The sequence below is a fragment of the Pseudomonas sp. GW458-11-26-14-LB4 genome, assembly GCF_059423925.1.
On record NZ_JBWKYU010000010.1, the window covers coordinates 113,916 to 171,586 of the forward strand.

General features: G+C 59.3%; 51 protein-coding genes and 2 tRNA genes (2 of these 53 cut by a window edge). 21 read left to right on the forward strand and 32 right to left on the reverse strand.

All coding sequences use genetic code 11. The features are described 5' to 3' along the window. Both AC07XZ_RS15310 and AC07XZ_RS15315 read left to right on the forward strand, forming a co-directional pair. A protein-coding gene (locus tag AC07XZ_RS15310; RefSeq protein ID WP_102687996.1) for a TDT family transporter crosses the window boundary here: on the forward strand, positions 1–368 show its end. It extends 784 nt beyond the left edge of the window; the window shows 368 of its 1,152 coding nt (coding positions 785–1,152); the start codon falls outside the window, past its left edge; it ends in the stop codon at positions 366–368. A gap of 110 nt (positions 369–478) precedes the next feature. After that, a complete protein-coding gene (locus AC07XZ_RS15315) occupies positions 479–2,353 on the forward strand; it encodes an MFS transporter (protein ID WP_102687997.1) in 1,875 nt (624 codons plus the stop codon). 104 nt (positions 2,354–2,457) lie between these two features. Here AC07XZ_RS15315 and sugE read toward each other — a convergent pair whose 3' ends face one another. The 3 genes from sugE to rdgC all read right to left on the reverse strand — a co-directional run bounded on the left by sugE (position 2,458) and on the right by rdgC (position 4,851). Then, the gene (gene sugE / locus AC07XZ_RS15320; protein ID WP_064378689.1) at positions 2,458–2,772 is read right to left on the reverse strand and encodes a quaternary ammonium compound efflux SMR transporter SugE; all 315 of its coding nucleotides are present in this window, start codon (positions 2,770–2,772) and stop codon (positions 2,458–2,460) included. 118 nt (positions 2,773–2,890) lie between these two features. Then, a complete protein-coding gene (locus tag AC07XZ_RS15325) occupies positions 2,891–3,856 on the reverse strand; it encodes a bile acid:sodium symporter family protein (RefSeq protein WP_064378690.1) in 966 nt (321 codons plus the stop codon). Between the two features lie 74 nt (positions 3,857–3,930). Further along, positions 3,931–4,851: a recombination-associated protein RdgC gene (gene rdgC / locus AC07XZ_RS15330; RefSeq protein WP_007950430.1), complete on the reverse strand. Its 921-nt coding sequence runs from the start codon at positions 4,849–4,851 to the stop codon at positions 3,931–3,933. Between the two features lie 159 nt (positions 4,852–5,010). On the opposite strand from rdgC, the gene AC07XZ_RS15335 reads away from it, so the two are divergent. Then, a tRNA-Val gene (locus tag AC07XZ_RS15335) sits at positions 5,011–5,086 on the forward strand. A gap of 19 nt (positions 5,087–5,105) precedes the next feature. Continuing rightward, positions 5,106–5,182, forward strand: a tRNA-Asp gene (locus AC07XZ_RS15340). Positions 5,183–5,326: 144 nt separating this feature from the next. On the opposite strand, the gene AC07XZ_RS15345 is transcribed toward AC07XZ_RS15340, so the two are convergent. After that, positions 5,327–6,463, reverse strand: coding sequence for a catalase family protein (locus AC07XZ_RS15345; protein WP_173892796.1), 1,137 nt, complete (start codon positions 6,461–6,463; stop codon positions 5,327–5,329). Between the two features lie 26 nt (positions 6,464–6,489). Further along, positions 6,490–8,298, reverse strand: a complete 1,809-nt coding sequence (locus tag AC07XZ_RS15350) for a di-heme-cytochrome C peroxidase (protein ID WP_102688668.1) — start codon at positions 8,296–8,298, stop codon at positions 6,490–6,492. 270 nt (positions 8,299–8,568) lie between these two features. Here AC07XZ_RS15350 and bamJ point away from each other — a divergent pair, with 270 nt between their 5' ends. The 9 genes from bamJ (at position 8,569) to AC07XZ_RS15395 (ending at position 17,380) form a co-directional block, all read left to right on the forward strand. After that, positions 8,569–9,285 (forward strand): BamJ family beta-barrel-assembly machinery protein, encoded by a 717-nt coding sequence (gene bamJ / locus AC07XZ_RS15355; RefSeq protein ID WP_007950433.1) that lies wholly within the window; start codon positions 8,569–8,571, stop codon positions 9,283–9,285. 294 nt (positions 9,286–9,579) lie between these two features. Further along, a complete protein-coding gene (locus tag AC07XZ_RS15360) occupies positions 9,580–10,035 on the forward strand; it encodes a YkvA family protein (RefSeq protein ID WP_007950434.1) in 456 nt (151 codons plus the stop codon). Positions 10,036–10,149: 114 nt separating this feature from the next. Beyond that, the gene (locus AC07XZ_RS15365; RefSeq protein WP_102688669.1) at positions 10,150–10,491 is read left to right on the forward strand and encodes a helix-turn-helix domain-containing protein; all 342 of its coding nucleotides are present in this window, start codon (positions 10,150–10,152) and stop codon (positions 10,489–10,491) included. Beyond that, entirely contained in the window at positions 10,488–10,859 is a 372-nt protein-coding gene (locus AC07XZ_RS15370; protein WP_003223109.1) for a hypothetical protein, read from the forward strand. Before AC07XZ_RS15365 ends, AC07XZ_RS15370 begins: the two co-directional genes overlap by 4 nt. Beyond that, on the forward strand, positions 10,860–11,267 hold the full coding sequence (locus AC07XZ_RS15375) for an SEL1-like repeat protein (protein ID WP_064378694.1): 408 nt from the start codon (positions 10,860–10,862) through the stop codon (positions 11,265–11,267). It abuts the gene before it with no gap. Between the two features lie 225 nt (positions 11,268–11,492). Next, entirely contained in the window at positions 11,493–16,136 is a 4,644-nt protein-coding gene (locus tag AC07XZ_RS15380; RefSeq protein WP_494990244.1) for an RHS repeat-associated core domain-containing protein, read from the forward strand. Beyond that, the gene (locus AC07XZ_RS15385; RefSeq protein WP_102688258.1) at positions 16,126–16,440 is read left to right on the forward strand and encodes a contact-dependent growth inhibition system immunity protein; all 315 of its coding nucleotides are present in this window, start codon (positions 16,126–16,128) and stop codon (positions 16,438–16,440) included. The genes AC07XZ_RS15380 and AC07XZ_RS15385 overlap by 11 nt, the downstream gene beginning before the upstream one ends. Positions 16,441–16,511: 71 nt before the next feature. Then, a complete protein-coding gene (locus AC07XZ_RS15390) occupies positions 16,512–16,964 on the forward strand; it encodes a hypothetical protein (RefSeq protein WP_236191920.1) in 453 nt (150 codons plus the stop codon). Continuing rightward, positions 16,964–17,380, forward strand: coding sequence for a hypothetical protein (locus tag AC07XZ_RS15395; protein ID WP_102688259.1), 417 nt, complete (start codon positions 16,964–16,966; stop codon positions 17,378–17,380). Before AC07XZ_RS15390 ends, AC07XZ_RS15395 begins: the two co-directional genes overlap by 1 nt. 88 nt (positions 17,381–17,468) lie before the next feature. Here AC07XZ_RS15395 and AC07XZ_RS15400 read toward each other — a convergent pair whose 3' ends face one another. Together AC07XZ_RS15400 and AC07XZ_RS15405 are read right to left on the reverse strand one after the other, a co-directional pair. Continuing rightward, entirely contained in the window at positions 17,469–19,259 is a 1,791-nt protein-coding gene (locus AC07XZ_RS15400; RefSeq protein ID WP_102688260.1) for a bifunctional diguanylate cyclase/phosphodiesterase, read from the reverse strand. Between the two features lie 134 nt (positions 19,260–19,393). Next, positions 19,394–21,478 (reverse strand): carboxy terminal-processing peptidase, encoded by a 2,085-nt coding sequence (locus AC07XZ_RS15405; RefSeq protein WP_165369544.1) that lies wholly within the window; start codon positions 21,476–21,478, stop codon positions 19,394–19,396. A gap of 181 nt (positions 21,479–21,659) precedes the next feature. Here AC07XZ_RS15405 and AC07XZ_RS15410 point away from each other — a divergent pair, with 181 nt between their 5' ends. Further along, entirely contained in the window at positions 21,660–22,622 is a 963-nt protein-coding gene (locus AC07XZ_RS15410; RefSeq protein ID WP_102688261.1) for a zinc-binding dehydrogenase, read from the forward strand. Between the two features lie 45 nt (positions 22,623–22,667). Here the strand turns inward: AC07XZ_RS15410 and AC07XZ_RS15415 are convergent, their stop codons facing one another. From AC07XZ_RS15415 to AC07XZ_RS15440, 6 genes are all read right to left on the reverse strand, one after another. Further along, positions 22,668–23,321, reverse strand: coding sequence for an HAD family hydrolase (locus tag AC07XZ_RS15415; protein WP_102688262.1), 654 nt, complete (start codon positions 23,319–23,321; stop codon positions 22,668–22,670). A gap of 34 nt (positions 23,322–23,355) precedes the next feature. Next, a complete protein-coding gene (locus AC07XZ_RS15420; RefSeq protein ID WP_085748482.1) occupies positions 23,356–24,345 on the reverse strand; it encodes an ABC transporter ATP-binding protein in 990 nt (329 codons plus the stop codon). Then, positions 24,342–25,142: an ABC transporter permease gene (locus AC07XZ_RS15425; protein ID WP_007960203.1), complete on the reverse strand. Its 801-nt coding sequence runs from the start codon at positions 25,140–25,142 to the stop codon at positions 24,342–24,344. The genes AC07XZ_RS15420 and AC07XZ_RS15425 overlap by 4 nt, the downstream gene beginning before the upstream one ends. Further along, the gene (locus AC07XZ_RS15430; RefSeq protein WP_166673444.1) at positions 25,129–25,965 is read right to left on the reverse strand and encodes an ABC transporter permease; all 837 of its coding nucleotides are present in this window, start codon (positions 25,963–25,965) and stop codon (positions 25,129–25,131) included. Before AC07XZ_RS15430 ends, AC07XZ_RS15425 begins: the two co-directional genes overlap by 14 nt. Before the next feature lie 5 nt (positions 25,966–25,970). Continuing rightward, positions 25,971–26,777: an alkaline phosphatase family protein gene (locus AC07XZ_RS15435; protein WP_102688264.1), complete on the reverse strand. Its 807-nt coding sequence runs from the start codon at positions 26,775–26,777 to the stop codon at positions 25,971–25,973. A gap of 181 nt (positions 26,778–26,958) precedes the next feature. Next, positions 26,959–28,023 (reverse strand): ABC transporter substrate-binding protein, encoded by a 1,065-nt coding sequence (locus AC07XZ_RS15440; RefSeq protein WP_102688265.1) that lies wholly within the window; start codon positions 28,021–28,023, stop codon positions 26,959–26,961. Between the two features lie 351 nt (positions 28,024–28,374). Here AC07XZ_RS15440 and AC07XZ_RS15445 point away from each other — a divergent pair, with 351 nt between their 5' ends. From AC07XZ_RS15445 to AC07XZ_RS15460, 4 genes are all read left to right on the forward strand, one after another. After that, positions 28,375–29,088 (forward strand): UTRA domain-containing protein, encoded by a 714-nt coding sequence (locus AC07XZ_RS15445; RefSeq protein WP_085732333.1) that lies wholly within the window; start codon positions 28,375–28,377, stop codon positions 29,086–29,088. 577 nt (positions 29,089–29,665) lie between these two features. After that, positions 29,666–30,136, forward strand: coding sequence for a hypothetical protein (locus tag AC07XZ_RS15450; RefSeq protein ID WP_102688266.1), 471 nt, complete (start codon positions 29,666–29,668; stop codon positions 30,134–30,136). Next, positions 30,137–31,537, forward strand: a complete 1,401-nt coding sequence (locus AC07XZ_RS15455; RefSeq protein ID WP_102688267.1) for an S-type pyocin domain-containing protein — start codon at positions 30,137–30,139, stop codon at positions 31,535–31,537. After that, positions 31,527–31,778: a bacteriocin immunity protein gene (locus AC07XZ_RS15460; protein WP_102688268.1), complete on the forward strand. Its 252-nt coding sequence runs from the start codon at positions 31,527–31,529 to the stop codon at positions 31,776–31,778. The genes AC07XZ_RS15455 and AC07XZ_RS15460 overlap by 11 nt, the downstream gene beginning before the upstream one ends. 55 nt (positions 31,779–31,833) lie before the next feature. On the opposite strand, the gene AC07XZ_RS15465 is transcribed toward AC07XZ_RS15460, so the two are convergent. From AC07XZ_RS15465 to minC, 8 genes are all read right to left on the reverse strand, one after another. Continuing rightward, on the reverse strand, positions 31,834–33,993 hold the full coding sequence (locus tag AC07XZ_RS15465; protein WP_102688269.1) for a mechanosensitive ion channel family protein: 2,160 nt from the start codon (positions 33,991–33,993) through the stop codon (positions 31,834–31,836). A 76-nt stretch (positions 33,994–34,069) separates the two neighbouring features. Next, complete coding sequence (locus AC07XZ_RS15470; protein WP_165369545.1) at positions 34,070–34,246, reverse strand: hypothetical protein; 177 nt, start codon at positions 34,244–34,246, stop codon at positions 34,070–34,072. A 132-nt stretch (positions 34,247–34,378) separates the two neighbouring features. Continuing rightward, on the reverse strand, positions 34,379–35,668 hold the full coding sequence (locus AC07XZ_RS15475) for a M18 family aminopeptidase (RefSeq protein WP_007960074.1): 1,290 nt from the start codon (positions 35,666–35,668) through the stop codon (positions 34,379–34,381). Between the two features lie 169 nt (positions 35,669–35,837). Beyond that, positions 35,838–36,449 carry a protein kinase family protein gene (locus AC07XZ_RS15480; protein ID WP_371921038.1) on the reverse strand — a complete coding sequence of 204 codons (612 nt, stop codon included), beginning with the start codon at positions 36,447–36,449 and terminating at the stop codon, positions 35,838–35,840. Positions 36,450–36,832: 383 nt separating this feature from the next. Beyond that, a complete protein-coding gene (locus tag AC07XZ_RS15485) occupies positions 36,833–37,468 on the reverse strand; it encodes an RluA family pseudouridine synthase (protein ID WP_085748489.1) in 636 nt (211 codons plus the stop codon). Between the two features lie 91 nt (positions 37,469–37,559). Next, a complete protein-coding gene (minE, locus tag AC07XZ_RS15490) occupies positions 37,560–37,814 on the reverse strand; it encodes a cell division topological specificity factor MinE (protein WP_007960071.1) in 255 nt (84 codons plus the stop codon). Then, positions 37,814–38,626 carry a septum site-determining protein MinD gene (gene minD / locus AC07XZ_RS15495; RefSeq protein WP_007960065.1) on the reverse strand — a complete coding sequence of 271 codons (813 nt, stop codon included), beginning with the start codon at positions 38,624–38,626 and terminating at the stop codon, positions 37,814–37,816. Before minD ends, minE begins: the two co-directional genes overlap by 1 nt. Before the next feature lie 169 nt (positions 38,627–38,795). Continuing rightward, positions 38,796–39,533 carry a septum site-determining protein MinC gene (gene minC, locus AC07XZ_RS15500; protein ID WP_102688301.1) on the reverse strand — a complete coding sequence of 246 codons (738 nt, stop codon included), beginning with the start codon at positions 39,531–39,533 and terminating at the stop codon, positions 38,796–38,798. A gap of 117 nt (positions 39,534–39,650) precedes the next feature. On the opposite strand from minC, the gene AC07XZ_RS15505 reads away from it, so the two are divergent. Then, positions 39,651–40,583, forward strand: a complete 933-nt coding sequence (locus AC07XZ_RS15505) for a lipid A biosynthesis lauroyl acyltransferase (RefSeq protein ID WP_007960061.1) — start codon at positions 39,651–39,653, stop codon at positions 40,581–40,583. 35 nt (positions 40,584–40,618) lie between these two features. Then, the gene (locus AC07XZ_RS15510) at positions 40,619–41,791 is read left to right on the forward strand and encodes a patatin-like phospholipase family protein (protein ID WP_085748490.1); all 1,173 of its coding nucleotides are present in this window, start codon (positions 40,619–40,621) and stop codon (positions 41,789–41,791) included. Positions 41,792–41,905: 114 nt separating this feature from the next. On the opposite strand, the gene AC07XZ_RS15515 is transcribed toward AC07XZ_RS15510, so the two are convergent. From AC07XZ_RS15515 to puuE, 8 genes are all read right to left on the reverse strand, one after another. Further along, positions 41,906–42,691, reverse strand: a complete 786-nt coding sequence (locus AC07XZ_RS15515; protein ID WP_085748491.1) for an outer membrane protein OmpK — start codon at positions 42,689–42,691, stop codon at positions 41,906–41,908. Positions 42,692–43,063: 372 nt separating this feature from the next. After that, positions 43,064–43,849: an outer membrane protein OmpK gene (locus AC07XZ_RS15520; protein ID WP_011333187.1), complete on the reverse strand. Its 786-nt coding sequence runs from the start codon at positions 43,847–43,849 to the stop codon at positions 43,064–43,066. An 86-nt stretch (positions 43,850–43,935) separates the two neighbouring features. After that, positions 43,936–45,294 (reverse strand): nucleobase:cation symporter-2 family protein, encoded by a 1,359-nt coding sequence (locus tag AC07XZ_RS15525; protein ID WP_085608811.1) that lies wholly within the window; start codon positions 45,292–45,294, stop codon positions 43,936–43,938. A 168-nt stretch (positions 45,295–45,462) separates the two neighbouring features. After that, positions 45,463–46,776, reverse strand: coding sequence for a urate hydroxylase PuuD (locus tag AC07XZ_RS15530; protein ID WP_102688270.1), 1,314 nt, complete (start codon positions 46,774–46,776; stop codon positions 45,463–45,465). Positions 46,777–46,827: 51 nt separating this feature from the next. Continuing rightward, complete coding sequence (locus AC07XZ_RS15535; RefSeq protein ID WP_007960046.1) at positions 46,828–47,331, reverse strand: ureidoglycolate lyase; 504 nt, start codon at positions 47,329–47,331, stop codon at positions 46,828–46,830. A gap of 151 nt (positions 47,332–47,482) precedes the next feature. Beyond that, positions 47,483–48,478 (reverse strand): allantoicase, encoded by a 996-nt coding sequence (alc, locus tag AC07XZ_RS15540; RefSeq protein WP_007960036.1) that lies wholly within the window; start codon positions 48,476–48,478, stop codon positions 47,483–47,485. Positions 48,479–48,568: 90 nt separating this feature from the next. Beyond that, positions 48,569–49,084, reverse strand: a complete 516-nt coding sequence (uraD, locus tag AC07XZ_RS15545; protein WP_007960034.1) for a 2-oxo-4-hydroxy-4-carboxy-5-ureidoimidazoline decarboxylase — start codon at positions 49,082–49,084, stop codon at positions 48,569–48,571. Further along, the gene (gene puuE / locus AC07XZ_RS15550; RefSeq protein WP_007960032.1) at positions 49,081–50,007 is read right to left on the reverse strand and encodes an allantoinase PuuE; all 927 of its coding nucleotides are present in this window, start codon (positions 50,005–50,007) and stop codon (positions 49,081–49,083) included. The genes uraD and puuE overlap by 4 nt, the downstream gene beginning before the upstream one ends. Before the next feature lie 430 nt (positions 50,008–50,437). On the opposite strand from puuE, the gene uraH reads away from it, so the two are divergent. Beyond that, a complete protein-coding gene (gene uraH, locus AC07XZ_RS15555; RefSeq protein ID WP_011333195.1) occupies positions 50,438–50,791 on the forward strand; it encodes a hydroxyisourate hydrolase in 354 nt (117 codons plus the stop codon). A gap of 108 nt (positions 50,792–50,899) precedes the next feature. Here the strand turns inward: uraH and AC07XZ_RS15560 are convergent, their stop codons facing one another. The 3 genes from AC07XZ_RS15560 to AC07XZ_RS15570 form a co-directional block, all read right to left on the reverse strand. Further along, on the reverse strand, positions 50,900–52,435 hold the full coding sequence (locus tag AC07XZ_RS15560) for a hypothetical protein (RefSeq protein ID WP_146023264.1): 1,536 nt from the start codon (positions 52,433–52,435) through the stop codon (positions 50,900–50,902). A gap of 6 nt (positions 52,436–52,441) precedes the next feature. Next, entirely contained in the window at positions 52,442–54,052 is a 1,611-nt protein-coding gene (locus AC07XZ_RS15565) for a hypothetical protein (RefSeq protein ID WP_146024034.1), read from the reverse strand. Between the two features lie 171 nt (positions 54,053–54,223). Beyond that, positions 54,224–57,671 carry the 3' portion of a hypothetical protein gene (locus AC07XZ_RS15570; RefSeq protein WP_102688273.1) on the reverse strand. The gene runs 236 nt beyond the window's last position, so 3,448 of the gene's 3,684 nt are visible here — the last part of the coding sequence; the start codon falls outside the window, past its right edge — the gene reads right to left on this strand; the stop codon is at positions 54,224–54,226.

Sequence of the window (57,671 nt, forward strand, 5' to 3'; positions counted from 1 at the left end):
TCTTCGCGGCCAACGGTCTGCCAGGCATCGGCGAAATGGCTTCGGGCCTGGGCCTTGTCGCCGGGATCACGCTGTGGGGCTTCGGTCTGTGGTGGATGTTGATGGCGCTGTTGATCACCGTGCGTTATCTGCGTGACGGCATCCCGTTCAACCTTGGCTGGTGGGGCTTCACCTTCCCGTTGGGCGTCTATTCGCTGGCAACCCTGAAACTGGGCAGCACGTTGCACCTGACGTTCTTCAGTGTGGTCGGTTGTGTGCTGGTGACGTTGCTGGCGGTGATGTGGCTGATCGTCGGTAAACGTACGCTGCAAGGTGCATGGCGCGGCGAGCTGTTTGTTTCACCGTGCATTGCAGGTTTGAAGAAATAACCTGCAAAGATTAGGTAATGTGTGGCCTGGATCGCGGTTCGAGATTCTTATAAGCGTAGCCAGGCCACTCGCTACCTTCTCTTTCCAAAAACAACAGGGTCACACGGAAGATGAGTCACCCCTCACAGTTCAACCTGCTGCGCACCCGGCGCTTCCTGCCGTTCTTCATTACCCAGTCGCTGGGCGCGTTCAACGATAACGTGTTCAAGCAGTCGCTGATCCTCGCCATTCTCTATCGGCTGACCATCGAAGGTGACCGCTCGATCTGGGTCAACCTGTGCGCGCTGCTGTTTATTCTGCCGTTCTTTCTGTTCTCGGCGCTGGCCGGGCAGTTCGGAGAAAAATTCGCCAAGGACGCGTTGATCCGTCTGATCAAGCTGGCAGAAATCGCCATCATGGCCGTGGGATCCGTCGGCTTCCTGTTCGATCACCTGTCGCTGATGCTGGTGGCGCTGTTCGCCATGGGCACGCACTCGGCGCTGTTCGGGCCGGTGAAGTATTCGATCCTGCCGCAGGCTTTGCGCGACGATGAACTGGTCGGCGGCAACGGGCTGGTGGAGATGGGCACGTTTCTGGCGATCCTGGCCGGGACCATCGGTGCCGGGGTGATGATGTCGTCGGCCAATTACGCGCCGGTGGTGTCCGCCGCGATTGTCGGCATCGCCGTGCTGGGTTATCTGGCCAGTCGCAGCATTCCCCGCGCAGCAGCGGCGACCCCGGAAATGCGCCTTAACTGGAACATCTTCAGTCAGTCGTGGGCGACCCTGAAACTCGGCCTGGGGCAGACACCTGCTGTGTCGCGCTCGATCGTTGGCAACTCGTGGTTCTGGTTCGTCGGGGCGATTTATCTGACGCAAATCCCGGCCTACGCCAAGGAATGGATGCACGGCGACGAAACCGTGGTCACCCTGATCCTTACCGTGTTTTCGGTCGGCATCGCACTGGGTTCGATGCTGTGCGAGAAGCTATCCGGACGCAAAGTCGAGATCGGCCTGGTGCCGTTTGGCTCGTTCGGCCTGACGGTTTTCGGGCTGTTGCTGTGGTGGCATTCCGGTGGAATTCCAGAAAGCGCTGTTGGCCATAGCTGGACCGAAGTGCTGAGTTTCGGCCATGCCTGGGCGGTGTTGATCGATGTGCTGGGCCTCGGGATCTTCGGCGGTTTCTATATTGTGCCGCTGTACGCGTTGATCCAGTCGCGCACCGCCGAGAACGAGCGGGCGCGGGTAATTGCGGCCAACAACATTCTCAACGCGCTGTTCATGGTGATCTCGGCGATTGTCACCATCGTGTTGTTGAGCGTGGTCAAGCTGTCGATCCCGCAGTTGTTCCTGGTGGTGTCGCTGCTGAACATCGGCGTCAACGCCTACATCTTCAAGATCGTCCCCGAGTTCAGCATGCGTTTCATGATCTGGCTGCTGAGCCATTCCATGTACCGCGTCGAGCATCGCAACCTTGAAGCGATTCCGGATGAGGGCGCGGCATTGCTGGTGTGCAACCACGTGTCGTTCGTCGATGCCTTGCTGATCGGCGGTGCGGTGCGTCGGCCGATTCGCTTTGTCATGTACTACAAGATCTACAACCTGCCGGTGCTGAACTTTATCTTCCGCACGGCGGGGACGATTCCTATCGCCGGACGTCAGGAAGACATCGAGATCTACGAAAAGGCCTTCACCCGGATTGCCCAGTATCTGAAGGAAGGTGAGCTGGTGTGCATCTTCCCGGAAGGCAAGTTGACCGCCGATGGCGAGATCAACGAGTTCAAGGGCGGGCTGACGCGGATTCTCGAAGAGACACCGGTGCCGGTGATTCCGCTGGCGTTGCAGGGCTTGTGGGGGAGTTTCTTCAGTCGCGATCCGAACAAGGGAGTGTTCCGGCGCTTGTGGTCGCGGGTGACGCTGGTGGCGGGTTCGCCGGTCGCCGTCGAAGCGGCGCAGCCAGCGGAACTGCAGGCGTTGGTCGGGGAATTGCGTGGGACAGTCAGGTAGCTGTTGATTGTGCGAGCCTTATCGCGAGCGGGCTCGCTCCCACATTGGAACTGTAAATGCAGAACTACTGTGGAAGCGAGCCTGCTCGCGATAGCGGCAGTGAATCAGGCGCTGACCTTGAGCCCGATCAACCCGGTGACGATCAACGCCACACTGGCCAGGCGAATCAACGCCATCGACTCACCAAACAAAATGATCCCGGCAATCACCGTGCCCACAGCGCCGACTCCCGTCCAGATCGCATAGGCCGTGCCCAGCGGCAATTCCTTCATCGCAAGACCCAGCAGGCCAAGGCTGACCGCCATGGCGGCAACGGTGAGAACGGTTGGAAGCGGACGGCTGAAGCCATCGGTGTATTTCAGGCCGACGGCCCAGCCGACTTCGAACAGGCCGGCGAAAAACAGAATGATCCAGGACATGAAAGACCTCCATCGATTGACGGGGCCGTCCCCAGATTGAAAACTCGATTGAGCCGCAGGGTCGTCCCCGCGTGGCGCACATACTACCTAAAATTGTGCGCCGCGCCTTGATCCGGGATCAGTCGGCCGCCTGTTGCGCCAACGTCTCACGGTCTTGTTTTTCGCTCATCCGTCGGAAGTACGTCGAAAGCAGCGCCCCGGAAATGTTGTGCCACACACTGAACAGCGCGCTCGGCACCGCCGCCAGCGGCGAGAAGTGCGCACTGGCCAGCGCAGCCCCCAACCCCGAGTTCTGCATGCCGACTTCCAGCGCCAGGGACTTGCGCTGCGGCAGCGGCAGGCCGAACAGGCGCCCGGTGAAATAACCCAGCAGATAACCGAAACTGTTGTGCAGCATCACCACGGCCATGATCAGCAGGCCGGATTCGGCGATCTTCGCCTGACTGGCAGCAACCACGGCGGCAACGATGATCACGATGCTGACCACCGACACCAGCGGCAGCACTTCCACCGCGTGGCGGACCTTGTCACCGAGCACGCGTTGCGCGACCACGCCGAGGACAATTGGTAGCAGCACCACTTGCAGGATCGACCAGAACAACTCCATGAACGAAACCGGCAACCAGGCCGAGGCCAGCAGCCAGATCAGCGCCGGGGTCAGCAGCGGGGCGAGGAGGGTGGTGACGGCGGCGATGGCCACCGACAGCGCCAGGTCGCCACGGGCCAGCCAGGTCATGACGTTCGATGAGGTGCCGCTTGGGCAGCAACCGACCAGAATCACGCCGACGGCGATTTCCGGCGGCAGATGAAAGATCTGGCACAGCAGCCATGCCATCCCCGGCATGATCACGAAGTGCGCAACTACGCCCAACGCGACGCGCCATGGATGGCGGGCGACGGCGGCGAAGTCGTCGAGTTTGAGGGTCAGGCCCATGCCGAACATTACCAGCCCGAGCAACGGCACGATCGCGCCTTTGAGGCCGAGGAACCAGGCCGGTTGCAGGAACGCGATCACCGCGAAAATCAGAACCCAGTAAGCGAAGGTGTTGCCGACAAAACGACTCAGTGCAGCCAGTGCGCGCATGGCCTGTTCCTTATTATGTGAAAACGCCACCGAAGCGGTGGCGTTTGAAGATAACCCAAAGACTGCGCAGAGGCTTAGATGCCCTGCGGAGTCTCTTCGCCGCCCAGTGCTTCAACCAGCGCCGGCAGGAAGTCGCCGAACGTCAGCATCATCAGGGTGAAGCTGGCGTCCAGTTGGCCGAGGGCTTCGTCGCCGCCGTCCTGTTCCGCCTGATCCTGCAGCAGATCTTCGAACTTCAGGCGCTTGACGGTCATCTTGTCGTCGAGCATGAACGACAGCTTGTCCTGCCAGGCCAGCGACAGTTGAGTCACCACCTTGCCGGTGCTCAGGTGCAGCTGGATTTCTTCGCTGGTCAGGTCCTGACGCTTGCAACGCACGATGCCGCCGTCTTCGTGGGTGTCGCGCAGTTCGCACTCGTCCAGCACGAAGAAGTCCGGGGCGGCTTGCTGGGTGGTGACCCATTCGGTCATCACGGCGGTCGGCGCGGTTTTCACGGTCAGCGGGCGAACCGGCAGGGTGCCGATCACTTCACGCAGGGTGGAGAGCAGGTCTTCGGCGCGTTTCGGGCTGGCCGAGTTGACCAGGATCAGACCCTGTTTCGGCGCGATGGCGGCGAAGGTCGACGAGCGGCGGATAAAGGCGCGCGGCAGGAAGGCCTGGATGATTTCATCCTTGATCTGATCGCGCTCCTTCTTATAGACCTTGCGCATCTGCTCGGCTTCGATCTCTTCGACCTTTTCCTTGACCGCGTCACGCACGACGCTGCCGGGCAGGATGCGTTCTTCTTTACGGGCGGAGATCAGCAGGAAGTCACCGCTGACGTGCACCAGTGGAGCATCTTCGCCCTTGCCGAACGGCGCGACGAAACCGTAGGTGGTCAACTCCTGGCTTGCACATGGACGCGCCAGTTTGGTGGCCAGTGCAGTTTCCAGCGCCTCGGCATCGACAGGCAGGTCTTGGGTCAGGCGATAGATAAGCAGGTTTTTGAACCACATGGGGTGAGTCTCTCCTTTATACAAAGGGGGGCATTATTGTCTTCGCCGGGTCATAGGCCAACCCTTCTCTAAGCCTTTGGAAGGGCTGAGAAAATTATTTAAAAAAGTGCTTGCCAGAGGTTGGGTCGCTCCGTAGAATGCGCGCCACACCGAAGCGAAGGGTGATTAGCTCAGCTGGGAGAGCGTCTGCCTTACAAGCAGAATGTCGGCGGTTCGATCCCGTCATCACCCACCATTCGTTTCAAGCGTTTCGCGCAGCGGTAGTTCAGTCGGTTAGAATACCGGCCTGTCACGCCGGGGGTCGCGGGTTCGAGTCCCGTCCGCTGCGCCATATTCGGTAATCTGGAACACTGAACGCCAGATCACCACAGAAAGCCCGCCTAGCGCGGGCTTTTTGCTGTCCGGGATTTGGCTTTTGCCGGCCTGAACATGAGAAAGCGACCTTTGAAGGTCGCTTTTTTCGTTTCTGGCGCTGCTATTGCGCCGAGTTGCGGCTGTGGCGGTAATCGCTGACCGCTTCATACACCGCCTTGCGCAGGCGGTTGATCCCGCCAATCGGGCGATGAGCGTCGATGCCGAACCAAGGGTTGAAGGAAAGGTTGTCGCATTGCAGGTTCAGCGCCGGGGTGTCGAAGTCCTGCGGGGGCAGGGTGATCCGCGCCACTGTCTGGAATGGGCTGTCCTGCTCGCGCCATTCGATGCTGGTGTCTTCGATCGGCATGTACTTGTTCGCGTCCTGCCGCTGAATTTGCAACACGAAACACGCCGGAATCCGGTCGGTGGACAGTTGTTGATTCAGCGCATTGCGCAGGAAGTTCGGCAGATCCTGGTTCTGTTTCGGCAAGGTATAAGCGGGGCAGCGCTCCGGATCCGGCATCACCCGGAACTTGGCATTGGCCTCGCCGAACTTGTAGGGCGATACCGAGAAATAGGTCGTGCGGGTCGGGCTTTCCGGCGGTGGCGATAGGGTTGCCAATGCAATGAACAAATGCCGGATCTGCCAGCTGCGCGGATCCCACCCCGGAAAAAACGCCATGACCTTCTTGCCGTCAGCCTGCGCCGCCACATTCTGACGATACTCGGCGACATCGCTGACAAAGAAGTTCGGGTGACTGAACATCACGAAATCCTGCTCGTGCAGCCCCTGACGGTCCCCCAGCAACTGCTTGCCCGGCACATCGAGCAATTTGAGCGCCATGCCCCGGGCATCGCGGATGCTGTCGAATTGCGGATAGGCGTTGCCGTTGGACAGGCGCATCGTCGCTTTCCACAGCTTGCCCGGTTCGCTGAAAACGCCCTGGCGCAATTCCTGAGCCAGATCCGGCAACACCTGCACATCGGCCTTCACGCAGCCATGAGCCTTGGCATGTGCATCGCGCAGGTAGCGGGTGCTTTCGCGGTGCTGATCGACGATGCGCACGGCGGTCTGAATCACGTCCTGGGTCATGGCGGCTTCGCCATCTGGAATCTGCTCCAGCGCCGACACCGGGCCACGGTGCTGCCAGGCGAACCACGCGCTGGTCAGGGCCCAGCCGATCAGGCCGATCACCAGCAGGATCAACAGGGTTTTACCCAGTAACCGTCCCAGCCAGAGCCAGAAACGCGCCAGTATCGAAGGTCTTGTGAAGGAATTGAAGATCATGGCAGTTGCGCCTCCAGCGGGCCGCCCAGCACTTTCAGGTATTCCAGCAGCGCCCAGCGCTCTTCTGGCTGCAGCAGTCGGCCGATGACGCCGTTGCCGCGCTCGCCGGCGCGGAATTCGTGGCCGCTGTTGTGGTTGCCGGTGATGCGGGTGTCGAACAGGAAACCGTTGGTGAAGGCTTCGGTGCGGTAGCCCAGATGGCGCGGGTCGTATTCGAAGGTGCCTTTATAGAAGGTGGTGGCGCGCTCGTCCTGAGGCGACAGCAACTGATAAAGGCTCGGCACCGAGCCGTTGTGCAGGAACGGGGCCGTGGCCCATACGCCGGCAAGCGGACGCGCCTTGTAGGCAACTTTTTCGCGAACGCCGATCGGCAGACCGAAGCCGTCGAGCTGTGGTTTCTCGGCGGCGGTGACGCCTGCTTCACGGTACGCACGGTTTTCCACGAAGGCGGTGACGTAAGCCAGTCCCTTGGCCACTGACAGCTGGCTGAGGTCCAGCGGTTCCTTGGGTTTGGGGTGCAACTTCACGTCCATTTGTTCGAGTTCCGCCGGGTTCCATTGCAGGGCGGTCAGGTCGAAACGGTGATTGGCAATGTTGTTGGCGGAGTTCGGGTCGGTGCCGATGACGTCCACCGGGAGCATGCGCAGATGTTGCACCCAGCGCTCGCCGTCCTGGGTCTGGCGCGGTACGTGGCACCCGGCGCAATTCTCGGCGAACAGGGCTCGCCCCTTGGCTGCCAAGGGTTTGTCGACGAGCCCAAGTACCTCTTCAGGCCAGGCTGGCGGTCGCAGTTTTTGCAGGGTTTCTTCGATCGTGTGCAGATCACACACACGCACGCTGGAGGCATAGCGGTCATCGCCCTGCAGCGGCTGGCCGTTGGCGTCGAAGAAATTCAGGGTGGCGCCGACGCCCAAAGCCTCGCCGATATTGCGCGCCATCGGTTGTTGCGCCGAACCGTTCCACTGCACCCAGTCGAACGTCCACATGTCCCACAGTTGCGGGTAATCCACCGGGGCGTTGGCCACGCGGTAGTTGTCCGGGGAAATCGCGTCGCCGAAGGTCGCGTTGGCGATACGCCCGAACGCGTCGGTGCGGCCCGGGCCTTCTTCGGTGGGGTAGAGGCCGCGATGGGTGTCGTTCCAGGCCACTTTGATGAAGGTGTTCAGTGAGTGTTTGAAGTCTTTGCGCAGTTGTTCGTGGCGGGCGTCGTAGTCGTTGCCCAGCACGTGGCGAGCGAAGCGTTCGAATTTCCACGGGTTGTAGTAAGTCGAGGTAAGACTGGCGACCAATGCCTGTCCGAAACTGCCGCCGCGCAATGTAGGAACGCTGGAGGGCAACACATGCTGGGCCGAGCCGCCGTCAATACGGATTGCCTGGCCATTGAAGTGCAGTTCACCGGTGTGGCAGGCCGCACACGTGATGTCGAGATATTGCTCGGCGCTGCCGGGATTCTGGTGCCGGGCGAAACCTACCGGCAGATTCCCCGGGTTGTCCGGCGTGGCTTTCTGCTGCGGATCGATCAGAAAGCCGAAGCGCGCGAGGTATTCCGGGGAGGCAAAACGTTGCTGCGAGAATGGCAGCTCCAGCGCCTGAAACCATTCGTAACGAAGGCCTTTGACCTGCGTTCCCTGCGGAGTGAAGTAGTAGGTCTGGCGCTCTTGCTCAGTCCACTGGTTCAGGTAATGCACCTGTTTTGCGGGCGCAGGGAAGGGCAATCTCGGATTGGCGACATAGTAAAGAACCACCGCCAGGACCAGTCCCAGCAGCACCACGATCAGCGTCAGCACACGGTATAAGAGGCGCAAGATGAACATCCTTGTCGAGTTGTTGCGCTGTTATGCCTGAGCCGAGTCATGTGCGGCAAGTGGCCATTACGCCAAGTGTTGTGGGAAGCGGCATCAATTGCTGTCGGCGAAAGATGACAGAAGCTTCATCGTGCCTTTCGCCAAATGCTTTTTAATCCCTGAACTTATCGGAAGATTCCTGCTCTCATGCCGGTAGCCATTGGTCGTGGCGGCCTGATAAGCTCGCGGCTTTACTCGATTGCCCTTTCGGCGCATGAACAAGGAAATAGCATGAAACAGCATCGGTTGGCGGCGGCGGTTGCCCTGGTTAGCCTGGTACTCGCGGGTTGTGATTCGCAGACCAGCGTAGAGCTGAAAACCCCGGCGCAAAAAGCTTCCTACGGTATCGGCCTGAACATGGGCAAGAGCCTTGCTCAGGAAGGCATGGATGATCTGGACTCCAAAGCGGTAGCCCAGGGCATCGAAGATGCCGTCGGCAAGAAAGAACAGAAGCTGAAAGATGAAGAACTGGTCGAAGCTTTCGCCGCGCTGCAAAAGCGTGCCGAAGAGCGCATGGCCAAGATGAGCGAAGAGTCGGCAGCCGCCGGCAAGAAATTCCTCGAAGAAAACGGCAAGAAAGCCGGCGTGACCACCACCGCTTCCGGTCTGCAGTACGAAGTGGTCAAGAAAGCCGACGGCCCACAGCCTAAGCCGACCGACGTCGTGACCGTTCACTACACCGGCAAGCTGACCAACGGCACCGTTTTCGACAGCTCCGTCGAGCGCGGCAGCCCGATCGATCTGCCGGTCAGCGGTGTGATCCCGGGTTGGGTAGAAGGCCTGCAACTGATGCACGTTGGCGAGAAGTACAAGCTGTACATCCCTAGCGATCTGGCTTACGGCGCACAATCGCCGAGCCCGGCAATCCCGGCCAACTCGGTTCTGGTTTTCGACCTGGAACTGCTGGCCATCAAGGATCCAGCCAAAGAAGACGCCGCCGCCAAGTAATCTGCGCCGGTTTCAACAACAACGCCTCGCTTATGCGGGGCGTTGTTGCATCTGGACGATGGTCGGCGTAAACAGACCGAACCGATGCCGGTCATGGCAGTCCTAGACTTTAAGGTTGCCCGCGCTAGACGCCCGGGACCGCCAAGTCAATGAAATATTGGGATTTTTTATGTGAGTAAAAAACGCCCGATCTGAGCGTAGCCCTTATGGAACGGGGCTCTCAGCGCTGAAATGCAGCTCTGTTCACAAGGTTATCCACAATTTGTGTGGATAACATTTCAACGGGAGAAATAAATGAAAGCGCCGTGGAATTTCGCCCGATTCCTGCCTTTGGCCGGACGCCTGCTGGCTCGAGGTCGCTTGCCGACCTTGTTGTTCGCCGTGGCCAGCAAAGGCGCTGCTCAGGGCAATCGTCTCGGCAAGCTGAAGGACGATCTGCGTCTGTTGCAGGCGTTGTGTCTGGCGTACTGGCGCGGCGAGTACCGTGCGATCAGCGCCAAGGCCATCGTTTCGGTGGTGGCGGGTCTGATGTACTTCCTCAGTCCGGTGGACGCCATCCCGGATTTCATTCCCATGTTCGGCATGCTCGATGACATCGCCGTCCTCGCCTGGCTGATGAAAACCCTCGACGATGAACTGAATGCCTTCCGCCTGTGGCGCCAGCGCCAGGCTCCGGAAAAGCTCAGAGTGGTCGAGCGTTTACCCGATACACCCGAGCAACTTCAGCTTCAGGGGCCGAAAAAGTCCTGAATCGCGACAGCCTCGTACACAGATAGATACCCCCCACGACCTTGGCCGCTGTTAGGATTACACTTCTAGGGAAAAGTGCCGACTCGCTAAGTGTTGTTGTCCTACGGGGTAGTCATGGATATTCAGATAATTGCACGCGATGGCGAGCCCGAATATGCGGTTCTGCCATGGGCTCAGTATCAGGCTCTACTGAAAGCAGCAGGCATCAACGAAGCACCGTCGCAACTGGCTCCAGCGCCGCTTGCGGCAACCCCGGACCCGATTCTTCCAGGTCTGGATCAGTTACGCAGTTTGCGCGAAGGGAAGGGCATCGCCATCGAGGCGCTGGCCCGCACGGTAGGCATCAGCCCGTCTTACCTGGCCATGATCGAAAGTGGCGAGCGTCTGCCCGACGCCGCGATTCGCCGCAGCCTGGCCTGGGAGTTGACGGTGCCAGGGTGGAGGGAACAATCGTGAGCGTACGCATCAGTCGTCAACATTGGGACGGATTGCTGGGGGAGCTGGATCAGGCGCGCAGGCAGCGCCATCTTTTGACTTATCGAGCCTTGCTTGAACGCCTGCAACTGCCCACGCCGGCCATGCAGACATTGACCGCGGCACTTGAGCATCTCGCCGCACTGGACGCGAAAGCCGAACAACCGTTGCGCAGCTCGCTGGTGATCAGCCAGGGTGCCAGCCGCCTGCCACGCACCGGTTTCTTTGAGTGTGTCGAGCGTCTGGGGCGCTTTTCCGGGCCGTCCGACGGCGTTGCCGCCGCCTCCTGGCATGCTTCGGAAGTGGTGCGGGTGTTTGAGTACGAGTACCCGGAATCGGCGGAGGCCTGAGTGTTTTTACGACTCAAGGCGCGGGCAAGTTACTGGCTGGCCCGTAGGCTGTTTCACTGGTCGTGGTTTGTCCGTCAGCCCCGCGGCTGGCGCTGGCTCGAAGGACAGTTTGCACGCATGGCCAACCTGGGCGATGTCGGTGCGCAAAGTTTTTACGGGCACATCCTGACGTTTCGCGGGGTTGGCCTGGGCGCACGTGAAGAAGGTGTGCGGTTGTTGCGACTGGCTGCGCTGGCCGGGGATGGCAAGGCGGCGTATCAAGTCGGTGTCATCAGTCTTGCAGGTACGCCGAGCAAAGCGCCAGATCCTTCGGAGGCCGCTCGCTGGTGGACCATGGCCGCGAAGGCCGGGCATCCGTTGGCGGAGCTCAAGTTGAAAGAGCTGGCCGGCCGAGACGCTTCTCGATAAGCAAATCATCTGTTCCGTGAACGGGGCGTGAGGGAAACCTCCCGCCCCGTTTTTGCGTCTGCAGTTCGATAAAGATCAGTTACAGACTTCTCCTACATCCTCCGCCTACTCGCCTGACTTCTTTTCTGTTTGATCCCCCGCAAAGTCCCTCGCCTGATTTTTGCGCGAGGGAACGCACATGTTTGACCCGGTTTTTCGTTTCGCCATGCGCATGGGAATGCGCTGATGGATGCCGTCACCCGCATCGAGCAAGAACTCGACAGCTTTCCCCGCACCCTCGATCTCTATCGCGAACAGCTGAAGCACTGGCTCAGCCGCTCGGCAGACACTGTCAGTCATACGGCCGATCTGCCGTCGCTGATGGGGATGGAGCGGATCATCCGTTTCGGCGAGCGCAGCACGGCGGTTGCGATAGACGACGGCCGTTTTTCTTCTGCGGTCGTGCAATGCCCGGAAAGCGGGCCGATGGAGATCGAGAGCAAGTTCGAGTCGGCGTACGACATTCCGTTGGGCGACATCGTTGTCGATGTGGTGGCGGTGGAGGGCGGTGCAGTCGAGTCGGTCACCCTCAATGCTCAGGGCAAAGGGGAGTTCACCGGTGAGGCGGGCAAGTTCTACCGGGTGGTGGTGCACGGCGAGGCCAGCGAGAAGCAGGTTGATGCGCTGTTCGAATCCTACGCTGGCCTGACCCGGCAGCTGGATGGTTGGCTGCGCAGCGAATGGCAGGGTTTCAAGCCGCAGTGGTCGCAGTCGGTGGCCACTGCGGCAGGGAACGGCATGCTGGCCGGGAGCTGGGCGGCGATCGAGGGGGTGTGGGACAGCATCGGGTTGCTGTCGGAGATTCTCCAGGATCCCGGAAAGTTTGCCGAGCGGTTGGGCAGTGGCGCCGCACAGCTGATCGCGTTGGCAGAAACAGCGCCTGAAATGATGGAGAAGCTTCAGTTACTGGTCAGTGACGAGGCGGCGCTGTGTTTGTTGCTGCGTACTGCCAGCCTCTGGCTGGAAATGCTGCCTCCCAATGTGATTGCCGGGAAAACCGCCGAGGCGGTATCGATGGTGGTGGTTCAACTGCTGATCGATGTGTTGATCGGCGTTGTGCTGACCTTTGTCGGTGCTGGGGCGGGGATTGCGTATCTGACCTTGCGTCTGGCGGATCGTGGCGCTCAGTTGCTGTCGGCGGTGGCGCGCCTGGTGAAGGCGATGTTCGGCATCGTCAGCACCTTCATCGGCTACGTGAACCAGTACAAAACCGTCGCCGCACGAGGCATCGCCGCCGGGGTGAAAAAGGGCCGCATGCAATTGCGCTGGGATGCCCGGCGTAATGCTTCCCTGAAAAAAGACGAGCCCCATGACGACACGCCGGATCAGGCGAAGAACCCCAACGGTGACAGCGCTGATTGTGCGCCGCTGACCTGCACCAACGGGTGTCCGGTGTCGATGGTCACCGGTGAGGAATTGCTGACGCTGACTGATGGAGTGCTCGATGGGCTGCTGCCGTTCGAGTTCAGCCGGTTGTACCGCACCAGCGCGGCCGAGATCGATGTTGGGTTGGGGTTTGGCTGGGGTCATTCGCTGGCGCATCGGCTGGAGGTTGATGGCGCTTCGGTGGTCTGGGTGGATCACGAGAACCGGCGCACGCGGTTTCCGTTGCCGAGCGTCGAGCGGCCGGCGATTCACAACAGCTTGTCGCGAGCGGCGATCTTTCTCGGGGATGAGCCTGAGGAGCTGATTGTTGCGCTGGCGGGGGACTCGGCGCGGTTTTATCACTTTCGGGCTGGGCGTCTGACTGCTGTCAGCGATGCCTACGGTAACCGGTTGCGTATTACGCGGGACCGCTTGGATCGCGTTGAGCGCCTCGATAACGGGGCCGGTCGTTCCCTGTTGCTGCGCTATGAGCGGGCGCATCTGATCGCGGTCGATTATCAGGTTTTTCGGGAGTCTGCCTGGCGTACCGAGCAGACGCTGGTCAGTTACCGCTTTGATGCTCGCCATCGACTGATCGAGGCGTCGAACGCCGTCGGCGAGACCGAGCGTTACGATTACGACGACCGGCACGTCATCCTGCAACGGCAACTGAGCGGCGGCGCGAGCTTTTTCTGGGCGTGGGAGCGCGCTGGCAAAGCGGCGCGTTGCGTGCGGCACTGGGCGTCGTTTTCGCAGATGGACACGCGTTACGTCTGGGATGACACTGGCCGGGTCACCGTGCAGTACGTCGATGGGACTGAGGAAACTTACGTCCACGACGACACCGCGCGGTTGGTGCGTCAGGTCGCCGCCGATGGTGGCGAACAGCTCAAGGCCTATGATTCGGCGGGCCGGATGGTTGCCGAGCAGGATGCGCTGGGGGCGGTCACCGAGTACCGCTATGACGACGCCGGGCGGTTGATCGCGCTGATTCCGCCGGACGATGCGCCGACATCCTACGAGTACCGCAACGGTTTTCTGCACAGCCGCTCACGTGGCGATGCGGTGTGGACGTACCGGCGCAATGCCCAGGGTGACATCACCGAAGCGGTCGATCCCGATGGCCATGTCACCCACTACCACCGCGATGCACAGGGGCGGTTGCTGTCGATCCGTTATCCGGATTCGGGTCGGCATGTGTTCGTGTGGAACGACCTGGGCCAACTGGTCGAAGAAAGTCTGCCGGACGGTGGGGTTCGCAAGTTTTCCTACGATGCGCTAGGGCGGCGGATTACGGCGCAGGACGAGCATGGCGCGGTCACCCGTCATGCATGGGATGCCGTTGGCCGGCTGATCCAGACCACCTCGCCGAATGGCGCCACTCGAGCCTTCAGTTATAGCGCCTACGGCCAGATCACGGCCGAACGCGATGAACTGGGGCGGATCACCCGCTACGAGTATGACGACGACCTGCATTTGGTCAGCCGGCGGATCAACCCCGACGGCACACGAGTCCAGTACCGCTACGACCATGCGCAGCTGCTGCTGACGGAAATCGAGAACGAGTCCGGCGAAAAGTATCGGCTGGACTACACGCCCACCGGACTGATCCGACAGGAAACCGGCTTCGATGGTCGGCGCACGGCGTATGCCTACGACCGCAACGGTCATCTGCTGGAGAAGACCGAGTTCGGTGAAGACGGCTCGACGCTGGTCACCGGCTACCAACGTGATGCTGCTGGGCGTCTGCTGCTTAAGACCCTGCCGGACGGGGTCGAGGTCAGCTACCGCTATGACCGTCTCGGTCGGCTGGTCGGCGTGGATGACGGCCAGGATCACCCGCTGGCCTTCGAATACGACCGGCAGGACCGGCTGGTGCGCGAGCATCAGGGCTGGGGCACCCTGCGCTACACCTACGATGCCTGCGGCCAGCTCACTCGCATGCGTCTGCCGGACAACAGCAAGCTCGACTACCACTACGCCAAGGGCGGCGCGCTGACCGCGATCGACCTCAACGGCGCCTTGCTCACCCGCCACGTCTACCAGCACGGCCGCGAACAGCAGCGCCAGCAAGGCCTGCTGCTCAGCGAATACACCTACGACGAACAGGGCCGCTTGAAGTCCCACGCCGTAGGCCATCAACGCAGCGCGCTGTACCGCCGCGACTTTGCCTACAGCGCCAACGGCAACCTCGAACACATCGCCGACACCCGCCACGGCCAGCGCAGCTACACGTACGACGCCCTCGACCGGCTGATTCGCGTACGCCACACCCGCGACGATGTGCCGGAAAACTTCGCCCACGACCCGGCCGGCAACCTGCTGATGCAGGACCGTCCAGGCCCGCCACAGATCAAAGGCAATCGCCTGCTGATGCAGGGCGATCGTCATTACGACTACGACGCCTTCGGCAACCTGATCCGCGAACGCCGCGGCCGCGCACAAACCCTTGTCACCGAATACCGCTACGACAGCCAGCACCGCCTGATCGGCCTCACCCGTCCCGACGGCACCAGCGCCACCTATCAGTACGACGCCTTCGGCCGGCGCATCCGCAAAACCGTCGACGGCCAGACCACCGAGTTCTTCTGGCAAGGCGACCACCTGATCGCCGAAAGCAGCCCGACCCAACACCGCAGCTTCATCTACGAACCCGGCACCTTCCGCCCGTTGGCCATGCTCGACGGCAAAGGCCCGAAACGCGCCTGCCCGTTCTACTACCAGCTCGACCACCTCGGCACCCCGCAGGAACTGACCGACTACAGCGGCGACATCGTCTGGTCCGCCAAATACAGCGCCTACGGCAAGGTCACCTCACTGGAACTGGCGACCGAGGACTACCTGAACCAGCCACTGCGCTTTCAGGGGCAGTACTTCGATGACGAAAGCGGGCTGCATTACAACCGGCACCGGTATTACGACCCGGACGTGGGACGGTATCTGACGCCGGATCCGGTGAAGCTGGCGGGTGGGCTGAATCAGTACCAGTACGTGCCGAATCCGACAGGGTGGGTGGATCCGTTGGGATTGAGCTGCAACTGCCCCGGAGCCATTGCTGCTGATGGACCTTATAGTGAAATTGTTCCTGGTGGAGGCTTAGAAGCCCATGAGTCGCGCGGTGGACATGCTATTGCGAGACATGTAGATAGATCGGAGGCTCAACTCAGGGCTAGGCTAGCGGCCGAGCCGAACATACCTATTGCGTCAACATTTCTAAATAGATCAGAAGCTGAAGCTGCACTCTCGAATGTTATTAGAAACAACAAGGTGGCAATTGATAATTTTGTGCAGGGTAATGCAAGCAAACTTGTAATTAATGAACAGGTTTCTGCTCCTGCAGGGGTGGGTGTAGTGAGGCAGAGCGGAAGGTTGGAACCTTTGTCTAGCATAAGATTGGTGTTGCGACGAGATGCAACTTCACCGCTTGGATACTTTATTTTGACGGGGTTTGTAAATGACAATTGAAGATTTTCCTAGCCTTTTTCAGTTTCTCGGGGCCTATTTTCATGAGGACTGGATGTGTGAGTTTGACTCGGCAGATGATGTTGTTAAATCTTTCATAGCGGACTCGGAATCTCGCGTACTTGAGAAGGTGGTAAAGGAAATCGATTCTCTTTTGGCGATGAAAATTTCAGAAAATGAAACTCGAGATTTTTTGCTGAAAAAAAATGGTTGTTGTTATTGCTATTGGAATGAGTGGCAAGACGGAAATTCGTGGTTGAAGCACATTTCTGTACTTTTTAGTGAGGCTTCGCATAGTAATATTTAAGTGTTTCTGGGGTTTTTAGTGTTATTTGATATTCGTTGGGTAAGAAAGTGGTTTTGAGAGGAGTTGGTATTGTGGTTGAGCAGAGTCGTAAAGTTGGTTTTTTATCTAGGATTTTGTTTTTTTGTAAAGGTATAGGGTTTTTTGTGATGCAAGGGGCGAAGCTTCAGTTTCAGGAAGTTGAAGAGTCTGCTAATAATAAAAAAGAATTAAACCTGGGGGCTGCTGCTAAATCTAAAAAATTCCGAGGAGTTCATAGTTCTCGATTTTTGAGCCACAAAGCACAGATGAATGCATATAACGAGGCTGTGACGAGAGAATCCAGAAAAATGCCCCGCTTCACGGGAGAGGATAGTATGGGAAATCTGGTAGTGAGAATGGAAACTGAAAATATTGGTGAAGGATATGAGCCAAATCCTGCAGATCCATCTGATCCACGCTACATTTCTGAAATGAACGGCTTTGAAATGAGATTTGATTTCGAGACGCTAAAGCCTTGGGCTCTTTATCCGATAGAGAAAGCATAATGTTGATGCATCCTTATCTTGATATTCCTTATCGTCCAAGGTTGTCTCACTTTCTCGGTGGGTTTGATACATATGATCGCGAGGAGAGCTTGGGTGAGACGCTGTCTGCATACGATCCGGAGGATCCATCAGACAGAAGTATTTTAATATCCAGGTACGTAATCAAGCGGTTTTCGAAACTGAGCCATCGGCATAAGTTCGTTTTGTTTGCTGTCTTGGGAGAGGCGCTTGAAGAAAGTGGTGATGTCTTTCAAGAGGTGCTGGAGCATGATCCATACTCTCACTCCTTGCTACCAGACGGCTGGGATGAGATGAATGATCCAAGGGCATTTTTCGAAGGTATGTACTTTCAGTTGTCCGAAGCATGGATGGACGAGCTTTACAAAGCCAGTCAAGAAGACTTATCAACTTGGTAGGCGCGACTTGGTGGTCGCTGCGATTTTGTAAGTTTTGGGGGCATTCATAGGGTGAAGATGCTGGTTGCACGAATTCGGTTATGTCGAATCACCGATGTCCGAGTGTAAGTGCTTCTGTAGATGGCTGAGCGAAAAGGCTATCAATCAAATGCACGCTATACCCCGGAACATTCTTCGCATGATGCTTCGCCTGCGAAGCCATCTCCGCCAACTGACTCGCATCCAGCTGCGCACACGCTTCGGGATGCAAATGCACCACGCCAATGGACAATGACAGCAACGGAAACTCCTGACGAATGCCCTGGCGGTTCGGCGCAACAAAACACCCAGCCTCCAGATGTTCCGGGCGGTAGAAACGCCGGCATTGGCTCTGGAAATCATCAAGCAATTGGTTCAGCCGTTTGCGCCAATCCTCCGGGCCGAGCACCAGCAGGAAATCGTCACCACCGATGTGGCCAACGAAATCCCGGGATGGGTCGACGCGTTCGTTGAGGCATTGCGCCAGACACAGCAATACCTCATCCCCACGCCCATACCCATAGATATCGTTAAAGGGTTTGAAGCTGTCGATGTCGACATAACAAATGACCGACTCCCGTCCCTGTTGCAGCAACCGTGTCAGGCACTGCTGAATCGGAACATTCCCCGGCAGCAACGTCAGCGGGTTGGCATAGCGGGCCTGCTGGATTTTCAGTTCGGTGATCAGTTTGAGCACGTCAATCACCCGGCCCAGGCCCAGGTAACCGCCGTTGAGGGTGATGATGAAGTCTTCTTCGATGCGTTGCCGGGCGCGGCTGGTGATCAGACGGCTGACCTGTTGCAGCGACTGGCTCATTTCCACGGCGAGGAAGTCGTCGTTCATCAGGCGGCTGATCGGTTTGCGGGCGAACAGGTCGGTGGCGAACGGTTTGAGCAGCGCATCGGACAGCGAGTGACGATGAACGATGCCGCATGGCTGACCCTGTTCGTCGAGCACCGCCAGTGAGTTCAGGTTGGCCTGACGGCGGAAGGCTTCCAGTACGGTAGCGGTCGGTGTGTCGCGATTCACGGCCGGTTGATCGTTGAGCAGGGCGCTGAGGTCGCTGCCTTCATCGTTCAATGTGACGGCGCTGCTGTCGTGCTTGGGCATCAAGGCGCGGGCATCGCGCGGCGGGTGTTCCTGAGGGCGGCCGAGCAGGTATCCCTGCACCAGATCCACACCCATCTCGGTCAGCACTGCCAGCTCTTCCGGCAGTTCGATGCCTTCGGCAATCACCTGTGCCCGCGAGGCCTTGGCGATTTGCAGGATCGATCCGACGAACTCGCGTTTCAATGCGTCCTGATGAATGCCATCGATAAAGTGCCGGTCGATCTTCACGTAATCCGGCCGCAGCTCCGACCACAGGCGCAGGCTCGAATAACCAGCCCCAAGGTCATCGAGGGCAATCGAAAAACCCATCGCCCGATAGTGATGCAGCGCAGTTTGCAGCAACTGAAAGTCATCGATCGGCGTTTGTTCGGTGAGTTCGATCACCACCTGACTCGGCGGGATACCAAAATCCTGCAGCAGCTGCAGCGTGCGCCCCGGCTGGTGCGCGGCTTCGAGCAGGGATTCGGGAGAGACGTTGAGAAACAGCTTGCCCGGCAACTGCTGTTCGTTGAAACGGCGACAGGCGCTTTGGCGGCAGGCGATTTCCAGTTCGCTCAAGCGTCCGGCCTGGCGGGCCACGGCGAACAGGGCGATGGGGGAATGCAGCGGGCTGTTGGACGGGCCGCGGGTCAGGGCTTCGTAGCCGAGAATGCGCCGTTCAGAGAGGCAAATGATCGGCTGGAACAGGCTGTGTAATCCGCTTTGAGTCAGGATCGAGCTCAAGGCACTCAGCTGTTCGGTCGTGGTCATGGCAATCTCTGGCGATAAAAAAAGGACTGGGAGCGTTCTCGATGAAGAGAACAGCTCCCAGTCCTTTATTGCACGACAGAATGATGACTGTTTGATGACGATCCGGGGATCGTCAGCATTAAATTGCCATCACCTTACTTCTTTGCGACCTGATTGCTCAGCTTGAGGTAATCCAGCAGCACGCGCCCGGTCTCGCTCAGGTAGGCGTCGTCTTCCGGTTTGACCTTGTCCGGCTCGGCGGCCGCCAGGGCGTCCTCGTCTTCTTTCTTCAGCTCTTTGAGCGGTTCTTCGCCTTTGGCCTTGCGACGGATGTTTTCCATCGCCAGTTGCTTGGCGTCGATGTCGGCGTGCTGGGCACGGCGTTCGGCTTCATTGAGGCTGACGGTTTTTTCTTCCAGCAGCTTCTGCGCCAGGGCCAGCTTGTCACGGATGAACACAAACTCCGCGTCCTTGGCGGAACGGGTGTCATGCTCGGATTTCAGCTGGGCCAGATACGGCTTGAACGGATCGCTCGCCGGTTTGATCGCCGCGCGGATGGTGTCCCACGGCATGGCTTCCGGCAGGGCGCTTTCGCCGATTTCCTTGGTGTCGATGATCGACGGGTAATCGATGTCCGGCAGTACGCCCTGATGCTGGGTGCTCTGACCGGAAACCCGGTAGAACTTGGCCAGGGTCAGTTTCAGTTCGCCATGGTTCAGCGGCTGGATGGTCTGGACCGTGCCTTTGCCGAAGGTCTGGCCACCGATGATCAGCGCGCGGTGGTAGTCCTGCATGGCGCCGGCGAAGATCTCCGAAGCCGAGGCGGACAGACGGTTGACTAGCAGCGCCATCGGGCCTTTGTAGAAGGCGCCCGGGTTTTCATCTTCAAGTACATCGACCCGGCCATCGGCGTTACGCACGAGCACGGTAGGGCCCTTGTCGATGAACAGGCTGGTCAGCTCGGTGGCTTCCTGCAGGGAACCGCCGCCGTTGTTGCGCAGGTCGATGACCACGCCGTCGACTTTCTCTTTCTGCAGTTCGGTCAGCAGCTTCTTGACGTCGCGAGTGGTGCTCTTGTAGTCCGGATCGCCGGCACGAAAGGCCTTGAAGTCAAGGTAGAAGGCCGGAATCTCGATCACGCCGAGCTTGTAGTCTCGGCCGTCCTGTTTCAGGTTCAGCACGGACTTCTTCACGGCCTGGTCTTCGAGCTTCACCGCTTCACGGGTGATCGGCACGATCTTGCTGGTCTGGTCGTTCGGCGCATTGCTCGCCGGGATGACTTCCAGACGCACCACGGTGCCTTTCGGGCCACGGATCAGCTTGACCACTTCATCCAGACGCCAGCCGACCACGTCGACCATCTCTTTGTTGCCCTGGGCAACGCCGATGATCTTGTCGGCCGGAGCAACCTGCTTGGTCTTGTCGGCCGGGCCTGCCGGCACCAGACGCACGACTTTCACCTGGTCGTTGTCGCTCTGCAACACGGCGCCGATACCCTCGAGGGACAGGCTCATGTTGATGTCGAAGTTCTCCGCGTTATCCGGCGACAGATAGTTGGTGTGCGGATCGTAAGACATGGCGAAGGTGTTGATGTACGCCTGGAAGATGTCTTCGGCGCGGGTCTGGTCCAGACGCGCCAGTTGATTCTTGTAGCGCTTGGTCAGGGTTTCCTGGATCTGCTTCGGCTCTTTGCCGGCGATCTTCTGCCGCAGCACCTCGTCCTTGACGCGTTTGCGCCACAGGTCATCGAGTTCGGCGGTGGACTTGAGCCACGGAGCGTCCTTGCGATCGATCAGCAAGGTTTCCTTGGTGGTGAAGTCCATCTTGTCGACGCCTTTGTTCAGCTCGGCAAGGGCGAAGTCCAGACGCGCCTTCACGCGGTCCAGGTAGCGCTTGTAGATGGTGAACCCGGCGTTGAGGTCGCCGCTCTTGAGGAAGTCGTCGAACTGGGTCTTCCACTTGTCGAATTCGGCGATGTCGCTGGCCATGAAGTAGCTGCGCGACGGGTCGAGCAGCTTGATGTAGCTGTCGTAGATGATCACCGAGCGCGCATCGTCGAGCGGCGGCTTGCTGTAGTGGTGACGCTTGAGCAACTCGACGACGTTCAGACTGGCGATCACTTCGTCGCGATCAGGCTGCAACTTGTCCCAGCTGTTGGCTGCGAATGTGGTGCCCGACACCGGCAACAGACCGATACCGATGAAAAGAGCGAGGGCGGTGCTGGGGAGCAGATGCTTCATGCTGATTCGACGCGGGGACAATTGATAACGCATATTAGGCCGTCTTTGAAGTCGCCGGTACCTCTACGCTCTGTACGATAACTGCTGTTCAGCGTTCGTTCAGACCCCAGGGCCGGTCGCATAATGCAAAAAGCCCGGCGCTACATCTTCGGGCTCAGTCCAGACTCACTATGGAGGCACTGTGAAGGCATTGCAAGGCGTTGAAGGTCAAGTGGCATGGGTTGATGAACCAAGTCCTACATGTGATGTAGGACAAGTTCGCATCCGGGTGGCGGCAGCGGGCCTCAATCGCGCGGATTTATTACAGAAAGCTGGACTTTATCCACCCCCTCCAGGTGCCAGCCAGGTGCTGGGTCTTGAGTGTTCCGGGGTGATCAGCGAGGTCGGCGCAGGCTCGTCCTGGCAGGTCGGTGACCGGGTCTGCGCCTTGCTGGCCGGGGGCGGGATGGCGCAAGAGGTGGTCGTCGACGGAAGGCATGTGCTGCCGGTTCCGGAAGGTGTATCGCTGATCGAGGCCGCTGCGTTGCCCGAGGTGTACGCGACCGTCTGGCTGAATGTGTTTCAACTCGCTGCGCTCAAACCGGGTGAGAAAGTTCTTCTGCACGCCGGAGCCAGTGGTATCGGTTCAGCCGCCATTCAACTGTGCAAGGCTTTCGGCAATCCCTGCTGGGTCAGCGTCGGCTCGGCCGAGCGGCTGGCCTACTGCGAATCGCTGGGGGCCCAGGGCGGGGTGGTTCGCACCGACGATCTGGAAAGCCTGCGGGATTTCGGGCCGTTCGATGTGATTCTGGATCCGGTGGGCGGCAATTATTCGGCTTTGAACCTTAAGTTGATGGCTCAGGACGGCCGATGGGTGCTGATCGGCCTGATGGGCGGCCGCGAGGCGAAGTTGGATCTGGCCCAGGTGCTGGCCAAGCGCGTGCAACTGCTGGGCTCGACCCTGCGCAGCCGTGAAGATCAGTTCAAGGCCGATCTGTTCAGCGATCTGAGCCAGCACGTGTGGCCACTGTTTTCCGAAGGTCGCCTGAAGCCGCAACTGGCCAAGACCTTCCCTATCAAGGATGCCGAGGCTGCGTTTGCCGAGCTGGCGAGCAACACGGTGGCGGGGAAGCTGGTGCTGGTGATCGACGAAAGCCTGAGCTGATCGTTGATGCTTGTGGGAGCAGGCTTGCTCCCACAAGACAACCGCTTACTTCCAGAGGTGGATCGGCCAGCCGGACTTCTCGGCCTCTGCAAGCAGGACCGGATCCGGATTGACCACATGCGGAAAATCCACTTTCAGCAGCAGCGGCAGATCATTGCGTGAGTCGGAATAGAAACTCGCGCCCTCAAGGTTTTCCTCTTCGGCATCCAGCCATTCCAGCAAGCGGGTGATTTTGCCTTCGCGGTAGGTCAGGGTGCCCACGGTGTGGCCGCTGTAAACGCCATGCGCCACTTCCAGTTCGATCCCCAGCACCTCGTCGATGCCCAGTCGATCGGCAATCGGTTTGACCAGGTGCGTACCCGAGGCCGAGATCACCAGAATCCGGTCGCCGGCCTTGCGGTGGGCAGCAATGGTTTTGGTCGCGTCGCTGAAGATGATCGGCTCGATGAAGTCTTCCACCCACGGCCCGACCAAGTGATCGACCTCTTCCGGGGTGCGGCCGATCAAGGGTTCGAGGCTGAACTCCATGTAGTCTTCCATGCGCAACTTGCCATGGCTGTAGGCGTCCATCAGCTCGTTGTTCCGGCGCATGAACGACTCGGGATCGACCCAGCCCAGGCGCCCCATCTGCTCGCTCCAGAGGGTGGCGCAGTCGCCGTGGATCAGGGTTTCGTCCAGATCAAAAATTGCCAGGGCCATCAGTTCAGTTCCCTCTTGGGTGTCAGCAAAGTCATCAGGCTACCTCACACAGAGCGGTGGGATCGATGGAAAGTGACAGGCGCTGACCATCGGGATGCAGATCCGCCGCCGAACGGTTGAGCACATCCACCACCAGTTCCACGCCCCGAGCTTCGACGCGGTAGCGGATCACGTTGCCCAGCAGACTGTGGCTGCGGATTTGCGCATCGGGTTCACCGCTGAGGCTGAGTTCAATGGCTTCCGGGCGAATCGCGATGCGGTGATTGATCGGCCGCTGCAACAGCTTGGAGGCACTCTCGGCATCCAGCAGGTTGTAGTTGCCGATGAAGCCGGCGGCGAATACGTCGACCGGTGCGGTGTAGAGGGTTTCGGCATCGCCGCTTTGTACGATTTTTCCCTGATTCATCAGGAAAATCCGGTCAGACATGGTCAGGGCTTCTTCCTGATCGTGTGTGACGAAGATCGTGGTCAGGCCAAGTTCGCGCTGGATCTGACGGATCTGTTCGCGCAGGTGTTTGCGAATTCGCGCATCGAGGGCCGACAGCGGTTCATCCAGCAGCAACAGGCGCGGACGGGTCACCAGCGAACGGGCGAGGGCGACACGCTGACACTGGCCGCCGGACAGCTGATGCGGATAGCGACTGGCGAAATCGTTGAGTTCAACCAGTTTCAACACTTCGGCAACCCGCTTGTGGCTGTCGTCGGCGTTGACCTTTTGCATGCGCAGGCCGAAGGCGACGTTCTGTTCGACGGTCATGTTGGGGAACAGCGCGTAGCTCTGGAACACCATGCCGATCCCGCGCTTCTGCGGGGTGAGCGGCACGATGTCGACGCCATCGAGCAGAATCTTGCCGCCATCCACCGGCGTCAGCCCGGCGATGCAACGCAGCAGGGTGGATTTGCCGCAACCGGACGGACCAAGCAGGGTGACGAATTCACCCTTGTTGATTTCGCAGTTGATGTCGCTGAACACCGTGGTGCCCGCGTAGTTTTTCTGAAGGTGTTGGACGCTGACATAGCTCATTCGCTTTTGTCCTTGTTCAAGATGTTGGCGACCCAGGTCAGGACCAGCACGAAAAAGAAGTAGGAGATCACCAGCGCACTGGTGAAGTGGCCGCTGCTGTTGCGCATGTTGTTCAGATAAACCTGCAGGGTTTCGTAGCGGGTGCCGACCAGGATGTTGGCGAACACGAACTCACCGAACAGGAACGAGAACGACAGCAGCAACGCGACCATCAGGCCTTTGCGCAGGTTCGGCAGCACCACCAGGAAAGCTGCCTGAAAAGTGCTGGCGCCAAGCAGTTGGGCGGCGTCCATCAGGTCGCGCAGGTTGATCGCTTGCAGGTTGTTGGTGATCGCCCGGTACATGAACGGCAGCGCCACGGTGAAGTAGCAACCGATCAGGATCCACGGCGTGCCGACCATCGCGAACGGCCCGGAACCGTAGAGCTGCAACAGGCCCACCGACGACACCACCGGCGGTACGGCGAAGGGCAGCAGGATCAGGATGTTCATCAGCGCATCGAGTTTCGGGAAGTGGTAATGCACCACGAACAGCAGCGGCAGGATCAGCACCACCGACAGGATCAGCGCGCCGACGCACACCAGCAGCGACTGACCGAAGGCGTGCAGAAAACGCGGATCGCTCCACAACTGGATATACCACTTGAAGGTGAAACCGCTGGGCAGGATGGTGGCCGACCAACTGCTGGCGATCGAGTAGATCAGCGTGCCCACCAGCGGCAGCAGCAGGATGGCGAACAACAGATAGACCACGACGCGGTGGTAGACGCCGGCCGGGCCGGATTCAGCGCGAGACATGGTAGCTCCTCTTCAGCAGCAGTTGATGCACGACGGTCACCAGGGTCATCAGCGCCACCAGCACCACGGCCAGGGCGCTCGCCAGGTTCGGGTCGAGGGAAATGTCGCCGGAGACCATCGCCGCAATCCGGATCGGCAATACGTTGAAGTTGCCGGTGGTCAGCGCGTAGACCGTGGCGTAGGCGCCAAGGGCGTTGGCCAGCAGGATCACGAAGGTGCCGAGCAGGGCCGGGGTCAGTACCGGCAGGCCAATGTGGCGCCAGAACTGCCAGCCGTCAGCGCCGAGCAGTGCGGCGGATTCGCGCCAGTCTTCACGCAGTGCGTCGAATGCCGGGTACAGCAGCAACACGCCGAGGGGAATCTGGAAGTAGGTATAGAGAATGATCAACCCGGTTTTCGAGTACAGGTTGAAGTCCTCGATGATCCCGGCCTGCTTCAACATGATGGTGATGCTGCCGTTGAAGCCGAGCAGGATGATGAACGCAAACGCCAGCGGCACGCCGGCGAAGTTGCTGGTCATGTTGGCGAAGGCGTTGACGAAGTTGCGCAGCTTCGAATCGACCCGGCGCAGGGAGTAGGCGCCCAGCACCGCGATGATGATGCCGAACACACTCGACCAGAAACTGATTTCGAGGCTGTACTGGATCGCCTGCAAATAGAACTTCGAACTGAAGATCTTGCTGAAGTTGGTGAAGCCCCAACCGAATTCTTCCGATTGCAGGCTGTTGATCATCACCCAGATCAGCGGGGCGATTTCGAACACGATAAAGAACAGTGCGAAAGGCACCAGGCACAGGGCGGCCAGCCATTTACCGCGAGTCATTGAGTTCACTTGAGTAACTCCCGGCACACAGGTTTGTCGTGGGGCACGCCGAGCAGTTCGCAGACGGTGCCGCAGATGTCGGTCTGCTTCGGCGTGGCGTCGGTGTTTAAGCTGAAGGCGTCACCGAGTACAAACAACGGCACCTGGCGTTCTTCCGGCAGCAGGCCGTTGTGCGAGCGGTCGTTGTTCATGCCGTGGTCGGCGGTCACCAGCACCTGGCAACCGGCGTCGAGCCAGCCTTGCAGGTAGTCGGCGAGGATGATGTCGGCGCTGCGCGCGCTGTTGCGGTATTGCGGGGTGTCGAGGCCGTGCTTGTGCCCGGCGTCGTCGATGTTCATCGGGTGGATCAGCAGAAAGTCCGGTGCATGGCGCAGGCGCAGGTTTTCGGCGTCGGCGAACAGGTGCGAATCCGGATAGTGATCGTTCCAGTAAAAGTGGCCGTGCTGGATCGGTAGCGTCGGGTCATCGGTATGCCGATCCCGTGCTGCCACGAACGGCGAGCGGTTGTAGAGCTCGCTGACCCAGTGGTACGCCGCAGCGGCGGTTTTCAGACCGGCATCACGGGCGTAGTGATAGATGCTGCGCTGGTTGGACAGGCGCGAGACGTTGTTGTGGACGATGCCGCTGTCGATCGGCGGTACGCCCGTGAGGATGCATTCGTAAAGCGGTCGGGACAGGGCCGGCAGCTCGCACTCCAACTGGTAGAGCGCGGCGCGTCCTGCGCCAACGTAAGCCTGCAGATGCCCCATGGCGTGACGCGCGACCTCGTAGTTGAGGCCGTCGAGCACGACAAGGATGACGGTGTGCTTCATAGGGGCAAAAACTCCGCGAAACAATAAATCGGAAAACTCGAAATCAACACGGATCCTGTGGGAGCGGGCTTGCCCGCGAAGGCGTCATGTCATTCAACTCATGTGTTGAATGTGAAACTGCCATCGCGGGCAAGCCCGCTCCCACAGGGTTTTGCGTCAGACCCAGTGGGGATCTACCGACTTACTTCATCTCGACGATGACTTCTTCGTTCCACTTCTGCGGCAGGGCCTTGGAGGTTTTTTCCCACGCATCGGCGTCCTTGATCGGGGTGACCTTCTTGTACTGATCGTTCGGCAGCAGCTTGGCTTTCACGTCTTCCGGCAGTTGCAGGTGCTCGGCGCGGATCGGGCGGGCGTTGCCGCGGGCGAGGTTGGTCTGGCCGGCGTCGCTGAAGATGTATTCGCGGGTCAGCTTGGCGGCGTTCGGGTTTTTCGCGTACTTGTTGATGATGGTGGTGTAGCCGGAAATCACCGAACCGTCGGACGGGATCAGCACCACGTAGTCATCCGGATTGGCCATCTTGGCCTTGTAGCTCAGGCCGTTGAAGTCCCAGACCACGCCGACTTCGATCTCGCCTTTTTCCATGGTGGCGATGGTCGGGTTGGCCATCGACAGGCGACCCTGCTTGGCGATGTCTGCGAACAGCAGCAGGGCAGGCTGGAGGTTTTTCTCGTCGCCGCCGTTGGCCAGCGCAGCGGCAAGTACGCCGTTGGCAGCCTGGGCCGCGGTGCTCACGTCACCGATGGAAACCTTGTATTTGCCGCCCTTGAGGTCAGCCCATTTGGTCGGTACTTCGGAGCCGTGCAGCAGCTTCTTGTTGACGATGAAGGCGATGGTGCCGGTGTAGGCCAGTGCCCAGTTGCCGTCCTTGTCCTTGGCCCAGTCCGGCACTTGATCCCAGGTGCTCGGCTTGTACGGTTGCACCACGCCTTGCTTGACCGCGATCGGGCCGAAGGCCGCGCCGACGTCGCCGATGTCGGCGGTGGCGTTGTCTTTTTCGGCGGCGAACTTGGCGATTTCCTGGGCCGAACTCATGTCGGTGTCGATGTGTTTCAGGCCGTATTTCTTGGCCAGGTCTTCCCAGGTACCTTTCCAGTTGGCCCAGTCATCGGGCATGCCGACGCTGTTGACGGCACCTTCCGCTTTCGCAGCGGCTTCGAGGGTTTTCAGATCATCAGCCGCCATGGCGGCGGTGCACATGGCAATGGTCGAGCCTAACAGTGTTGCCAGGAAAAGCTGTTTCATTCCGAAGCTCCTTGGTCGTGTTCAACGCTGCGATTGCGGATTGTGTTGGTCTAGGTCAGCAATACCTGAGCCAATGTAGGGGGGCTGGATGACACTTTGATGTCGGCGGATACCTGACCCGCGTTTTATTTCTCCTGTATCGACGGCTGCCCGCTAAGCGTAGACCACCCGCAAAGTCCCGGTGGGCAAGGGACTTGGCCGATGTATTGCAAGTTGTCAGGGCGACCGTTCGGTAGTTTTGTCATCTCTCGGTCATCTGCACTGCCTAGGCTTGCAACATGACCAAACGGCGCAATAGCTGTGCGGTTTTGCCCCGAAACAGTGCTGGTCTAGTCCAGATAGGTAACGTTGATGCGCGATGAGGCAACAAAAGCGGTGACAGCGATTGGCCAGATCCTTCAGGAGCAACTCGACCATGGGTTGCTGGCGGCGGGGAGCAAGTTGCCGGCCGAGCGCAAGCTCAGTGAGTTGTTCGGCACGACGCGGATTACGGTACGGGAAGCCTTGTTGCAGCTGGAGGCGCAAGGGCAGATTTATCGCGAGGAGCGGCGGGGCTGGTTCGTGTCGCCACCGCGTCTGGCCTATAACCTGATGCAGCGCAGTCACTTTCACGCGATGGTCAGTGCGCAGGGGCGGGTGCCGTCGACCGAGGTGATTTCGGCGCGCTTGCAGCCGGCGTCAGCGGCGGTCTGTGCGTGGTTGCAATTGCCGGCGTTGTCGAGCGTGATTCAGATTTGCCGGTCGCGGCGGATCGATGGGCGGCTGGTGTTGTATGTGGAGCATTATCTGAATCCGCAGTTTTTTCCGGGGATTCTGGAGTTTGATTTGAATCAGTCGATTACCGAGCTTTATGCGCGGCATTACGATTTGCACTATGGGCGGGTGCGGTTCGAGATTGTGCCTACGTCTTTATCGGTCGATGCGGCGGCGGCGTTGCGGGTGTCAGTGGGGAGTCCGGGGTTGAGGATTGCTCGGGTTAATTATGATCAGTCTGGGCGGTTGATTGATTGTGATCTGGAGTTTTGGCGGCATGATGCGATACACGTTGGGGTTGATGTGGTTTGATCGCTTTGTGTGAATATCCGTTGCTGCGGTAACGGCTTCTTAGGGTTTCGCCCTTACGGCGAGTCACTTTTTTCAAACGCCAAAAAAGTAACCAAAAACGCTGGGCCCCGGCGTTCGGCACCTCGCTTTGGCTCGGTGTTCCTTCGTTACGGGATTCATCCGGGGGCATCGCCTACGGTTTGCTTCGCTGCACCTCCTCTCGATGCATGCGGCTGCGCCGCACGGTCGCTGCGCTCCCACCTCCGGATCAATCCCTCCACTCAGCCTTCCGATGGGGCCGGCACGTCAAGAGCTTTTCTTGAGCTAACGCTCATCGTGTTCTGGATATGTGCCTCTTAAGCGTTGGTTTTGCTGTTTGAGTTGGATTTTTTCAATTGGGCGAATCCGGATTTTAATTTCTGGACGTTTCCTACTTGTTGTTCGGCTGCATCTGACGCGACAGATTTTTTTGTGCGAGGTACATATATACCGCAGTCCGTGGTTGTTATTTCCATACATTTCTCCAGGCGCTGGACGCAATGTTTGAATTTGTTTCCGGTTGTCGAGCACCGCATTTAATTCAAGGAGGAATGTATTTATGGCACGGCGTGGAATTGAGCTTCCAGCTTCAATCGTGAGGCCGGACAATCAAGATGTTTATGTGCACTACTTAGGTCTCGGTGATGGCTCCGGGCCGGCAATTGATTTTGCCCCCTTGGGGGAAATACTGGATATGGAAAATACCTATAAGGCATTTTCCGGAAGTCTGCCTCAGATCCTTGAAGTTGAACTTGCCCAGGTCAGGGCTGGCGGTGATTCGAGTTTATTGCCTCCCTTGGACACGCTGGCGCGTGAGCTGCGTTTCCGGGATGCGCTGATCGCCAGAAAGTTTGGTGCGCTGATCGCGGCGAAGGACATTGCGATTCAGCGGTTTGGCCATGCGCAGGTCGAAACGTTTTTCAATGGCGGTCGGTTACCGCAGGTCAATCGGCGTGGCGGTAACGTCAGCGTTCGCCAGGCCTATAGCGAGTTGTTCAATGCCAAGTTGCTGGTAGAAGGCATCGGCTAGTTGAACAGTCAGTCCGCAACGGTCAGGAATGTAATCGCGGCTGTGCAGGTGCAAGAGGCCAATCGAATTGCACATGAGCAGGCGCGCATCGCTGCGCAGAATCAGGCTCGGCGTGCGGCCGAGGAACAGGCGCGTGTAGCCGCGCAAGCGGCAGAAATCGCCCGGCTGGCGGCCGTTGATGAAGCTCGTCAAAAGGCTGAAGAGCAGGCGCGACGTGAAGCCGATGAGCATGCACGGCAACTGCTTGAGGATCGATTGCGCGACGCGGATCGGGCGCGCCGGGAGGCGCAAGCCTTCCATTTGCAGGGCGCTGCCTGGAATCCGCAACTTGTATTTTCGACGTCGACCGGGCCGGTTTCCATCCGCGAGAGCGCAAGGTCGAGATTGCGGGCGGCCATCCGCTCCGCGGCGACCGGATTATCCGCTCTGGCCGCGGGCACGGTGTCGGGTTTGATGGTGGGTGTTGCAGCACTGGTTTACTCGCCCGCTCTGGGAAACGGTGAGCTGCCCAAGCGGTTTCTGGTCAGCGTGCCGTTGTCCGATCTGCTGTCCGGTCCCGTGCCAGATTTGGGTCAGCTCGCGGCTACCGGTGGTTCTCTGGATTTGCCCGTGCGTGTCAATTCCAGAGCTGGCGAGGGCGATCACACCGAGCTGCTGGTCATTCCAGTCGATGGCGTCAGGTTTCCCACCGGCGTGCCGGTGATTGCTGCCGTTCACAACCCGCAGGACAACACCTATCGCGCGACGACTACCGACATTCCATCAGAAACATTGGTATGGACGCCGTCAATTACGCCCGCTGACAGTTCGACTGTATTGCCCGTTCCCGAACCGGATCCTGCGCAATATACCGGCGGCGACATCGTCCCTGTCGAGGGGCGAATTGATCGTCATCCTGATCTGGGTGATTTTGATTTCAATGACTGGATTCTGGTTTTTCCACCGGATTCCGGCATCCCCCCGCAATACATCATGTTCCGGGATCCGCGAAACGATTCCGGGATTGCTTCCGGGTACGGAGAGCCAGTGGCGACGGGTTGGCTCGAGGCGGCTTCGCAAGGCAATGGTGCGGCGATTCCGGCGCAGATTGCAGAGCAATTGAGAGGTCGGCAGTTCAGCGATTTCAGTACGTTCAGAGAGTCCTTCTGGAAAGCAGTAGGGGCAGACTCCGAGCTCTCTTCACAATTTGGCAATACCAATAGAGAGCGGTTAATGCGCGGCCATTCTCCATTTACCATTCCTGGTGAGCAGGTAGGCGGTAATAAAGTTTATGAAATTCATCATCTGGATTTCATCAAGAATGGAGGTGCGGTCTACGATATGGATAACTTAAGATTGTTGACACCTAAGCAGCACGTGGAAGTTCATTCTGCTAGTGGAGGAGAAAGAAATGCATCGTAAACTCGAAGACTATACGGAGTCAGAGTTTCTTGAGCTTTTGAAAGGTCTCTGTTATGTAACCAGCTGCAGTGAAAGAGAATACATGGTCCTTGTTGAAAAGTTTGACGCTGCAGTGGATCTCCCAAGGGGTAATGGAATTATTTATTATCCGCTGGATGGCGAAGATGATAGCCCTGAAGGAATACTCCAAACGCTGAAGAGCTGGCGTGCGGAGAACGGGATGCCCGGATTCAAAGGGTAAGCCCAAATCAAAGGACCCCAATCGAAGTGCATTCCGATTGGGGTTTATTCGGTAACTATTTTTCAGTCTCCACTCCACCGCCCGCCGTGATCACCTGCACATTCATCCTCGGCGTCGCCAGGTCCAGCCCGGCCTCGTCCAGATGCCGTTTCAGCGACAAATTGAACGCCCGTGAAACCTCCCACTGTTTGATCGGTGCGGTCTTGAACCTTGCGCGCAATATCGCGTTGCCGGATTCAAAGCTTTCCACGCCCTGAAATTCCAGTGGCGACCAGATGTTGCGTCGCTGCAGTGGGTCGGTGCGCATTTTCTGGCCGACGTCGCGCATCAGTTTGATGGCTTCGTCGATGCTCATGTTGAAGGGCACCGCCACGCGGAAAATCGCGTAGCCGAATTCGCGGGAGTAGTTTTTGATGCTTTTGATTTCGCTGAACGGGATGGTGTGGACGATGCCGTCGATGTCCCGCAGGCGTACGGTGCGGATGGTCAGGCCTTCGACGGTGCCCAGGTGGCCGCCGACGTCGACGTAGTCATCGATGGCCAGAGAGTCTTCGATGATGATGAACAGGCCGGTGATCAGGTCGGCTACGAGCGACTGGGCGCCGAAGCCGATGGCCAGGCCGATCACGCCGGCACCGGCCAGCAGGGGCGTGACGTTCATGCCCATGTTCGCCAGCGCGACGATCAGGGCGATGATGAAGATCGCCACGAACAGCACGTTGCGGATCAGCGGCATCATGGTTTGCGCGCGGGCGTTGGCCAGGCCTTTGCGAGAGCGGGTGAGGGCGTGGTGCACGGCGGTGTCGCTGAGGATCCAGATCAGCCAGGCGAAGATCAGCGTGCCGATCAAACTGAACAGTTTGACGCTGACGTCGTGGCCTTCGCCTTCGGTGAAGCCGATCAGCGACATGCCCCACACCCGCAGGCCGAGTTCGATGAAGGCCAGCCACACCAGCAAATGGGCGAGGGTGTAGAAGAAGCTTTTCAGGCGTTCGGAATACAGCGCGTGGCGTTTCGGTCCGCGTTGGGGTTTGAGGGCGTGGCGGCGGACGAGGCCGTTGATGACCATGCACAACACCAGCAGCACGGTGCAAATCAGCGACTGGCGCAGGGCGGTGCTGGTGTCGCCGGCGGAGACGAAGGTGGCGAACAGGGAGATGCCCACCAGCACCAGTGCCGGGACGTACCAGAAGGTGCCGAGGATTTCGATGGTGTCACTGAGGGCGCGGCGGGTCAGGCGGCGGGACAGGGGCTGGTTGCGGATCAGGTGGGCGATCGGCCGGCGGAAACGCAGGATGAACAGGCCGGTCGACAGCGCCGCGAGCACGTTGGCGACGGTGGCGGCGGTGTGGGCCAGGTGCACGCCGAGGCCGGCCACCAGTCGCGGATCGCTCAGGGCTTCACCGAAGGCGGCGAAACTGCCGATCAGCCACAACGGGCGGAAGGCCTGGTGACGCAGGATGTACAGCGCGCGATGGCGGTGCGGGCCGTCGAGTACAGAGAAGGCGATCACGCAGATGGCCGAGAAGCAGGTGCCGACCACCAGCGCGTAAGCCAGCACCATCGCCAGGCTTTTGCCCAGTGACGAGGGTAGTGCGTAGCTCATGTAGACCGTGATCACCAACGCGATCAGCCAGGGTCCGAGCTTGCGCAGGGCGAAGCGCAGCATGTCGAGGGCCCGGGGGTTTTGCGGCAGTTCTTCGGTCAGGCCGAAGCGCATGCGTACCCGGTGGCCGAGCCAGATCAGCGCGGCGGCGAGCAGGCTCCAGACCGCGAGGATCACGGCGAAGGCGAAGATGATCGGCAGCCATTCGCTGGCCGGCAGCATCAGGCCTTTGAGCTCGTCCTGGGCCATGTCGAATTCGGCGGACCAGCGATTGAGCGGGCTGTCGGCGCCGGTGAACTGTTTTTCGAAAGTGGCGAGGGTGCCGCCGATCAGTCCCAGCACACCTTCTTCGGGGCTGGCCTGGGCTTTTTTCGTGGCATCGCGCAGTTTTTTCAGGTCGGTCAGCAACTGGGCGCGTTGCTTGTCGTTTTCCAGCGACTTGATGACTTCGTCCAGCGACTGGCCGAGCGGTTCCTGAGCCTCGGGCTGGGCCTTGCCGGACCCCGTGAGCAGTCCCGGCAGACCGGCAGCGTCGGCGGGCGCCGGCGACATCAGGGTCATCAGGCAGACGAGAAACAGGCAGGGCAGAGCAAAAAGACGAGCGAACACTAGGCGGTCAACCTCGCAATGGGCGGATCGGGCGAGTGTACGAGCCCGCCAGATTCAATGCGAGCCGGGCGCGGATTTATTCGTTGAGTTTGGCGAGGATCTTGTAGACCACGGTGGCCAGGATCATCAGCATGCCGATCCACATGGCGAACACACCGGCGTTCTTGTCACGGAAGTTGAAACCGATGGCCAGCAGAATCATTCCGCCGAGGATGGGAATGAGCATGGAGTGAAACGCAGACATCGAGATCATGGCGACAGCCTTGTCGAAGGGAATGATTCAAGTCTAGGTGGGTTTTCGATGGACGGTGCTGATGTGTATCAGAAATGAGCCGGTTTTACGGGCCGGGGGGTCGCAGCTCCACGCTGCGATCCCGGCTGCTTGCTACGGCAATTCGCGACTGGCGTAGAACGCGCTCAGCACTTTGACCAGGTGGGCCAGGTCATGGCTGCCGCACAGTTCGCGGATCGAGTGCATGGCGAAGGTCGGCAGGCCGATGTCAACCGTGCGCACGCCCAGGTGGCTGGCGGTGATCGGGCCGATGGTCGAGCCACAGCCCATGTCGCTGCGCACCACGAAGCTTTGCACCGGCACTTCTTCGGCCATGCACAGATGGCGGAAGAAACCGGCGGTTTCGCTGTTGGTGGCGTAGCGCTGGTTGCTGTTGACCTTGATCACCGGGCCGGCGTTGAGTTTCGGGCCGTGGTTGGCGTCGTGCTTCTCGGCGTAGTTCGGGTGCACGCCGTGGGCGTTGTCGGCCGAAACCAGCAGGGATTTCTGGATGGTGCGTACGAATTCGTCACCTTCCGGCAGCAGACGGCGCAGGGTCTGTTCCAGCATCGGGCCGTCGGCGCCACACGCCGAGCAGGAGCCGACTTCTTCGTGGTCGTTGCACACCAGTACGCAGGTTTCTTCGGTGTCGGCGGTCAGCAAGGCTTGCAGGCCGGCGTAGCACGACAGCAGGTTATCGAGGCGTGCGCCGGCGATGAAGTCGCCATGCAGGCCGATGACCGCAGCGCTCTGGGTATCGTAGAAACTCAGCTCGTAATCGAGCACCACGTCGGCGTTGAGGCCGTGTTCGCGAGCCAGTTGATCGGTGAGTACCGCGCGGAAGTCCACGCGCTCGTCACCGGCGAACTGCGCGAGAATCGGCGGCAGTTCGGTCTGGGCGTTGATGGCCCAGCCTTGGTTGGCTTCACGATTGAGGTGGATGGCCAGGTTGGGAATGATCGCGATCGGGGCCTTGAAGTCGATCAGCTGGCTCTCGACTTTGCCGTCGCGGCGGAAGGTGACGCGGCCGGCCAGCGACAGGTCGCGGTCGAACCACGGCGCCAACAGCGCGCCGCCGTAGACTTCGACACCGAGCTGCCAGAAGCCCTGGCGTTGCAGTTCAGGTTGTGGCTTGACCCGCAGGCACGGGCTATCGGTGTGGGCGCCGACCAGACGGATGCCGTCGTGCAGCGGCGAGTTGCGGCCCATCTTGATCGCGACAATCGAGGAATCGTTACGGGTGACGTAGTAACGACCATTGGCTTCCGTGTGCCAGGTTTCGCGCTCGTCGAGGCGCACATAACCGGCGGCCTCCAGGCGTTGAACAAGGCTGGCGGTGGCGTGGAACGGGGTAGGGGAGGCCTTGAGGAAGTCGATCAGGCCTTGGTTCAACTCTTCGCGCATAAGAAGCTCCAGACAGCAATGGGCGGGAGTTTAACGCATCACTCCGCCCCATTGGGACGTGGTTGCGCGGGTATTGTCAGGAGTGATGACCGATGCGCTTGTGCCCCACCATTCATGACGGCCGATTTGCTGGTCACACACATGCTTCAAGGTGTTGCCTGGCAGGGTCTCAACCGGTGATCAGTCTGCCATTGAGGAAGACTTCACGGCGTTGCTTGCGACCGATGTCTTCATGCTTGCTCGACTGATAGACCGCTTCGAACTTGTCTCGAGATAAATCGGGAAGCGCACTGAGGTATTGATCGACCAGTTGATCGTAGGCGGCTTCGGTAATGAATTTGTAGACTTCCCGACGATAGAAAAAGCCCAATTGAAAACCGAGCGTTTCACTCAAGTGCGCGGTCGGGCCGGCGAAGCAGTTTTCAAAATCGATGGCTTTCAGTGGCCTGTGCGTTTGCTCGGGCACCATGATGTTGCCCACCCAGAAATCCATGTGAGTGATGTTTTTGCTGGCCAGCGAGCTGAGCAGTTGAAACGCGTCGAGGATGAAAGCTTCGATGTTCTGGGGATTGCGTCTGATGCACTGAGCGCCATCAATATGGCCTTCGAGCAGGTGAGTCAGAAGGAAAAATTCCTCGGTCAGGCCGAGCCTGCTGCGGGTATAGCCATAGCCCTTCAATGGCGGCATATCCACGCCCCGGCGCTGAGCTTCGAGGGAGTTCATCAACTCTTCGAGCGGCCAGTCGAAGCGCCCGTTGCGTTGCGGTTTGTTCAGGCTCACTCGCACCTTTGCCTTGAAAGTGTCCAATGGCTGGACCTTGGCAAAGAGCGGGGTTTCACACGAGGACAGCGGTGCGCTGGCCCGGGTCAGTTTGCGCGCGCGACGTTTTTTTATCAGCTGCTCGAGGGCCTCGCGCGCCGGGATGCTGGGTGGTTCGCTCAGGTGCAGGGTAGTGTTACCGAATGCATAGATGATTGGATATTCGGATTGGAGCGTTTTACTGCATAACACGGGAAAAGGCCTCCTGCCTGATGTCGAGGTGCCAAAATTTATAATTGATTACAATTTTATGACAGTTCTTTACGTCAATCTATTGCCGGTGGGATTTTGACAGGACAAAAAAAAGCCCTTCATCAGGAAGGGCTTTCAGAGGCAGACGCGATTCAGAAGGGTGCCGGGCACTCGAAGCGCAGGCGCTCGCCGCTTTGCGGATGAGTGAAACTGAGCATGCTCGCGTGCAGGCACAGGCGGGGCCAGGCCGCCAGCGCTTGCTCGTGGGCGTAGAGCCCGTCACCGAGCAGCGGATGACCGATCGACAACATGTGCACGCGCAATTGATGCGAGCGGCCGGTAATCGGTGTCAGTTCGACACGGCACCAGTCGCCGCAACGTTCCAGAACCTTCCAGAACGTCAGCGCATGCTTGCCTGATTCATGATCGACCACATGCCGTGGTTTGGTCGGTGGATCGTAGCGCAACGGCAGGTCGATGCTGCCGCTGTCCAGTTCCGGCTGACCCCAGGCCAAAGCGGTGTAGGCCTTTTCGGTTTCGCGATCATGAAACTGGCGCGACAACTCGCGGTGGGTGTCGGCGTCGCGGGCGAGCAGAATGATCCCCGACGTTTCCCAGTCCAGGCGGTGGACGATACGCGCTTCCGGGTAGCCGTTTTCCTGCAGGCGGGTGATCAGGCAGTCCTTGTTGTCGTCGGCCCGGCCAGGGACGGAGAGCAACAGGGTGGGTTTGTTCACCACCAGTACGGCGGCGTCCTGATGAATGATTTGGACGTTGGACAACGGCATTAAAACAGCCTCGTAACAAATGCCAACGGCGGCTCAGGGCCCCTCCGGTGTCGGAAGGGCCCTGAGCCGCCGTCGTTCCTGCCGGATCGACTCAGCGATCTGGCAGGGTGATGTTGAGTTCCAGAATCGAGCAGCTGCCCTGGCTCTCCAGTGCCACGTGTACGTCGTCGTTGCCGATGTTGACGTATTTGCGGATCACTTCCACCAGTTCCTTCTGCAAGGATGGCAGGTAGTCAGGGGTGCTGCGCTGGCCGCGTTCATGCGCCACGATGATCTGTAGACGCTCTTTCGCGACCGAGGCGGTACTTGGCTTTTTGTTGGCACGAAAGAAGTCAAAAAGGTTCATTACCTACCTCCAAACAGACGCTCGAAGAATCCCTTCTTCTCGACATTCAGGAACCGGTGTTCTTTTTCCTTGCCCAGCAGGCGATCAACGGTATCGCTGTAGGCCTGGCCGGCGTCGCTCTGATCATCGAGGATCACAGGTACGCCCTGGTTGGAGGCCTTGAGTACGGCCTGGGATTCCGGAATGACGCCCAACAGGCGTACGGCGAGGATTTCCTTGACGTCTTCGACGCCGAGCATTTCGCCTTTTTCGACGCGCTCCGGGTGGTAGCGGGTGATCAGCAGGTGTTCCTGGATCGGCTCTTCGCCACGTTCGGCGCGACGGGACTTGCTGGCCAGCAGGCCGAGCATGCGGTCCGAGTCACGTACCGATGACACTTCCGGGTTGGTCACGACGATCGCTTCGTCAGCGAAGTACATGGCCAGGTGGGCGCCTTTCTCGATGCCGGCAGGGGAGTCGCAGACCACGAACTCGAATTGTTCCTTGAGCTCCATCAGGACTTTTTCCACGCCTTCGACGGTCAGTGCGTCTTTGTCGCGGGTCTGGCTGGCGGCCAGCACATAGAGGTTTTCCAGGCGCTTGTCTTTGATCAGGGCCTGTTGCAGGTTGGCTTCGCCGTTCACGACGTTGACGAAGTCATACACCACGCGGCGCTCGCAACCCATGATCAGGTCAAGGTTACGCAAGCCCACGTCGAAGTCGACGATCACTGTTTTGTGGCCGCGCAGAGCGAGGCCGGTACCGATAGCGGCGCTGGTGGTGGTCTTACCCACACCACCCTTGCCGGATGTAACCACGAGAATCTTGGCCAAGGTGTTTCACCCCTAAGGAAGAAGGACTGTTCAGCCCCTGAAAAACATCTCTAGAAAACTACTGCAGTCGGACAGCCTTGGCTGGAATTCGGCTTTTGGCCTTTTTCCTACTTCGTTTGAGCCGTTTTCGCTACGTTTTAGAGATGCTTGGAAAATGCGGCAGTATCCGTTAAAGCCGAATGATGTTCAACACGTCGCCCGACAGGCTGACCTGTACGCCCGAGCCCCACATCGGATCGCGACGCAGGTCCTCGGAAACCTTGTAATGGCCTGCGATGGAGATCAGTTCAGCGCTCAATTGCTGACAGAAGATCCGCGCCTTGGTGTCGCCCTTGACCCCGGCCAGCGCACGACCGCGCATCGGGCCGTATACATGGATGTTGCCATCGGCGAGAAGTTCCGCCCCCGGGCTGACCGAGGAAACCACGACCAGATCGCCACCTTGTGCATATATCTGTTGGCCACCACGTACTGGCGTGGTGATGACGCGGGTCGGTTTGACGGCTGGCTCCGGTGGTTTTTCCGGCTTCTTCGGTGCGACGGGTTCGGCGCTTTCCAGCGGTCGTTCGCGGGCGCCGGACGGCGGTAGCACCGGGATGTCGATGGCGATGGCGGCGGCGATGTCTTCGATGCGGCTGGCGCGGATCGCCAGGGTGCGCAGGCCGTGCTGGCGGCACACGCGCATCAGGCCCGGCAGGTCGACGGCGCCTTCGCTTGGCGGCAGTTTGTCCAGCGCCAGAACCAGCGGCGCGTTGCTGAAGAAATTCGGTGCCTGGGCGACTTTGGCGGCCAGTTGCCGATCGAGGCTGTCCAGGTTATTGCGGGACAGCTCCAGCACCGTAATGGCGAGCATGCTGCCCTTCAGCTGGAACACGGGATCTTGGTCTAGCGGTTCGGTTTGGCTCATGTCGGCATACAACGGCTTGTCACTAAAAGTGCCGAGACTTATAACGAGAACGCCCGCAGGCCGCAAGCCGGGTCGAACGATGTAGAATGCGCGGCCACTGTATTTACGGAAGCTTTAATGGATCGCCCGCGTTTTCGAAAAGCATTTCTTGCCCCACGCTTCTGGCCGCTCTGGTGCGGCCTCGGGCTGTTGTGGCTGATCGTGCAGCTGCCGTATCCAGCCTTGCTGGCCATCGGTCGTTTTCTTGGTGCCCTGATGTATCGCTTCGCCGGCGACCGGCGGCGCATTGCCAAGCGCAATCTGGAACTGTGTTTCCCGGAAAAGTCCGCCGCCGAACGCAAGCGTCTGCTCAAGGAAAACTTCGCGTCCACCGGCATCGCCTTCTTTGAAATGGCGATGAGCTGGTGGTGGTCGCGTCAGCGCCTGGCGAAACTGGCTCATGTCGAAGGTCTTGAGCACCTGCAAAAGGCCCAGCGCGAAGGCAAGGGCGTGATTCTGATGGCGGTGCATTTCACCACCCTGGAAATCGGCGCAGCGCTGCTCGGCCAGCAACACACCATCGACGGCATGTACCGCGAACACAAGAACCCGTTGTTCGACTTCGTCCAGCGTCAGGGCCGCGAGCGGCACAACCTCGATTCGCTGGCGGTGGAACGTGACGACGTGCGCGGCATGCTCAAGCTGCTGCGCGCGGGCCGGGCGATCTGGTACGCACCGGATCAGGACTACGGCGCCAAGCAAAGCATTTTCGTGCCGCTGTTCGGGATTCAGGCCGCGACGGTCACCGCCACCAGCAAGTTCGCCCGGTTGGGCAAGGCACTGGTGGTGCCGTTCACTCAGGAGCGTCTGGCCGACGGCAGCGGTTATCGTCTGGTGATTCATCCGCCGCTGGAAGGTTTCCCGGGCGAGACCGAAGAGGAAGATTGCATCCGCATCAATCAGTGGGTCGAAGGCGTGTTGCGTGAGTGCCCCGAGCAATACCTGTGGGCACACCGGCGCTTCAAGAGCCGGCCACCGGGTGAGCCGAAGCTGTACGCCAAACGCGGTTGATTGACCCATCCCCATAAGCACCACGGAGCGTTGCGATGAGCCCAGCTGAACCGGTCACAGGTTTGATTCTTTCCGGCGGCGGGGCTCGGGCGGCGTATCAGGTGGGGGTTCTGGCGGCGATTGCCGAATTGCTGCCGTTGGGGGCGGACAATCCGTTTCCGGTGATTGTCGGCACGTCGGCCGGGGCGATCAACGCGGTCAGCCTGGCCAGCGGTGCCACGGATTTTCGCGCCGCCATCGAACGCCTGACGCTGTTCTGGCAAGGCTTTCGCAGCCATCGCGTGTTGCGCAGCGACTGGCCGGGGGTGATCCGCCAGGCCAGTCGTTTCGTCAGTCACAGTCTGTTGGGCATGGGCCGGCAAATGCCGGTGGCGCTGCTCGACAGTTCGCCGCTGCGTCATCTGCTCAACGAAAAACTGCATCTGCCCGGCATCGCCGAGTCCATCGCGCGCAAGCAACTGCACGCGGTGGCGGTGACGGCGTTCGGCTACGAGTCGGGGCAGGCGGTGACCTTCTACGAGGGCGGCGGGACTATTGACTCCTGGCTGCGTCATCGGCGCATCGGTGTACCGACGCAGTTGGCGGTGGAGCACTTGCTGGCCAGTTCGGCGATCCCGCTGTTGTTCGCGCCGGTGAAGATCGGCGATGAATATTTCGGTGATGGCGCGGTGCGGCAGTCGGCACCGATCAGCCCGGCACTGCACCTGGGCGCGAGTCGGGTGCTGGTGGTGGGCGTCAGCGGCAACCCGCGCGGTTTCGATCCGGCGCAACCGCTGGAACGCACCTACACCGGGCAGCAGCCGACGCTGGCGCAGATCGGCGGGCACATGCTCAACAGTACGTTCATTGATAGCCTGGAAAGCGATATCGAGTTGCTTCAGCGCCTGAACCAGTTCAGTCATCTGATGCCCGAAGGCACGCCGACCCGCGCGCTGGGTGTGGCGCCGGTGGAAGTGCTGGTGATCTCGCCGAGTCAGCCGATCGATGAAATCGCGGCGCGGCATCGCCAGGAACTGCCGGCGGCGTTGCGGTTGTTTCTGCGTGGGCCGGGAGCGACCAAGACGAGCGGGGCAGGGGTGTTGAGTTACTTGCTGTTCGAGGCGGGGTATTGCAGTGAATTGATCGACCTTGGACGGCGCGATGCCTTGGCCAAGCGCGATGAGCTGTGCCGGTTTCTCGGGATTGGCGAGGCGCTGGTTCCGGCTTGAGATTAGTGGTGCGGCAATCGCCAGCAGGCTGGCTCCCACCGGGATTTGTGTCGTGCACAAAACCAATGTGGGAGCGAGCCTGCTCGCGATGGCGTCCGTGAAGACGCCGCACTATCAGAAGTGGAACTTCACCAGGAAGCTGGTCACGTTCTGATTGGTGGTGAAGGCCTTGGTGTCGTCGATACCGTACTTGTCTTTCCAGTAGTCGTATTCAACACCGACGTACAACTGCTTCTCGCCGAAATTCAGCGCCTTGCCCAGGTCGTATTTGACCTGAGGGTTGAAGTGCAGGTTGGCGTGGTATTCGCCTTTGTTGTTGACGTCGTTGTCGACCACCCAGTCCATGTAGCCGTCGATCAGGATGTTCGAATCGCCCACCGGAATGGTGTAGGACCAGACCGGCGTGATCTGCCAGACGTTGTCACCCGCACGCGAGCCTTCGGTGTGACGCTGGTAGAAGTTCAGCTGGAAGTAGTCGAAGCCCGGAATGGCCAGGTCGAAGCCCGGGCCGATCAGGTAGGACTCGGTGTCACCCTCGCCGAACTCGTAGGTCATCGCCAGCAGGACGTCCTTGATCGGGCCGAACTCGATCTTCTGGTCGAGCACCTTGCCCAGCGAGATGCGTGGCTGGAACTCGCCGTAGTAGGTGTTCGGACCGTTGTTGAAGTCCTTGTCACCGTTGTAGAAGATCTTGTCGAGGAAGAAGAAGTTGTCCCCGTACTTCCACGCATCGGCGTGCTCGAAGGTCACGGTCTGCTGGATGGCCGGGTTGACCTTGAAGTCTTTACCGTAGAGGTAGGTCAGGCTGTTGTTCTGCCATTGCAGCAGGCCGTCGGCCATGGCCTGACCCCCTGCCAGCAGCGATCCCGCAAGCATCAGGCTGGTGCACATACGTTTCATTCGGTTGCTCCCAAAGTAGGTGTTCCACGTTTATTTTTTTGAGTCGGCGCTCTGGTGTGGCGCCTTTTTTCGTTGCTGCAAAAGTCATCCATCCGGTCAGCTTTCATGCTGTTAGCAAGAGCTGAGCCAAGGCTTTTCGAAAAGCAAAAAAACGCCCGTCGGCTGCTGAAAAACAGTCGATTGAGCGTGTTTTCGGGATGCCTCGGTACTGACCGAAGCCTGGATAAATTGGCTTTTCGGTCAGGAATTAAATTCGGGCTTTTTTTTAGACCGAATTCAGGAGGCCGCGGAGAATACTGACTCAACGGCCAGGCCTCAAGTGCCCCGCAACAGAGCACCGACGACAGGTAGGGGGCACGGTTGCGGGTCATCTTAGAAGTGCACCTTCACCAGCAGGCTGGCGGTGTTCTGGTTGGTGTCGAAACTGTGGGTGCTTTCGACCCCGTATTTGTTTTTCCAGTAGCTGTATTCGGTGCCGACGTACACCTGCTTTTCACCCCAGCCGAGGGCTTTGCCCAGGTCGTATTTGATCTGCGGGTTGATGTGCAGGTTTGCGTGATAGGTGCCACGGGAGTTCTGGTCGTTGTCGACCACCCAGTCCAGATAGCCGTCGATCAGCAGGTCGGAATTGCCCACGGGAATGCTGTAGGACCAGCCGGGCGTGATCTGCCAGACGCCGTCGCCCGGGCGCGGGCCTTCGGTCTGGCGGCGGTAGAAGTTCAGGGTGAAATAGTTGAAGCCCGGTACCTTGAGGTCGAAGCCGGGGCCGATCAGATAGGCCTCGCTGTCGCCTTCGCCGTACTCGTAGGTCATGGCCAGCAGCACGTCCTTGATCGGGCCGAACTCCAGCTTCCTGTCGAAGATCTTGCCGAACGACAGGCGCGGGCTGAATTCGCCGTAGAACGCGTGGGGGCCTTTGTTGCGGTCTTCCTGGCCGTTGTAGAAGATCTTGTCGACGAACAGGAAGTTGTCGCCGTACTTCCACTTGTCGGCGTGCTCGAACGTCACCGTCTGCTGGATCGACGGGTTGATCGCGAAGTTCTTGCCGTACAGGTAGCTCAGGCTGTTGGTCTGCCACAGCAATAAATCGCCGGCCATGGCTTGCGATGCGGCCAGCAGGCCGCCGCTCAACAACACGTTGGTTTGAGTCCGGATCATCTGTTGCTCCCTCTTGTTTTTATTGTTTGAGGCAAAGCTGTCGCGAGGGGGCAGGCTTGGGCGAGCCCCCTTTTTTTCTCTTCGGATCAGTGCGGGTGTGCGTGGCAGTCGTTGATCGCGGCGCGTTCGGCGCCGCCGAGGATGTTGAACAACAGGTTCAGCGTCAGCGCGCTGAGGGTGGCCATGGCGATCCCGCTGTGGGTGATCGGGCTCATCCACAACGGCAGGTGGGCGAAAAATTCCGGACGCACCACCGGGATCAGGCCCATGCCGATGCTCACGGCTACCAGCAATTGATTGCGGCGGTCGCCGATGTCGGCTTCCTGCAGGATCTTGATGCCGGTCGCTGCCACCATGCCGAACATCGCAATCGCCGCGCCACCGAGCACCGCCGGTGGAATCGACGCCACCAGGAATGCCGCTTTCGGCAGCAGGCTCAGGACGATCAACAGACCGCCGGCAACGATAGTCACTGAACGGCAACGCACGCCGGTCATCTGCACCAGGCCGATGTTCTGCGCGAAGGAGGAGTGGGTGAAGGTGTTGAAGAAGCCGGCAACGAACGATGCGCCGGCATCACACAGCAGGCCGCGACGCAGCATGCGCGGGCAGACTTCCTGGCCGGTGATCTTGCCCAGTGCGAGGAACATCCCGGTGGACTCGACGAAGATGATCACCACCACCAGGCACATCGACAGGATCGGTGCCAGTTCGAACTTCGGCATGCCGAAATGCAGCGGGGTGACGAACTGAACCCACGGCGCGTTGGCCATGCCGCTCAGGTCGACCATGCCGATGGCGCCGCAGAGCACGTAGCCCAGGCACATGCCGATCAGCACGGAAATGTTGACCCAGAAACCGCGCATGAAGCGGTGGATCAACAGAATGGTGGCCAGCACCAGTGCGGCGATGGCCAGGTAAATCGGTGAACCGAATTGAGCAGCACCAGCGCCGCCACCGGCCCAGTTCACGGCCACGGGGAACAGCGACAAACCGATCGAGGTGATGACCGTGCCGGTCACCAGAGGCGGGAAGAAGCGTACGACCTTGGACATGAACGGCGCGATGATCATGCCGAAGAACCCGGCGGCGATGGTGGCGCCGAAGATTCCCTGCAGACCGATGCCGGGCATGCCGGCCATGGCGACCATGCTGCCGACGGCGGCGAAACTGGCGCCCATCATCACCGGCATGCGAATGCCCATCGGGCCGATGCCCAGAGATTGCACGATGGTGGCGATGCCAGCGACCAGCAGGTCGGCGTTGATCAGGAAGGCGATTTCTTCACGACTCAGGCCAGCGGCCTGTCCGATGATCAGCGGTACCGCGATGGCGCCGCCGTACATCAGCAGTACATGTTGCAAACCGACCAGGATCAGTTGCAAAAGGGGCAAACGCTGAATGGCGGGTGCGTCGGGGATGCGCGCTTTGGACAGCTCGGACATGCAACACCTCGGATCTTTTTTATTCTTGTGATTAACAGCTGCCGGGTTGCTCACAGCTGTTTCTTTGCATCAGGTAAACCGCGTTGCGGCTAATCGCTGGCAAGCCAGCTCCCACACAGGCAGTGCAAAACCCTGTGGGAGCTGGCTTGCCAGCGATGCTTTTACTGCTTAGTTGGTCTGGGCTCCCTGGGCGATCCATGCACCGATCAGGTCACGTTCCTGCTGGGTCATCTGTGTGATGTTGCCCAGTGGCATGATCTGCGTGGTGATGGCTTGCGCCTGGATCCGTGCCGCGTTCTGGCGGATCTGCTCGGGGGTGTCGAACATCACACCGGCCGGTGCAGCGCTGAACAGCGGGCTGGTCGGTTTGGCCGAGTGGCAGACCGCGCAGCGTTCCTGGATCACGTTGTGCACCTTGTCGAACGCAGGGCCGGCGTTGGACGCCTGAGCCGGAGCAGCGGTCGGTGCAGCAGGAGCTGCCGGTTGTGCAGCTTCAGCCGGTTTCGCGCCACCACCCAAAGCCGTTTCCGGCAGCGGCTGGTACTCGATTTTCGCAGGCGCCTTGGCCACGTCCGGAGCGGTCGACATCGGCGCAGGGCCGGTGACGTACGCCAGACTGATCATGCCCACCGCTGCCACAGGCAGGGTCCAGGCAAACTTGTGGCTGTCGTGACGGGTGTTGAAGTAGTGACGCACCAACACCGCCAACACTGCGATCCCGGCCAGGATCAGCCAGTTGTACTGGCTGCCGTAAGTGCTCGGGAAGTGGTTGCTGATCATGATGAACAGCACTGGCAGGGTGAAGTAGTTGTTGTGACGCGAACGCAGCAGGCCTTTGGCCGGCAGGGCCGGATCCGGCGTGCGGTTCTCGGCGATCGCGGCGACCAGTGCGCGCTGCGCCGGCATGATGATGCGGAACACGTTGCCGACCATGATGGTGCCGATGATCGCGCCGACGTGCAGGTACGCACCACGACCGCTGAACACCTTGCTGAAGCCAAACGCCGCGCCGATGATCAGCACGAACAGGATGAAGCCGAGCAGGGCAGGTTTCTTGCCCAGAGGCGAATCGCAGAGGAAGTCGTAGATGAACCAGCCGGCGATGAGCGAACCGATGCCGATGGCCACGCCTTCAGGGCCGGTCAGGCCGCTGCCGGGTGCCACGAGGTAAAGCACGGGGTTGGAGTAGAACACCACGCACAGCAGCGCGATCCCCGACATCCAGGTGAAATAGGCTTCCCATTTGAACCAGTGCAGGTTCTCCGGCATCGACGGAGGGGCCAGTTTGTATTTTTCCAGGTGATAGATACCGCCGCCGTGGATCGCCCACAGATCACCGGCAAGACCGGTTTTCGGGTTGACGCGGTTGAGGTTGTTCTCCAGCCAGACGAAGTAGAACGACGCGCCGATCCAGGCCACGCCAGTGATCATGTGAACCCAGCGCACGCTCAGGTTCAGCCATTCCAACAGATGTGCTTCCACAGTCTTTACCTCTCGCCCGTCACTCTTGTTGTCGAGTGATCGGACCTTCTCTTATTGGTGGGGGGCGAGGATCAAACGCTCATCCTCTTTGAAAAAATGCTCATCGCAGTTATTGCCTGTGCCACTGCGATCAACCACCAGGAAGTCATCCCGCTTTTCGATCGTCAGCACCGGGTGGTGCCAGACGCCGCGATGGTAATTGATGCCCTGCCTGCCGTTGGTGACGAAGGCGCGGACCAAGCCTGATACAGGTTCATCGCCAAGTGGCGCGACCACGATCAGAAAGGGGTTGCCGAGCAGCGGAATGAAAGCCTGGCTGCCCAGCGGATGGCGTTCCAGCATGCTGACGGTCAGCGGCATGTCCTGCGCGTCGGCGCGGAAGATGCTGATGATCGCGTTGTCCTCAGGCGTCGCGGTTTCGACCGTCGCCAGTTTGTGGAAGCGCATGGTCGAACCGTTGTTGATCATGAAGTGATCGCTGCCGTCGGTTTCGATCACGTCACCGAAAGGGGCGAAGGCTTCTTTGGTCAGCGGTTCAATCGTCAGTGTGCGCATGCTGTTCTTCTTAATCTCTTGAAAATTGATCGTTCCCACGCTCTGCGTGGGAACGCTGCCATGGACGCTCCGCGTCCACTGTGACGCGGAGCGTCACGGTATGCATTCCCACGCAGACGGTTCGACGCCTCGACGTGGGAACGATCGGGTGTTACTTCGCGACCTTGCCCAAAACGCGCAGGCGGCTCACACCACCGTCCGGGAACACGTTCAGACGGATGTGAGTGATCGGGCCCAGCGCCTTGATCTGCTCGACGAAGGTGTGTTCGGCGTGCATTTCCAGCTTCTGGCTTGGCAGCAGTTCGCGCCAGAACAGCGACTGGGTTTCGATCTGGCTGTCGGTGCCGCCCTTGACGAACGCGCCCTGGATCGAGCAGGTGTCCGGGTAGTTGCCCTTGAAGTGCAGGGTGTCGACGATGATTTTTTCGATCTCGCCCGGGTGGCCCAGCGCGACGATCACCCAGTCATTGCCCGGGGTGCGACGACGTGCGGTTTCCCAGCCGTCGCCCATGTTGATGCCACGGCCCGGGTTGAGAATGTTGCTCATGCGGCCGAAGTGTTCGTCGGAGCAGGCGAGGGCGCGGCCACCGTTGAGGGCTGCTGCCAGGTCCACTTGCTCGTTGTCGCCAACCGCCGACCAGTCGCGGAACGGAATGCCGTACACGCGCAGACGGGCCACGCCGCCATCCGGGTAGATGTTGAAGCGCAGGTGGCTGAACGCCTTGTCGTTGCTGATTTCGTGGTAGTGGTGGCTGTTGCCCTGCAGCTCGACGGCCGACAGCACTTCAGTCCACTGGGTGTTTTCGTCCGGCTCGCCCGACGCCAGGAAGCAGGCTTCCAGCGAGGCCGATGGCGGGAAGTTGCCGGTGAAGAATGAAGTGTCGATGTCCACGCCTTTGATCGAACCCGGTACGCCCAGGCGGATCACCGCGCTGTCGTAGCCTTCGAAGCGCTTGCGGCGCGATTCCCAGCCGTCCATCCACTTGCCGTTGTCATCGAACACGCCCTCCTTCCACACGGCCGGGGTCGGCTGAAACAGACGATTGGCGTCTGCGAACCAGTCATCGGTGACCGAGATGATTTTGGTGCCCAGACGGGCATCGGCCAGGTTGACGAACTTCTCGAAAGGTACGGCGTAAGCTTTCATTCTTCTTGTCTGCCTTTAAATAAGTGGCTTGGGATGCTTGCAGGGCCCTGGGAAACACAAGCGTTCTAGAGGCTTCTCGGGCCAGGCTCGCTAGAGAGTCAGTAATCGGAACAGGGCGATCTTGTTGATCTCCGCCAGCGCACATTTGAACTCGGTGTCGACCGGGTTGTGAATGCGCGTTTCGAACGCCGCGAGGATCTGATGCCGGTTGCTGCCTTTTACCGCCATGATGAAGGGAAACTTGAACTTGGCTTTGTAGGCGTCGTTCAGCTCGGTGAAGCGCTGGAACTCTTCGGCCGTGCATTGGTGAATACCGGCGCCAGCCTGTTCATTGGTGCTGGCTTCGGTCAACTCGCCCTGGACGGCAGCTTTGCCGGCCAGGTCCGGGTGAGCGTTGATCAGTGCCAGCTGACTGGCGTGATCGGCGCTCAACAGGATGTCGCTCATGCGCTGGTGCAGGGTTTCGATCTGGTCGATCGATGCGTCCTGGCCCAGGTCGAAGGCCTTCTCGGCCACCCATGGCGAATGTTCGTAGATGTCGGCGAAGGCTTTGACGAAGGCGTCGCGGCTCAGGGTCGATGGTTTCAGGGTTTGAAAGGTGCTCATTTGGCAGCCCCTTGGTACGGGTGGGTTTCGTGCCAGTGACGCGCGATGTCGACGCGGCGGCTGAACCACACCTGTTCATGACTTTTAGCGTATTCGATAAAGCGCTTGAGCGAAGCCAGACGCGCCGGACGGCCCACCAGACGGCAGTGCAGACCGATCGACAGCATCTTCGGTGCTTCGGCGCCTTCGGCATAAAGCACGTCGAACGCATCTTTGAGGTATTCGAAGAAATCGTCGCCCTTGTTGAAACCCTGGACCTGGGTGAAACGCATGTCGTTGGTGTCCAGGGTGTACGGGATCACCAGGTGCGGCTTGCCGGTCGGGTTGTTCGGTTCCCAGTAGGGCAGGTCGTCGTCATAGGTGTCGCAGTCGTAGAGGAAACCGCCTTCTTCCATCACCAGGCGACGGGTGTTCGGGCCAGTGCGACCGGTGTACCAGCCCAGTGGGCGCTCGCCGGTGAGTTCGGTGAGGATGCGGATCGCTTCGAGCATGTGCTCGCGTTCCTGCGCTTCGTCCATGTACTGGTAGTCGATCCAGCGGTAGCCGTGGCTGCAGATCTCGTGACCGGCCTCGACCATCGCGCGGATCACGTCCGGGTGACGCTGGGCGGCCATGGCCACGGCGAAGATGGTCAGCGGAATGTCGAATTCCTTGAACAGTTTCAGGATCCGCCAGACGCCGGCACGGCTGCCATACTCGTAAAGCGATTCCATGCTCATGTTGCGCGCGCCTTGCAGAGGCTGAGCAGCAACCATCTCGGACAGGAAGGCTTCGGATTCTTTGTCGCCATGCAGAATGTTGCGCTCGCCGCCTTCTTCGTAATTGAGTACGAACGACAGGGCGATCCGGGCATTGCCCGGCCAGTGTGGGTGAGGAGGGTTACTGCCGTAACCGATCAGGTCGCGTGGGTAGTCAGCGCTCACTGCAGTCTTCCTTCTTATTCGTTGACAGATTGTGTGGCGCCCTGAAGTTTGAATGGCAGGCTGGCGTCACAGCGATGGGCTGATTGTATACAACTTTATTCTCAATTTGTAAGCCTGAATTTTCGCATTTTTCACCGGCTGTCATCTTTTGCTGTTAATGGCGTGAACCTGCAAGAAACCTGCCTGACCAGTCAGCTAATGGATTGGGGGTTCAATGAATGCGAGGTTATGGGGCAAATCACCGGGAAATCGAAGGATGGCGGGGGTAGCAGCAAAAATGTCGTTTTTATTGTGTACAATTTTTTTGAAAAGTGTCTTAATCAATCGCTCGCCGCAGCTTTTCGTGCTCCGAAACGGTGCGGTCTCCTTTTCAACTGACTTCGGGAGGCGCGAGGTCTGACTGCTCCACGCAGGCAGGCGCGCAGAATCAATGGGACGTTTGACAACACACGTTTTGGACGCTGCACACGGTTGCCCGGGCAGCTCGATCAAGGTCGAGTTGTACCGCGTTGAAGGTTCGCACCTGGAATTGGTCGCCAGTGCGCTTACCAACAGCGATGGCCGGGTCGATGCGCCGCTGCTGCAAGGCGATGACTATCGTACCGGTGTCTATCAGGTTCAGTTCCACGCCGGCGATTACTACCGAGCCCGTGGCGTCCAGTTGCCGGAGCCGGCATTCCTGGACGTGGTCGTGCTGCGGTTCGGCATCTCTGCCGAACAGGATCACTACCACGTACCGTTGCTGATCTCGCCTTACAGCTATTCCACCTATCGGGGCAGCTGACCCCCAAGCAGCTGCCCCTGCCGGGAAGCGACTGCGCATATAGCTTCTTTGGTCTTTCGCCCGCTCACACTGCGGGCTTTTTTTCGTCTGTCATTCAGCAATCTGCGATCACAGCCGTGGGTGCCCGTCGCGCACGATAAACACTGTGTCGTCAGCGTTTGCAAGCGTCTGCGGGCCGCCCCTGAGCCAGACGACTTTGTTTCTGGCATTTGCTGCGATCACCGCTGCCGCCGCCGGTGCGCCCACCTGAATATGCAGGCGCAAGCTGGCGCTGTTCTGATCGACATTCAGAGTCTGGTTGATCTTGCGGCCCCGGATGCGATGCAGGCTGATGAAGAATACATAGTCATGCCCGGTGCGCTTGAACACCAATGCCGGATACGAGTTGGAAGGGCTAGGATCGAACACGGCGTAACCGTTACGGGTCAGCAGCGTCGCCATGAAGCGTTTGAGATCCACCGCCGATTGGGTATTGGTCGAATACAACCATTCCTGGCGAAACAGCGCCGGATCGAAATCCAGTCGATGCAGCGGACCACCCGATTCCGGCGTCGGTAGTTCGATCACACGGATCGTTCCAGCGCCCGACGTTGGCAGGATCGGCAACATCAGCAACGGATCCGCCAATTGCGGGCGTGGAGTGTCGTTTCCGGTTTCCCAGTCGTTGAAGGTTTGTCGCAGCAAGGTCAGTCCCGAACCGGTGGCGGTATTGGTTCCGTTTGCCAGCACAAACTGGTGAAACGCGACATTCTCCTGCGAGCTCGCGGACAACTCGGGAAAGTATCGAGCGACGTAATTCGTCAATGGACGATCGAATGGCAACGTCGGATCGATTTGCCAATGATGGGCAGGCGGAACCTGAATGGCGCCTCGCGGCTGTTGCTGCGGGTCCAGTCGGAGTGTGCGCTCCAGCAGGTCGAAGTCGTAGATCAGGTGACTCGGGTTCTTGATATAGACGATCGGATCTCTCGCATCGCCTGGCGGAATGACTTTGTACTGGATACCGTCGACGCGAATGTCACCCGGGGTGGCATGTTGCGGGTCGATGCCCCAATCGCTCCACGGCGTCTCTTCCAGGCGAGAGCGTTTTGACGGTACGGCTGACGGTTCATCATCCGGCAATCGGTGGCGTGTGATGGTCAGCCTGGAAGTATCTGGCGCGGTTTCCACGGGAACCGGGCGCCACATCAGCGTCCCTTCAACCCGCTCCAGCAACGGACCGGACGCGAAGAGTTCGTTCGATAAACGAGCTCTTACTCCATCCTGTGCATCGGGGTCGATCAGCACGGTGCCACCCTCGACAAGATCGACATAGGCATAGCGTCCGGCGGAACGAATGCCGCTCGGCAAGTCGGGAGGCGGCAACCTGTTGACCAGCCCGGGTGCAAGAAAATAACTGCCGATCGGCCTTTGCGCGGTGCTGGCCCTGACCTGTGTCTCGGCAGGAAGATCGTAGATTTCGATCATCTGACGGCGAGTCACGGGCGGCGCAGGCAATTGCCAGGCCGGATGCGTGAGGGTTGGGTCGATCAAGGTGTCGGGCGTCAGGCGTGGGGGGACTGGAATGTCCGGCGTGGTGTCTCGCACGACAGGCGTGGAGTCCGGTGTATCCGTTTTCGGTCGGGTGGGGCGTTTGGGGCTCATTGATGATCAGCCTTCGCGAAGAATGAAGAGGGTGGGTTGGTCCGGACTCGGTCGTTGAATGCCGCCCACCAGATAGTTGATTTTGTCTTGTGCCAGCAGGGTGTTCAGCCGTTGCCGTCCGGTTTCGTCGAGTGTCATCAGCGCTGCCGAACTGGTCAGTTCGGAACCCGGTCGGGTGTAGCGGGGGATGAAGTCGGAGGAGACGAGCGGGAGCTTCAGTACGAAAAGCGAGTCCAGTCCTTCCCGACGGAAAACCAGCGAGTTTTCCAGCAGCAGGGGATCTGGCGGACTGACCGTGTAGCCGCTCTTGACCAGAATTTTGTAGAAGAGCTTTTGCAAGCTCGCAGCCCCCGGTTCAGCCGTATATTCATTCCATTGCTGCGAAAATTTCTGCGGATCAATATCGACTCGCTGCAGGCTTGGCCCGCTTGTCGGGGGCAGTACGATCCCTCCCCCGAAAGTGCCGTCATCGATGATGGGCTGGATCGGCAGCAACATCAGCGGATCTGCGAGCTGTCGGTGGGCGGGGATGGTCCTGTTTTCCCAGTAACGGAACGTCTGGCTCAGTGCCTGCAATCCCTCACCATTGATCACTTCGGCGCCACGTGACGCGCTGAACATGGCCTTGGCCACGGCCCTGGCGGATTGCCCGGACAAGTACTCGAAGGTATCGGCGACGTATTGCGTCAGCGGTTTTTCGAATGGCAGGTGATCGTCTGCAACGACCCACCGGTTGTCCGGGGCACGGGCTGCCCAGCGCGGTTGCAGCGTGCGATTGTCTACGAGCATCTGTTCGAAAGCTTCGAAGCGTTCCGGGTTGAAGCGCGGGTGCTTGATGCAGACGATGGGTGTATTGGAGCGAACGATCTGCGACACGATCGGGTAGTGCAGCCCATCTACTTCAACCGATTGACCGCTGGTGGGTTTTGTCGGTTGACCCCAGCTTCGCCATGGCTTGCTGGACAGGTCCAGTGGTTGCTGGATGGTTGTCGAAGCCTTGTCGGCGAACGGGTCCGGATCGGTCGACGCGTCATCCTCATTCAGTCGCGGGCGTTTGCTCGGACCGGCTTGCTCGTCCGGCTCGTCGACATGCGGGCGACGTGCCGCGATGGCTTGGCGTTTTTGCCACAGATTCGTGCCATGGATCCGCTCGACTTGAAAACCGGATGGCGTCAACTCGCTGGCCGAGGTCAGTTGATAGCGGCCGTCAGGGTGTTGATGAACCATGGCAGTGCCTTCGCGCATGTCGACATAGGTTCGTTCCCGACCGTCACGGCGAATGCCTTGCGGCGAGTCTGCTGCCGGGGTCAGCCTGAGGGCCAGATGAACGGGAATGAACACGGGTGATGTCGGCCTCGCCGAGGCGTCAGGTGCAATGACTGACCTGTGTGGATGCTGGCGGGTCAGCATCTCGCTGACCTCGACCGAGGGCTGTTTGCCCCCGCCATGGTCTGCCGTGTGTTGCGATGAATGTCCGGCGAACGTCAGCTCGACGCTTGGCAAATGCGTGCCGGGGCGAATGTTCGAAACGTGATCGACATTGATAGGAGGCGTGTCTGTCAAGGACCTGGGAGGCGACGAACTCGCGGGAGGAATCTGCTTGGGTGGCTTGGCCATTTGAAGTGCTCCGATGTACGACTGATTCAGCGGTGTAAAGCCATGGAGTGGTGCTGGCTAAAGGGGGCTGAATGATCGTCAAAGCAGGCTTCTGGCGTGTGGTACATATATCAATTGGCGCAAGCGACTGATGCAAAGCGTTTCCAGCGGAGTCCGTGACTCCCGAGGGCGTCAGTTGTAGTGCGATTGTCCGGATAAAAGCCAGGCGAGGTGTTTCGCCTGTTCCAGTTTTGCCGGGTAATCCAGCGAGAGATCGCCCATCAGCCTGACGCATTGATCGCGCAAGGCTCTCAAAGCTTGCTCGCCAAGTGGAGGAGAGTAAGCGAGACCGATCTGTGCCACTTCTTCGAACAGTTTCAATTGGTGGGTACAGTGATTGGTTGTCTGCAGATCCCGGGGGGCAATGGTGCGGGACTTGTCTGTGTCGAGCATCCATTTGCGCTGTGTCAGGTGATACCGCAGTGCACCGAGGCTGCCATCTTTCATGACCATGTTGCGTACAAGTATGTGGTCTTCCGGATGTTGCTTCAGCCCGGCAGGCAAGGAGGTCGAAACATCGGTTGCCGGTACCAGGAACCGTGCGTCTATCGCTTCGATATAGACCGCCTCGAAAATCAGATCGACCGCCCAGACAATGCCCTGCGCGGTTATCACGCGAACCTGGTCGATCAGGTCGCCCGTGTTCTGGTATTGCGGCAGATAGATGATCGTCTGCCCGATCTGCAACTGGTTGTCGATGAGCCTGATCTCCACCTCGCCCAGGCTGGAGGCGTCGAATTCCCAAGTCGAGGAAAAGGCCAGTTGCTGGCTCGCGGTCGCCAATGCGCCTGGCGTGGAAATGCGCAACGACATGCCGGGGTTGAGGTGGACGAGGTACTTCGAACCTTCACCGGTGAGGCTTTCCACGGCAGTCTGTTGCGCAGCCGGTTTGAGCATGACGCACTTCTCCCCGCTACCTAGCGCATGTGTCTGGTTGTCGAGCGGTTGCAGGTATTGATGCGTTCCCGCTCTGGGGGAAAGTGGCAGAGGCACGTTGCTGGTCCAATGCATCGGGCCGCTTATTTCAAACGTGTCGTTCAAAAAATGACTGTCGGTGACAGGGGGTTGGATAAGTCGATAAGACGCGCCGTCGTTCATGATCAGAATGAACGAGTGGTTGGTTGCCAGCTCGGGGGCCTTCAACCGGGGCTTGAGATCGCGCATGCCGGACACGGTCGAAGAGGCAAGATTTTTGATCGATAGCTGTTTGCTGCCGAAATGCAGGGTCAGCCCGCATTCCTTGTACATGATGTAGTTGAAATGAGTTCCGCGCATGAGGTCGGCGTTGTAATAAGCCTCGACGTGAGTCAGTTCTGTGCTGGCACAATCGATGTGCAGCGTAGTGACCCCTGTATTACCGGGCGTTGTTACCTGGAAAACCGTCTGGATATTGTTGCGTGACAGCCAGTAGCTCGAACTTCTGTCGTTGGGGACGGTGAGCTGCTTATCAAACACAATGACCGGAAGCTGGCGTGTTCCCTGTCGCAGGATCACCACTTCCACATCGACCGCTAGCGGCGTTTCTATGCTGGCTGGAAGTTCCGGCACGAGATGAAATCCATCTTTGCTGATGAAGGTCAGTTTTCCATTCTGTAGCAATCGTTTGTCCCCGGTTTGCTGGTAGACATTCTTGATCCGGACAATTTTCTTGCTGGTATCGTCGAATTCGAATCCTGACGTGATGACCAGTTCCCGTTTTTCAATCTTCCAGCTTTCGATCAGCTCGCAGGGCCAGTCCAGCGCAATGATGCTTTCATCTGCGCCGTCTTCAATAATCGATACCATGCCGGGGACGTGAGCGATTGCGTAGGCATCCTTGCCTTTGCCGCCATTGGCCGATACGTAACTGCCGAGTAAATAAATCTGGTCCTCGCCGGGGCCTGCATCAATCTCGTCGCGACCACGGGACTTGATGATGTTCGGACCGTCACTGCCGATGACTTCATTGGTTGCACCGGCCAGCGTTTCGACGTTTTCGATACTTTGCAGATGACTGTGCAGCCTGTAGGCCTGCTCTTTTGGAGTGAGCGGCTTGACCAGCAGCGACATCTCGCCCTTATGCAAATCAACTCGAAATCCGTAACGATCTTCGTTGGTTTGCGGAAAGTGCCCCGCCAGTTTCAGCGTGTCGTTACCTGCATCACCTTGCAGTTCGGAAATCAGTGTTTCTTGCGTGCCGGTTTTCAGCAGGTCGGCAGCGCCCTCGAAGATGAACTCGTCGGCTTTCTCGCCACCGTTCAGGGATTTATGGCCGGCACCGTAATAGAACCTGTTCGGTTTTTTCTTTACCCCCAGAATCGTGTCGTTACCGCCACCGATAAACCATAGGATGTCTTTGTCGTCGGCAGAAGTTCCAAACACTGCCCCGGGTGTGCCTTGGGTGACGCCTGCATGTGCGTCGATGTTGTCGTTGTTATCGCTGATTCGTGGACGCTTGATGGTTTTGTACTTCGGGTTTTCCGGGGTCCACTCATAAGTCGCGACCTGGAGTGATTCGACTTCCACCCGGAAACTGCCATTGATGATGGCTTCGGTCTGATCCTTGAGTGTTTCGTCCAGCAACTTGCGGGCGGTGGTTTGAAGTTGTTGTGAATGTCGGGCAGCCGATCTGGCAATGAGGTGACGATCTTCAATGCTTTCATCCGGGCTGATGCCCCAGAAAGCGAACCAGCCGGTACGCAGACGCTCTTCGGTGGTCAGCGTGATGTAATCGTCAATGTCATCGACTACATTGATTGCCGCCCAGACTCGCGATCCCGCGACCAGCAGCAAACCCGCGACCAGCCCGATCGGGCCGGCCGAGGAAAATCCGGCCAGGGCCGCGGCGCCGAGCAGCACGGTCATGGTCGCGCTGGTGACGCTCAGCCCGGCATTCACATAGTTATTGATCGACTCTTTCCCGGTTGTTCTGGCTGCCGCTTTGAAACCATCCACCGCAGAAATGACATCGAACGGCAGCGTCAGGGCACCGCCGATCAAGCCACCGCCGCGACCCAACTTGAGGGCGAAACTGGTTTTGGCAAATCCCTTGTAGGCACTCTCGCTGGCTTTGAGCATTTGTGTGGCTTTGCGGGCGACGGCCAGATCGATCGCTATCGAAGCGACATCGGCGGTGAACGCCGAGCTGTTGAACACAATGCCATACGAATCCTTGTCTCTGATCGCATCCTGCAGACCGCGAAGACCACTGTAGATACCGAACGCCTGAAGTCCGATACCGGTGCTGGCCATGGTTCGGCTGCTTGAGCGTTTGACCCAGTTGGGAAGTGGCTCCTCGATATGGGCATGGCGGATATCGAGTCTCTGCGCCGAGTTCAGAAGTTGTTTCAGCTTGGTCTGATAAGCACCTGGATCGGTTTGAGTATCGAGTGGATCAATCAACAAGGGAGGTGCCGTGAGAGGGCGTCGGCTGGCCATTTCGAAGAGCAGGGCCGGCAGTAAATAGTCGTCTGCGCCGGTCGTTGTTTTCATCCGCGCTTCAATGGCGACCGGGTCAAATTGCAGGGCGTTGATAAAGCGCTTTCCTGGGGTACGGAAAAACGTGTTCTTGCCATCCAGGGGTTGCCCGTCGACCGTTGCG

Excerpts from the sequence above, each read along its gene's own strand:
- uraD (WP_007960034.1), bottom strand. The coding sequence starts at position 49,084 with ATGAGCACCTTTCAAACCCTGAAACCATCGACCCTGAGCCGCGACGCC.
- AC07XZ_RS15485 (WP_085748489.1), bottom strand. The coding sequence starts at position 37,468 with ATGCCGTTGTCCAACGTCCAAATCATTCATCAGGACGCCGCCGTACTG.
- AC07XZ_RS15400 (WP_102688260.1), bottom strand. The coding sequence starts at position 19,259 with ATGACCACGACCGAACAGCTGAGTGCCTTGAGCTCGATCCTGACTCAA.
- AC07XZ_RS15515 (WP_085748491.1), bottom strand. The coding sequence starts at position 42,691 with ATGAAACGTATGTGCACCAGCCTGATGCTTGCGGGATCGCTGCTGGCA.
- AC07XZ_RS15435 (WP_102688264.1), bottom strand. The coding sequence starts at position 26,777 with ATGAAGCACACCGTCATCCTTGTCGTGCTCGACGGCCTCAACTACGAG.
- AC07XZ_RS15315 (WP_102687997.1), top strand. The coding sequence starts at position 479 with ATGAGTCACCCCTCACAGTTCAACCTGCTGCGCACCCGGCGCTTCCTG.
- AC07XZ_RS15360 (WP_007950434.1), top strand. The coding sequence starts at position 9,580 with ATGAAAGCGCCGTGGAATTTCGCCCGATTCCTGCCTTTGGCCGGACGC.
- AC07XZ_RS15445 (WP_085732333.1), top strand. The coding sequence starts at position 28,375 with ATGCGCGATGAGGCAACAAAAGCGGTGACAGCGATTGGCCAGATCCTT.
- bamJ (WP_007950433.1), top strand. The coding sequence starts at position 8,569 with ATGAAACAGCATCGGTTGGCGGCGGCGGTTGCCCTGGTTAGCCTGGTA.
- AC07XZ_RS15380 (WP_494990244.1), top strand. The coding sequence starts at position 11,493 with ATGGATGCCGTCACCCGCATCGAGCAAGAACTCGACAGCTTTCCCCGC.
- AC07XZ_RS15475 (WP_007960074.1), bottom strand. The coding sequence starts at position 35,668 with ATGCGCGAAGAGTTGAACCAAGGCCTGATCGACTTCCTCAAGGCCTCC.
- AC07XZ_RS15460 (WP_102688268.1), top strand. The coding sequence starts at position 31,527 with ATGCATCGTAAACTCGAAGACTATACGGAGTCAGAGTTTCTTGAGCTT.
- rdgC (WP_007950430.1), bottom strand. The coding sequence starts at position 4,851 with ATGTGGTTCAAAAACCTGCTTATCTATCGCCTGACCCAAGACCTGCCT.
- AC07XZ_RS15425 (WP_007960203.1), bottom strand. The coding sequence starts at position 25,142 with ATGTCTCGCGCTGAATCCGGCCCGGCCGGCGTCTACCACCGCGTCGTG.
- minC (WP_102688301.1), bottom strand. The coding sequence starts at position 39,533 with ATGAGCCAAACCGAACCGCTAGACCAAGATCCCGTGTTCCAGCTGAAG.
- AC07XZ_RS15395 (WP_102688259.1), top strand. The coding sequence starts at position 16,964 with ATGTTGATGCATCCTTATCTTGATATTCCTTATCGTCCAAGGTTGTCT.
- AC07XZ_RS15440 (WP_102688265.1), bottom strand. The coding sequence starts at position 28,023 with ATGAAACAGCTTTTCCTGGCAACACTGTTAGGCTCGACCATTGCCATG.
- AC07XZ_RS15420 (WP_085748482.1), bottom strand. The coding sequence starts at position 24,345 with ATGAGCTATGTCAGCGTCCAACACCTTCAGAAAAACTACGCGGGCACC.
- alc (WP_007960036.1), bottom strand. The coding sequence starts at position 48,478 with ATGAAAGCTTACGCCGTACCTTTCGAGAAGTTCGTCAACCTGGCCGAT.
- minE (WP_007960071.1), bottom strand. The coding sequence starts at position 37,814 with ATGAACCTTTTTGACTTCTTTCGTGCCAACAAAAAGCCAAGTACCGCC.
- AC07XZ_RS15535 (WP_007960046.1), bottom strand. The coding sequence starts at position 47,331 with ATGCGCACACTGACGATTGAACCGCTGACCAAAGAAGCCTTCGCCCCT.
- AC07XZ_RS15450 (WP_102688266.1), top strand. The coding sequence starts at position 29,666 with ATGGCACGGCGTGGAATTGAGCTTCCAGCTTCAATCGTGAGGCCGGAC.
- AC07XZ_RS15430 (WP_166673444.1), bottom strand. The coding sequence starts at position 25,965 with ATGACTCGCGGTAAATGGCTGGCCGCCCTGTGCCTGGTGCCTTTCGCA.
- AC07XZ_RS15470 (WP_165369545.1), bottom strand. The coding sequence starts at position 34,246 with ATGATCTCGATGTCTGCGTTTCACTCCATGCTCATTCCCATCCTCGGC.
- AC07XZ_RS15385 (WP_102688258.1), top strand. The coding sequence starts at position 16,126 with ATGACAATTGAAGATTTTCCTAGCCTTTTTCAGTTTCTCGGGGCCTAT.
- AC07XZ_RS15365 (WP_102688669.1), top strand. The coding sequence starts at position 10,150 with ATGGATATTCAGATAATTGCACGCGATGGCGAGCCCGAATATGCGGTT.
- AC07XZ_RS15415 (WP_102688262.1), bottom strand. The coding sequence starts at position 23,321 with ATGGCCCTGGCAATTTTTGATCTGGACGAAACCCTGATCCACGGCGAC.
- AC07XZ_RS15520 (WP_011333187.1), bottom strand. The coding sequence starts at position 43,849 with ATGATCCGGACTCAAACCAACGTGTTGTTGAGCGGCGGCCTGCTGGCC.
- AC07XZ_RS15510 (WP_085748490.1), top strand. The coding sequence starts at position 40,619 with ATGAGCCCAGCTGAACCGGTCACAGGTTTGATTCTTTCCGGCGGCGGG.
- AC07XZ_RS15505 (WP_007960061.1), top strand. The coding sequence starts at position 39,651 with ATGGATCGCCCGCGTTTTCGAAAAGCATTTCTTGCCCCACGCTTCTGG.
- sugE (WP_064378689.1), bottom strand. The coding sequence starts at position 2,772 with ATGTCCTGGATCATTCTGTTTTTCGCCGGCCTGTTCGAAGTCGGCTGG.
- AC07XZ_RS15325 (WP_064378690.1), bottom strand. The coding sequence starts at position 3,856 with ATGCGCGCACTGGCTGCACTGAGTCGTTTTGTCGGCAACACCTTCGCT.
- AC07XZ_RS15565 (WP_146024034.1), bottom strand. The coding sequence starts at position 54,052 with ATGGCCAAGCCACCCAAGCAGATTCCTCCCGCGAGTTCGTCGCCTCCC.
- AC07XZ_RS15525 (WP_085608811.1), bottom strand. The coding sequence starts at position 45,294 with ATGTCCGAGCTGTCCAAAGCGCGCATCCCCGACGCACCCGCCATTCAG.
- uraH (WP_011333195.1), top strand. The coding sequence starts at position 50,438 with ATGGGACGTTTGACAACACACGTTTTGGACGCTGCACACGGTTGCCCG.
- AC07XZ_RS15405 (WP_165369544.1), bottom strand. The coding sequence starts at position 21,478 with ATGAAGCATCTGCTCCCCAGCACCGCCCTCGCTCTTTTCATCGGTATC.
- AC07XZ_RS15560 (WP_146023264.1), bottom strand. The coding sequence starts at position 52,435 with ATGAGCCCCAAACGCCCCACCCGACCGAAAACGGATACACCGGACTCC.